44 protein-coding genes, 2 tRNA genes, 1 pseudogene and 1 riboswitch (1 of these 48 running past the window's edge) are annotated in these 57,671 nt (G+C 61.2%); of the genes and pseudogenes, 32 read left to right on the top strand and 15 right to left on the bottom strand.

Features of this window, described 5'->3' with window-relative positions; translation table 11 throughout:
- Window positions 1–649: the 3' portion of a hypothetical protein gene (locus AB8C10_RS05280; protein WP_368867078.1), read on the top strand. 293 nt of this gene lie to the left of the window's left edge; the window shows 649 of its 942 coding nt (coding positions 294–942); the start codon falls outside the window, past its left edge; its stop codon occupies window positions 647–649.
- Window positions 650–749: 100 nt separating this feature from the next.
- Window positions 750–2,042, top strand: a complete 1,293-nt coding sequence (locus AB8C10_RS05275) for a glutathionylspermidine synthase family protein (protein WP_368867077.1) — start codon at window positions 750–752, stop codon at window positions 2,040–2,042.
- Between the two features lie 122 nt (window positions 2,043–2,164).
- Here AB8C10_RS05275 and AB8C10_RS05270 read toward each other — a convergent pair whose 3' ends face one another.
- The 6 genes from AB8C10_RS05270 to AB8C10_RS05245 all read right to left on the bottom strand — a co-directional run bounded on the left by AB8C10_RS05270 (window position 2,165) and on the right by AB8C10_RS05245 (window position 11,103).
- The gene (locus AB8C10_RS05270) at window positions 2,165–3,922 is read right to left on the bottom strand and encodes a DUF885 domain-containing protein (protein ID WP_368867076.1); all 1,758 of its coding nucleotides are present in this window, start codon (window positions 3,920–3,922) and stop codon (window positions 2,165–2,167) included.
- Window positions 3,923–4,154: 232 nt separating this feature from the next.
- On the bottom strand, window positions 4,155–6,548 hold the full coding sequence (locus AB8C10_RS05265; protein WP_368867075.1) for a restriction endonuclease: 2,394 nt from the start codon (window positions 6,546–6,548) through the stop codon (window positions 4,155–4,157).
- Between the two features lie 487 nt (window positions 6,549–7,035).
- Entirely contained in the window at window positions 7,036–8,124 is a 1,089-nt protein-coding gene (locus tag AB8C10_RS05260) for a restriction endonuclease (protein WP_368867074.1), read from the bottom strand.
- Between the two features lie 298 nt (window positions 8,125–8,422).
- Window positions 8,423–8,836 carry an acyl-CoA carboxylase subunit epsilon gene (locus tag AB8C10_RS05255; RefSeq protein ID WP_368867073.1) on the bottom strand — a complete coding sequence of 138 codons (414 nt, stop codon included), beginning with the start codon at window positions 8,834–8,836 and terminating at the stop codon, window positions 8,423–8,425.
- Between the two features lie 66 nt (window positions 8,837–8,902).
- Complete coding sequence (locus AB8C10_RS05250; RefSeq protein ID WP_070667165.1) at window positions 8,903–10,504, bottom strand: acyl-CoA carboxylase subunit beta; 1,602 nt, start codon at window positions 10,502–10,504, stop codon at window positions 8,903–8,905.
- A gap of 317 nt (window positions 10,505–10,821) precedes the next feature.
- Window positions 10,822–11,103: a YciI family protein gene (locus AB8C10_RS05245; RefSeq protein ID WP_005508857.1), complete on the bottom strand. Its 282-nt coding sequence runs from the start codon at window positions 11,101–11,103 to the stop codon at window positions 10,822–10,824.
- 230 nt (window positions 11,104–11,333) lie between these two features.
- Here AB8C10_RS05245 and AB8C10_RS05240 point away from each other — a divergent pair, with 230 nt between their 5' ends.
- The 9 genes from AB8C10_RS05240 to gatB all read left to right on the top strand — a co-directional run bounded on the left by AB8C10_RS05240 (window position 11,334) and on the right by gatB (window position 22,818).
- Window positions 11,334–12,290 (top strand): biotin--[acetyl-CoA-carboxylase] ligase, encoded by a 957-nt coding sequence (locus AB8C10_RS05240; protein ID WP_368867072.1) that lies wholly within the window; start codon window positions 11,334–11,336, stop codon window positions 12,288–12,290.
- 124 nt (window positions 12,291–12,414) lie between these two features.
- The gene (locus AB8C10_RS05235) at window positions 12,415–12,903 is read left to right on the top strand and encodes a glucose ABC transporter permease (protein WP_070507790.1); all 489 of its coding nucleotides are present in this window, start codon (window positions 12,415–12,417) and stop codon (window positions 12,901–12,903) included.
- A 291-nt stretch (window positions 12,904–13,194) separates the two neighbouring features.
- The gene (locus AB8C10_RS05230; RefSeq protein ID WP_368867071.1) at window positions 13,195–14,346 is read left to right on the top strand and encodes an adenylate/guanylate cyclase domain-containing protein; all 1,152 of its coding nucleotides are present in this window, start codon (window positions 13,195–13,197) and stop codon (window positions 14,344–14,346) included.
- Window positions 14,343–15,236, top strand: coding sequence for a PP2C family protein-serine/threonine phosphatase (locus AB8C10_RS05225; RefSeq protein WP_012903977.1), 894 nt, complete (start codon window positions 14,343–14,345; stop codon window positions 15,234–15,236). Before AB8C10_RS05230 ends, AB8C10_RS05225 begins: the two co-directional genes overlap by 4 nt.
- Before the next feature lie 225 nt (window positions 15,237–15,461).
- Window positions 15,462–17,705 carry an NAD-dependent DNA ligase LigA gene (gene ligA / locus AB8C10_RS05220; RefSeq protein ID WP_439958519.1) on the top strand — a complete coding sequence of 748 codons (2,244 nt, stop codon included), beginning with the start codon at window positions 15,462–15,464 and terminating at the stop codon, window positions 17,703–17,705.
- Window positions 17,706–18,401: 696 nt separating this feature from the next.
- Entirely contained in the window at window positions 18,402–19,181 is a 780-nt protein-coding gene (locus tag AB8C10_RS05215) for a transglycosylase family protein (RefSeq protein ID WP_368867070.1), read from the top strand.
- Between the two features lie 215 nt (window positions 19,182–19,396).
- On the top strand, window positions 19,397–19,693 hold the full coding sequence (gatC, locus tag AB8C10_RS05210) for an Asp-tRNA(Asn)/Glu-tRNA(Gln) amidotransferase subunit GatC (protein WP_005507016.1): 297 nt from the start codon (window positions 19,397–19,399) through the stop codon (window positions 19,691–19,693).
- Window positions 19,694–19,708: 15 nt separating this feature from the next.
- The gene (gene gatA, locus AB8C10_RS05205; RefSeq protein WP_368867069.1) at window positions 19,709–21,313 is read left to right on the top strand and encodes an Asp-tRNA(Asn)/Glu-tRNA(Gln) amidotransferase subunit GatA; all 1,605 of its coding nucleotides are present in this window, start codon (window positions 19,709–19,711) and stop codon (window positions 21,311–21,313) included.
- Entirely contained in the window at window positions 21,313–22,818 is a 1,506-nt protein-coding gene (gene gatB, locus AB8C10_RS05200) for an Asp-tRNA(Asn)/Glu-tRNA(Gln) amidotransferase subunit GatB (RefSeq protein WP_368867068.1), read from the top strand. Before gatA ends, gatB begins: the two co-directional genes overlap by 1 nt.
- Window positions 22,819–23,269: 451 nt before the next feature.
- On the opposite strand, the gene AB8C10_RS05195 is transcribed toward gatB, so the two are convergent.
- The 5 genes from AB8C10_RS05195 to AB8C10_RS05175 form a co-directional block, all read right to left on the bottom strand.
- Window positions 23,270–25,447, bottom strand: coding sequence for a S9 family peptidase (locus AB8C10_RS05195; RefSeq protein WP_368867067.1), 2,178 nt, complete (start codon window positions 25,445–25,447; stop codon window positions 23,270–23,272).
- Window positions 25,448–25,663: 216 nt separating this feature from the next.
- Window positions 25,664–26,884, bottom strand: a complete 1,221-nt coding sequence (rsgA, locus tag AB8C10_RS05190) for a ribosome small subunit-dependent GTPase A (protein ID WP_368867066.1) — start codon at window positions 26,882–26,884, stop codon at window positions 25,664–25,666.
- Window positions 26,885–27,009: 125 nt separating this feature from the next.
- Complete coding sequence (locus AB8C10_RS05185) at window positions 27,010–27,840, bottom strand: ABC transporter (protein ID WP_368867065.1); 831 nt, start codon at window positions 27,838–27,840, stop codon at window positions 27,010–27,012.
- Window position 27,841: 1 nt separating this feature from the next.
- A complete protein-coding gene (locus AB8C10_RS05180) occupies window positions 27,842–28,702 on the bottom strand; it encodes an ABC transporter permease (RefSeq protein WP_368867064.1) in 861 nt (286 codons plus the stop codon).
- Window positions 28,699–29,685: an ABC transporter ATP-binding protein gene (locus tag AB8C10_RS05175; RefSeq protein WP_368867063.1), complete on the bottom strand. Its 987-nt coding sequence runs from the start codon at window positions 29,683–29,685 to the stop codon at window positions 28,699–28,701. Before AB8C10_RS05175 ends, AB8C10_RS05180 begins: the two co-directional genes overlap by 4 nt.
- A gap of 341 nt (window positions 29,686–30,026) precedes the next feature.
- Window positions 30,027–30,139, top strand: a riboswitch (SAM riboswitch).
- Between the two features lie 104 nt (window positions 30,140–30,243).
- Between AB8C10_RS05175 and AB8C10_RS05170 the strand changes: the two genes are divergently transcribed.
- The 3 genes from AB8C10_RS05170 to AB8C10_RS05160 all read left to right on the top strand — a co-directional run bounded on the left by AB8C10_RS05170 (window position 30,244) and on the right by AB8C10_RS05160 (window position 33,830).
- Window positions 30,244–31,590: a bifunctional o-acetylhomoserine/o-acetylserine sulfhydrylase gene (locus AB8C10_RS05170; protein WP_368867062.1), complete on the top strand. Its 1,347-nt coding sequence runs from the start codon at window positions 30,244–30,246 to the stop codon at window positions 31,588–31,590.
- Window positions 31,591–31,780: 190 nt separating this feature from the next.
- Window positions 31,781–33,124, top strand: coding sequence for a homoserine O-acetyltransferase MetX (metX, locus tag AB8C10_RS05165; RefSeq protein ID WP_368867061.1), 1,344 nt, complete (start codon window positions 31,781–31,783; stop codon window positions 33,122–33,124).
- 355 nt (window positions 33,125–33,479) lie between these two features.
- Entirely contained in the window at window positions 33,480–33,830 is a 351-nt protein-coding gene (locus tag AB8C10_RS05160; protein ID WP_012903963.1) for a MerR family transcriptional regulator, read from the top strand.
- A 138-nt stretch (window positions 33,831–33,968) separates the two neighbouring features.
- Here AB8C10_RS05160 and AB8C10_RS05155 read toward each other — a convergent pair whose 3' ends face one another.
- Entirely contained in the window at window positions 33,969–34,430 is a 462-nt protein-coding gene (locus AB8C10_RS05155; protein ID WP_368867084.1) for a TipAS antibiotic-recognition domain-containing protein, read from the bottom strand.
- 75 nt (window positions 34,431–34,505) lie between these two features.
- Window positions 34,506–34,784 (bottom strand): annotated as a pseudogene (locus tag AB8C10_RS05150) (MerR family transcriptional regulator); the annotation flags it as partial.
- Between the two features lie 94 nt (window positions 34,785–34,878).
- On the opposite strand from AB8C10_RS05150, the gene AB8C10_RS05145 reads away from it, so the two are divergent.
- Window positions 34,879–35,631 carry an alpha/beta hydrolase gene (locus tag AB8C10_RS05145; protein ID WP_368867060.1) on the top strand — a complete coding sequence of 251 codons (753 nt, stop codon included), beginning with the start codon at window positions 34,879–34,881 and terminating at the stop codon, window positions 35,629–35,631.
- A gap of 460 nt (window positions 35,632–36,091) precedes the next feature.
- Here AB8C10_RS05145 and AB8C10_RS05140 read toward each other — a convergent pair whose 3' ends face one another.
- Window positions 36,092–36,307, bottom strand: coding sequence for an RNA-binding S4 domain-containing protein (locus AB8C10_RS05140; RefSeq protein WP_005508828.1), 216 nt, complete (start codon window positions 36,305–36,307; stop codon window positions 36,092–36,094).
- Between the two features lie 231 nt (window positions 36,308–36,538).
- On the opposite strand from AB8C10_RS05140, the gene AB8C10_RS05135 reads away from it, so the two are divergent.
- The 10 genes from AB8C10_RS05135 (at window position 36,539) to AB8C10_RS05090 (ending at window position 49,659) form a co-directional block, all read left to right on the top strand.
- Window positions 36,539–37,918, top strand: a complete 1,380-nt coding sequence (locus tag AB8C10_RS05135; RefSeq protein ID WP_005507052.1) for a glycine--tRNA ligase — start codon at window positions 36,539–36,541, stop codon at window positions 37,916–37,918.
- A 126-nt stretch (window positions 37,919–38,044) separates the two neighbouring features.
- Window positions 38,045–39,022, top strand: coding sequence for a GNAT family N-acetyltransferase (locus tag AB8C10_RS05130; protein WP_294627475.1), 978 nt, complete (start codon window positions 38,045–38,047; stop codon window positions 39,020–39,022).
- A gap of 253 nt (window positions 39,023–39,275) precedes the next feature.
- Entirely contained in the window at window positions 39,276–40,442 is a 1,167-nt protein-coding gene (gene dusB / locus AB8C10_RS05125) for a tRNA dihydrouridine synthase DusB (protein ID WP_049341672.1), read from the top strand.
- Window positions 40,443–40,567: 125 nt separating this feature from the next.
- Complete coding sequence (gene dnaG, locus AB8C10_RS05120) at window positions 40,568–42,676, top strand: DNA primase (RefSeq protein WP_368867059.1); 2,109 nt, start codon at window positions 40,568–40,570, stop codon at window positions 42,674–42,676.
- Window positions 42,677–42,881: 205 nt separating this feature from the next.
- Window positions 42,882–42,954 (top strand) — tRNA-Asn (locus AB8C10_RS05115).
- Window positions 42,955–43,514: 560 nt separating this feature from the next.
- Window positions 43,515–44,387, top strand: coding sequence for a phage holin family protein (locus tag AB8C10_RS05110; RefSeq protein ID WP_294625200.1), 873 nt, complete (start codon window positions 43,515–43,517; stop codon window positions 44,385–44,387).
- Window positions 44,388–44,712: 325 nt separating this feature from the next.
- Window positions 44,713–45,918 (top strand): glycosyltransferase, encoded by a 1,206-nt coding sequence (locus AB8C10_RS05105; protein WP_368867058.1) that lies wholly within the window; start codon window positions 44,713–44,715, stop codon window positions 45,916–45,918.
- A gap of 109 nt (window positions 45,919–46,027) precedes the next feature.
- A tRNA-Ile gene (locus AB8C10_RS05100) sits at window positions 46,028–46,101 on the top strand.
- A 272-nt stretch (window positions 46,102–46,373) separates the two neighbouring features.
- Window positions 46,374–47,441, top strand: a complete 1,068-nt coding sequence (locus tag AB8C10_RS05095; RefSeq protein ID WP_368867057.1) for a hypothetical protein — start codon at window positions 46,374–46,376, stop codon at window positions 47,439–47,441.
- A gap of 10 nt (window positions 47,442–47,451) precedes the next feature.
- Window positions 47,452–49,659, top strand: a complete 2,208-nt coding sequence (locus tag AB8C10_RS05090) for a flagellar motor protein (protein ID WP_368867056.1) — start codon at window positions 47,452–47,454, stop codon at window positions 49,657–49,659.
- A gap of 125 nt (window positions 49,660–49,784) precedes the next feature.
- Here AB8C10_RS05090 and AB8C10_RS05085 read toward each other — a convergent pair whose 3' ends face one another.
- Window positions 49,785–50,450: a M23 family metallopeptidase gene (locus tag AB8C10_RS05085; protein WP_368867055.1), complete on the bottom strand. Its 666-nt coding sequence runs from the start codon at window positions 50,448–50,450 to the stop codon at window positions 49,785–49,787.
- 446 nt (window positions 50,451–50,896) lie between these two features.
- On the opposite strand from AB8C10_RS05085, the gene rpsB reads away from it, so the two are divergent.
- The 7 genes from rpsB (at window position 50,897) to dxr (ending at window position 57,652) form a co-directional block, all read left to right on the top strand.
- The gene (gene rpsB, locus AB8C10_RS05080) at window positions 50,897–51,694 is read left to right on the top strand and encodes a 30S ribosomal protein S2 (RefSeq protein WP_005508818.1); all 798 of its coding nucleotides are present in this window, start codon (window positions 50,897–50,899) and stop codon (window positions 51,692–51,694) included.
- A 153-nt stretch (window positions 51,695–51,847) separates the two neighbouring features.
- Window positions 51,848–52,678, top strand: coding sequence for a translation elongation factor Ts (tsf, locus tag AB8C10_RS05075; RefSeq protein ID WP_070600713.1), 831 nt, complete (start codon window positions 51,848–51,850; stop codon window positions 52,676–52,678).
- Between the two features lie 195 nt (window positions 52,679–52,873).
- A complete protein-coding gene (pyrH, locus tag AB8C10_RS05070) occupies window positions 52,874–53,617 on the top strand; it encodes a UMP kinase (RefSeq protein ID WP_005507067.1) in 744 nt (247 codons plus the stop codon).
- Between the two features lie 295 nt (window positions 53,618–53,912).
- Window positions 53,913–54,470 carry a ribosome recycling factor gene (gene frr / locus AB8C10_RS05065; protein WP_049350195.1) on the top strand — a complete coding sequence of 186 codons (558 nt, stop codon included), beginning with the start codon at window positions 53,913–53,915 and terminating at the stop codon, window positions 54,468–54,470.
- Window positions 54,471–54,476: 6 nt separating this feature from the next.
- Window positions 54,477–55,385 (top strand): phosphatidate cytidylyltransferase, encoded by a 909-nt coding sequence (locus AB8C10_RS05060; RefSeq protein ID WP_070594107.1) that lies wholly within the window; start codon window positions 54,477–54,479, stop codon window positions 55,383–55,385.
- Window positions 55,386–55,600: 215 nt separating this feature from the next.
- Complete coding sequence (locus AB8C10_RS05055; RefSeq protein WP_368867054.1) at window positions 55,601–56,188, top strand: cell division protein DivIVA; 588 nt, start codon at window positions 55,601–55,603, stop codon at window positions 56,186–56,188.
- Window positions 56,189–56,326: 138 nt separating this feature from the next.
- Window positions 56,327–57,652 (top strand): 1-deoxy-D-xylulose-5-phosphate reductoisomerase, encoded by a 1,326-nt coding sequence (gene dxr, locus AB8C10_RS05050; RefSeq protein ID WP_368867053.1) that lies wholly within the window; start codon window positions 56,327–56,329, stop codon window positions 57,650–57,652.
- Window positions 57,653–57,671: the final 19 nt, after the last annotated feature.

Genomic DNA, 57,671 nt, shown 5'->3' with positions numbered 1-57,671 from the left:
GACCGGCCTGCGTGTGGAAGATAGCGAATGTGAGAAGGTAGGCGTTCAGGAGCCGACCGACTCATCCAGTAGCGATTCCTCGGGCTCGTCGAGCTCGTCGGGTTCCTCCAGCTCCTCGGGCTCTTCTGGGTCTTCGGGCACTTCTGGTTCGACCACCACCCACAATAATTCGAATGCGTTCCTCTGGTACTACCTGGGCCGCCAAAGTGCCGCGAACTCTACCGGCACCCCCACGGTTCCCGGTGTGGGCACCAAGCTCTCCGGAGGCAGCACCACCCGCCCCAGCAACGGCACTGTCTACAGTGGCGTGTCCTCCAAGGGCGGTAGCTTCGAAGACTCCTACCGCACCGCGAAGAAGTCCTCCACCGTCTCCTCCGGCAAGGTGACCAGCACCAATAACTCCGGTAAGACCTCCTCGGTGCGTAATAAGACCACTGGCTCGGTCTCCAGCGGTAAGCAGGGCACCAGCAATAGCGGTAGCACCGGCTCCTACAGCAAGTCGAACACCTCCAAATCGGGTTCGTCCTCCAAGTCGGGTTCGTCCTCGAAGTCCGGTTCTTCGTCCAAGTCTGGCTCTTCCTCGAAGTCCGGCAGCAAGGGCGGTTTCGGTGGCGGCTCGAAGTCCGGTGGCGGTACCTCCGGCGGCTAAGCCATAAGCCATCACACTGAATGCGGGCAGGGACTGAACGGTCCCGCCCGCATTTTCCTCACTATTTTCCATTCACTACTTCGAAGGAGCCTAGCCCCTCATGCGCCGTGAAGAATTTCCCGTCGGCCGACCCGACTGGGAGAACGTCATCATTGAGGAAGGCCTCACCTACAGCGTGGACGGCCCCCACGACACCGACCACTACTGGAACGAATACGCCGCCTACATTTTTAGCCCGCAAGAAATGGACTCTGTGCGAGCCCAGGCGGAAGAAATGCACCGCATGTGCCTGGAAACCGTCGAGTACATCGCCTCCGGCGCGTTCGGTACCCTCGGCCTGCCCCAGGCGGCATTCAACCTCGCCGTAGAATCCTGGAACCGCCGCGACGCCGACTTCTACGGACGCTTCGACTTCACCTACTCGGGCGTGCCCGGCGACCCGATGAAGCTGCTCGAATACAACGCCGACACCCCCACCGGCATTGTGGAGGCGGCAGTCAGCCAGAAAACCTGGGCGAAAGACCAGCGCCTCGACACCCGCGGCTACGCCCACTGGGGTGAAATCGGTGAAGCCTTCGCCAACCGTTGGCGCCACATCTTCGCCCCCGAAATCACCGCGGGCGTGCAGCCTGTACTGCACCTGGCGCACGTGCCCCCCGAGATTGACGAGACCAACGAGGACTACAACAACCTCTGGCTCATCGCCTACTCGGCTCAGCAGGCGGGCATCAAAACCCACATGATTCCCATCGACGAAGTCATCTTCAACGATGACACCAAGAGCTGGGAAGACATCCAGGGACGGCCCATCACCAACCTCTTCAAGCTCTACCCCTGGGAAGATCTGGTGACCGACAGCGAAGCAGGCTACGACAAGCTCCTATTCGCCTACCACGGCGCCATGAACCGTTGGATCGAGCCGGCATGGAAGATGTTCCTCTCCAATAAGCTGCTGCTCGCCGCGCTCTGGGACAAGTACCCCGGCCACCCGAACCTCGTACCCACCTACGCGGGCCACCGCGGCGGCATGCGCAACTGGGTTCGTAAGCCCATCTTCGGGCGCGAAGGCGACGGCGTAGAAATCTACGCCCCCGATTACGACGTCTTCATCAAGCCCGAAGAGGACGACTTCTTCGCCAACGCCCCCGAAAGCGAATTCATCTACCAGGAATACATTCCGGCACCGCGCTACGAAGGCATTATCAACCCGGTTAGCCACCCCATCCTCGGCGTGTGGGTGGTTGACGGACGCACCGTAGGCGTGGGCATCCGCGAATCGAACGGCGCGCTCACCGACTACTGGTGCCGCTTCGCCCCGCACCTAGTGGACCTGAACGACTCCACCGGCATGGGATTCGGTACCACGGACCCCGGCACCGCAAACTTCGGATAGCCCCGGGAGCTAACCTAGACAACGAAGCCCCCGCCTCAGCCACAAAGCTGAAGCGGGGGCTTCGTCTATAGAGCCTCTCCCGGAGATACTCCAGAAGCGGCGAGGTGCGAGCAGACTAGAGGCTACTCGTCGTCCTCATCGTCGTCATCCTCAGTGTCCAGAGGGAGCATCATCTCATCGGTCAGGGCACGGCGCAGAGTGTCCAGACCCACCGAACCGAGCAGAAGCGCACGCGTGTGGAAAGCACGCATGTCATCGCCGCGGCGCACAGCCTGATCGCGCAGCTCCAGCCAGAGGCGCTCGCCAATCTTGTAGCTCGGCGCCTGACCCGGCCAACCCAGGTAACGCAGGAACTCGAAACGCAGGTGGCCCTCGGACTCATCCAGGTTCAGCTTCAAGAACTCGTAACCCAGCTCAGAGGTCCAGATGGTGCCCGGCTCAACGCCCAGCTGCTCAGCCCACTCATCGGGAATCGGCATCTCGCAGTGAACACCAATATCGAAGACCACGCGGGCGGCACGCATACGCTGAGCATTCAGCATGCCCATGCGGTCACCCGGATCCTTCAGGTAGCCCAGCTCCTCCATGAGGCGCTCGGCATACAGCGCCCAGCCCTCACCGTGACCGGAAACCCACAGCATGTTCGTACGCCAAGAGTTCATGGTGCCCTGCAACGCCGTAGCAATCGCAATCTGCAGGTGGTGGCCCGGAACGCCCTCGTGGTACACGGTGGAGGTTTCACGCCAGGTAGTGAACGTGTCCTCACCCTCGGGAACCGACCACCACATGCGGCCCGGACGCGAGAAATCGGGGGAGGGGCCGGTGTAGTAAATACCGCCCTCGTTCGTGGGGGCAATGCAGCACTCAATACGGCGCATGGGGCCGCCGATCTCGAAGTGGCTACCCGCCAGGTTCTCCACCGCGGCGTCGGCGAGCTTCTGCATCCACGCCTTCAGCTCATCGGTGCCGTGCAGCTGACGTGCCGGGTCCTCATCGAGCAGCTGCTTCGCGCGCTCAATGCTTGCGCCCGGCTCAATCTCCTCGGCAACCTCACGCTGACGAGCGATAATGCTCTCCAGCTCCTTCACGCCCCAGGCGTAGGTTTCGTCCAGGTCAATGGTGGTGCCCAGGAACGAACGGGAGTGCAGGCTGTACGCCTTACGGCCCACAGCGTCGCGGGAGGGCGCGACCGGCTGCAACTTCTCCACCAGGTAGCTGTTGAGGCGGCGGTAGCCTTCCTTCGCTGCCTCGGCACCGGCGGCAGCCTCATCCTTCAGCGCGGGGACAGCCTCGGCGACCTCAGCCGCCAGATCGTCAAAGAAACCACCGGGAGCGTAGTACGCGGCAGTCTGCTCAATGACAATATCCACCTGGCGGCGCGGGGCAACCTTGCCCTCTTCACGAGCCGCCTCAAGAGTCTGGATGTAGCCCTCCAGCGCCTCGGTGACGCGGTGCATACGACCGACAATGTGCTCCCAATCCTGCTGGGTGTTGCGCTTCATCAGGTCGAAGACCGAGCGCACCTCCTGCGGGACGGACGCAATATTGTTCAGCTGCCAGCCACCAAAACCAGCCTTGTACTGCTTGCGGTACAGGCTCAGACGCTCCTGCAGAGCATCCAGGGTGACCAGGTCAACATCATCAATAGGCAGGACGTTATCGACCTTTTTCAAAGTCTTCTTTGCAAGGCGCGCAAAAGCCTTCTCGCCGGCGGGCGAGTAATCGGGGTACAGGGTCTCTACGCCCTTACGACCAAGCTCGGTTGCATGGACGGGGTTCAGGTCGAGGACCTTTTCAAAGTATTCGTTAGCAATCTGATCGACGTCGGTCAGCGAGCGCTTCAATCGGTAGATGCTGGGAAGTTCCTGGTAAGTGCTCATGTTCATATCCTAACGCAGGGGTGTGCCTTCAACCACGATTTTCGGTGATTTAGCTCGCTTAAACCGGCAATATTACGGGCTGAGCGGCACCGAATGCGACAAAAGGGCCCACCTGTGGACAACTCCCAGGGGCGGATGCGCGAAAACGCCCCGGCTTTCTCCCTCCTGAACGTGTAGGAAAGAGAAAACCGGGGCGTGCCCAAGATAGGCTAAAAGCTGCTAGCCGGGGAGGCTAGCCGGCGAAGTATTCACCGTTCAGCTCCAGCAGACCGTTTGCGCTCTCGACCACGCCGAGGCGGTGCGCAATGAGGCGGTCCTGCAGCTCATCGCCGGACACCAAGTCCACCAGAATGTTCGGGTACTTGGTCGAGCAGCGGATGAACTCGTCGTACGCCTCATCGCTGAACGCCGCGTTCGTGATGAAGGTGCCGAGCTGACCGCCGCGGGCGTGAATCGCCAGGAAGAACGCGGTAATATCCTGCGGCTGAACGCTCGCGGACAGCACACCGCCAGCTACCGGGCGCAGAGTGCGAACATAGAATGCTCGCTCTTTTTCGCCGGTGGCGGGGGTTGCCACGCCGTCCACGCCCTGCGCCTGAAGAGCCTCCACGGTGTAGCCACGCATCAGGAACAGATCGAAACCAATGCTGCGGAAACGCTCCTCAGACACCTGAGCCAGTGCCGGTGCCAGCGCCTCACGGCGGAAGACCTGACGGTAACGCTTCAGAGCCTCACGCACCTGAGCGGCAGCAACCTGCAGCGCGGTCGAGGGCTCAGCAGCAGAAACAGCGGGCGCAGCCGGCTCAACAACCGGAGCCGCGGAAACAACCGGCGCAGCCGCCGGAACCTCAGCGGGAGCCTGCGTAGCAGCCGCCACCGGCGAACCAGCCGGACGCGCCAACAGCGCCGGAGAAGCACCCGGTACCGGAGCCAACGGCTCACGACCCTCACGGGCCGCCAGACGAGCCTGACGCTCCGCGGCACGCGCCTCCTTGGCAGCCTGAAGAGCCTCCTCACGAGCCTGCAGTTCAGCGGCAATATCCAGAGGCAGCTTATGCTTGAGCGACTGCGGCGGCAACGGCGCCATGCGGGCGGTCACCGCCTCCGGAGCACCCTCCGGGAAACGCTTGAGTAGCTCCTTACCCGCCTCGCTCAGCTCGTAACGCTCCGGGTTCTTGCGGGAAGTACGACCGGTACCCTCACGCAGAGCGTTCAGGTAGCGCTCGCCCTTCAGCACGTGCATCGCCACCGAGTAGCGGTTACGCAGACGCGGAGTGAGCTTGTAGCGGTGCGGAGCGACCTCACCCTGCAGGTACGGGATGTCCAGGGCGATCTTCAGCTCATCGTAAATATCGTAGTAGGAGATGCGCGGGTTCTCCTCCACAATCTTCAGAATCGGGTACAGCAGCTGATGCGGGTACGGCAGAGCATCCACAGCGGCAGGATCGAGCAGAGCCGAAGCCACCAGCTTCTGAACGCTCGGCTCAGCCATCTGCGCCAGGGCGGGCGCAAACGCGGAACCCAGCGAGTAGACGGTCTCACGCTCGGATAGGTAGTGGTGCGCGGTCAGCACATCGTAGATGTAATCCTGCGCTTCAATCTGCACAAAGTAGGGGTTCGAAGACGCCTGCTGAATACGCTCGTCTCGGTCAAAGACCTGCTCCAGGCTCGGAAGGCTCAGCTCCACGTCGGCGCCGTGGTCGTTGAGAGTATCGAGCAGAAGAACGCCCATGTGGGTTAGCAGAGCGTCGGTTGCGGCAATATCCTCAGCGGTAATCGAGGTGCCCTCATCCTTCACCAGCGCCAGTACGGAGCTCAGCTCGCTCGCCGGCACGCCGGTCTCCTCGTGGCGTGCCACCAGCTCCTTCGCCGAAGGCGACAGCGAGTACAGAGTCAGCGGAGAATCCGTGTGCTCGTGGATCGTCTTGGTGCGCAGGTAGCCCTCACGGGTCAGCAGGCTCAGCGCCTGAGCAATCACCGGCTCAACAATGCGCTGCTCCAGGTACGACAGGCCGTACCAGCCCTGCACAAAACCGCACTCACGCAGCACCAGCTCACGAATCTTCACGGGCGCCGCCGCAGGGTAGGACGGGGTAACGCTCAGGACAATGGGCAGAAGCTCACGCACCGTAATGTGCGAGAGCAGAACCGGGTAGAACTGCTTCAGATAGTGCAGGTACACGCCGCTCTGCAGAGGCAGAACCGGCAGAAGAGCCTGCGCCTGCTGTTCCTTCGGGGTACCCAAAAGCTCACGGCCAGCCTCGCTGAGGGTGTAGTGCAGGTTGCCCGGATGCAACTGGCTGAGGGACACCTCAAGATAATCAGCATTGACCAGCGCCGCAATCAGCTTATTGAGTGCCTCACGGAAGAGGACATTGTCACCGACCGCAATGAAACGCTGAGTCATGTTGAAACCCAGGTCCACGCCAACCGGGGTGTACATATCGGGGAAGAAAACCTTCTCGCCACGATCCTGCGCGCGCTCAAAATGGCGGAGCAGAGAGAAAGCCGCCGCAATGCTGAGAGTGCGTGCTTCCTCGGGTAGAGCCTCCCACGAGGTTTCCTGCTGCAAAGAGTGCAATTCGGAATGATCGATATGGAGCATTGTTTTATTCACAAAAGCCACGCCGGGCTCCTTATCTAGTGTTATTTATCGTGCAGGCGTTCTTCATAAAGTGCAGTCATTCGAGCGGGAAAATATTCACACAATACTGGGCGACACCATCTTTATTTTTGGGTCGACACTTTGGTAACCCACTTTGGTAACCCCTTGTGAAGAGAAGTACGTGAAGAGAAGTAGGAACGGTAGATTTCTCAGCACGTTCCGCTCACGTACCGTCTTCTATGACGAACACTTCAGAAAGAACGCTATAAATTATGGTGAAGTGCTGATACCGTCACGGGTATATACACTTCGTGAAATAATGCGAGTATATATAACGCATTACCCTCCCATTGTATCGGCTGGTTCAGGAAATAACCTAGTTTTCTAAAACCAACCGATATATGAAAAATATCCTCAAGGAAAAGTGAAAATACATTAAGTGAAATGACGTAGGAAATGCGCGAAGACCAGAGACATTCAGAGGAAAATACTTACCCCAAGCCCCCGGTTACTCCAATCCGCGAGCAAAATACTCCTCATCAATGCGATAACCGCACTCGCCCTCACCATCAAGCACACCCACACGATGGCGAATCATCAGCTCCACCAGCTGATGCTGATCAACCAGAGCAATATTGCGTGCCCCCGGCAAACCCTGCAAATACTCGGGCACCGGATGTGCAAAAGCACCGCAGGTCACCAAAACACCCTGCAAACCGCCGTGTAAAAGTACCGCACCGGCAAGCTTCTGAATCTCATTGGGGGTGACCTTCATGGTTCCGCAATAGTGCTTCACCTGAATATAGATCGGCGCGAAATCCAGGCCATCAGAATAGCGGGCAATAACGTCAACACCCTTATCGTCGGCACCGCCGGTTACCTCGGTATTAAAACCGAGAGCCGTAAAAATATCGGCAACAATCTGCTCAAAATATTCTGGCGTCACCGCGTGAATGTGCTGAATCAAATCCTGTGTAAAATGCTCCGCAAACTCGGCCTGAGCGTGAATCACCGGCGAATCGCTGGCACGCAAAATAATATCCAGCGGAGACTGACCGGCAGGCCAGGAATTCGCAGGCCCAGCGGAATTCAGGGCGGGTATAGGGCAGTCAGCATCGGTTGCATCATAAGCAGCGGGGTTCAACTGAGCATGATCAGCGCCTGAGAAAGGCGGCAGAGCGTTAAGGGCACCAGTGTCAGGAGCACCAAAAATGAGGCGATGCTCCGCCTCCGCAGTCGCCAGGAGTGCGTTCGCCTGCTTCTTGAGCTTCTTCGTCGTCCTTGCCGTCAAACTCTGCGCACACAGCGCCTGCACCTGCTTCACCACACGCGGCGGTACCGAACCGTGCAGATGCGGGGTGCAGGTCAGCTCGGCACCCAGAGGAGTGAGCAGGTACTTCCTCTTCTCCCACGGGGTTATACGAGGCATCAGCTGGGCATAACGAAGTGCCACCAAGATTTTCAAGGTGGTGCGCACAGCCACCGCAAAATCGGTGGATTCAAGAGCCGGTAGGTTCTTCTTTGACCCCAACGCCTTAGTCTGCTGCCGCAACTGCTCACTAACATAGGCGGCGGTGCGAGGCACAGTCTTCGACAAGCGCCGTAGCGTCGGCAACAGAAGCGCGATATAGACATCCGGTGGGGGCCTATGGTTTTTATTCAGCATCTTTGCCATGGTCCCTGCCAATTTATTAACACTAATGTGATGGTATATACATCGTAGCATCAGTACGTATCATCATGACTTTATCGTTTCTAATATGACAAAACCACGGGAATCAGCGCATTAGATGTTGAATAACGCAATATAAATCTTGAATTTGAAGCAAAACAATATATTCCCGCCACACCAACCGGCGTGACGGGAATATAAGAAGCAGAGTTATCAGCTCGCGTTACCTGGGGCGAGCGCGCCTCCACGAACCGGGGCCCGGACGCAACGAAACACCCAGGCGCTGACCGCGGTTCAAGATACGCGAAGCAGCACCCACCAGCGAGTTCTGCTCCTGCTGCGCGGCATTCGCCTGCATCATCGCCACCACAGCGGTTAGGGCGGCAATCTCCTCCTCAGTGGGGGAGCCCTTAACCACCTTCAGTAGAGGCTCCTGCTCAGCGTCAGTATCTACCGAAGACTGAACGGAATCCTTCGCGGTGCTGGGAACGGTATCCGCGCGCGCAGAAGAACTGGCGGAAGAGGTAGCACGGGAAGACCCGCGCTCAAGCTGCTCGGCGCTCTCAGTAGCCTCCGAACTATCCTTCTTCTTGCCGAACGAGAAATAACTCAGCGGATTGTAGCCTGCCAAAGGCACGCCTCCTTAGAAAACCTAAAATCGTGCGAAGGCCCGCGCCATACACGGCGCGGGCACAGCGGAAGCCTACAGCGGGATGTTACCGTGCTTCTTTGCCGGGGTAGCCGCGCGCTTATCGTGCAGGGCACGCAGCGAAGAAATGATGCGCACGCGAGTCTCGCTCGGGGCAATCACCTCGTCAATGTAACCCAACTCGGCAGCCTGGTACGGGTTCAGCAGCTCTTCCTCATACTTGGCAATCAGCTCAGCGCGGCGAGCCTCAACATCGCCACCCTCAGCCGCCAGAGCCGCCAGCTCACGACGGTACAGAATATTCACCGCACCCTGAGCACCCATCACACCAATCTGAGCGGTGGGCCACGCCAGGTTAATATCGGCACCCAGCTTCTTCGAACCCATCACAATGTACGCACCGCCGTACGCCTTACGGGTAATGACGGTAACCAGCGGAACGGTAGCCTCCGCGTAAGCGTAGAGCAGCTTAGCGCCGCGGCGAATAATGCCGTTGAACTCCTGATCGGTGCCGGGCAGGAAGCCGGGAACATCCACAAAAGTCAGAATCGGAATGTTGAACGCATCGCAATGACGCACGAAGCGGGCGGCCTTCTCGGAAGCCGAAATGTCCAGGCAGCCGGCGAACTGCATCGGCTGGTTCGCCACAATACCGACCGTGCGGCCCTCAACGCGGGCGTAACCAATCATCACGTTCGGGGCGTACAGCGCCTGCATCTCCAGGAAGTGGCCGTCATCGACCACGGACTCAATGACCGCGCGCATGTCATAAGGCTGGTTTGCCGAATCCGGGATCAGGGTGTCCAGGTCCAGATCGTCTACCGTCACCACGGGCTCCTGGTCGTGCTCCAGGGGCAGGGACTCTGCAAGGTTATTCGAGGGCAGGAACTCGAGGAGCTCACGCACAAAATCGAACGCGTCTTCTTCATCCTCAGCCAGGTAGGTGCTGGTACCGGTCACGGAGTTGTGCTGACGCGCACCGCCGAGGGTCTCCATGTCCACATCCTCGCCGGTCACGGTCTTAATGACGTCCGGGCCGGTAATGAACATGTGCGAAGTCTTATCCACCATGATGATGTAGTCAGTCAGCGCTGGGGAGTACGCGGCACCGCCAGCGCAGGGGCCCATAATGACAGAAATCTGCGGAACCACGCCGGACGCACGCACGTTCATACGGAAAATGTCGGCAAACATCGCCAGGGAAGCCACGCCCTCCTGAATGCGGGCGCCACCACCATCGTTAATGCCGATGACCGGGCAACCGTTCTTCAGAGCGAACTTCTGCACCTTCACAATCTTCTCGCCGTTCACCTGCGAGAGAGAACCACCGTAGACGGTGAAATCCTGCGAATACACGGCAACCAGGCGACCATCCACGGTGCCGTAACCGGAGACCAGGCCGTCACCCAGAGGCTTCTTCGCCTCCATGCCGAATGCGGTGGTGCGGTGGCGGGCGAGGGCATCAAACTCTACGAAAGAACCCTCGTCCAGAAGCATATCGATGCGCTCGCGGGCGGTGTGCTTGCCGCGTGCGTGCTGCTTCTCGATAGCTGCCTCACCGCTGGGCGCGAAGCTGCGCTCTCGACGTGCATAAAAATCAGCGAGCTTACCGGCGGTGGTGCTCAAATCAAATTCCTGCTGGAGGTTCTCGGACATTATTCCTCGTTCCTGCTCCACCCGATCGTCGGGAGCCAGTGGTTGCGGTGATAAGGTGCTCAGGTGCCCCGAAGAGCACTCTTGAACAATGTGCATATCTTTCAACTATAGTGCGAACTAGCCCACATATGCCAGGTGAGAAGCCAGAATATCAACACTAGATACACTTTTATGCACTCAGTACCCAAGAAGGTGCATATAGTAAACGAAAAGTGCGAAAGCGCGGCTCAAAAGAGCGCAGAAAACCCCCCTTCCGCCTCGGCAATCCTTGCCTGCGGAAGGGGGTCTACGTTCAAGCTTTCAACGTGAAATGACGCTTAGATGGTGCCCAGGACCGGGTTCCACTCGGTGACGGTGTGAGACAGAACCGCGCCACCAATGTTCATCGGGTCGTTAGCCACAATCTTCTCGGCAGCCTCAGCGGAGTCAACCTTTGCAATCAGCAGAGCGCCGGCGGGGGTCTCGCCATCCAGCAGGGGACCGGAAACAATCAGGTTGCCCGCCTCAATCTGCGAACCAAGGTACTCGCGGTGAGCCGGACGGTACTTCGCCTGCTCCTCGGGAGCTGCGTAAACGTAAGTAATTGCGTAATAAGCCATAGCGGTCTTCTTTCGAGCAGGGCGGAGGAACCTCCGCGGCCGGTCGGTGCTTGATGCACCCTCACTGTCTAATGTACCGTCTCGGGTGCCGGTGGGCATCACCGGCGGCAAGAAATTGGTATGGTGAGAAATCAGTGCGACTCGGTAGAAACCGGCAGATTACGGCGGCAGGTTGATAGCGGGTCTGCGAATTGCAGGACTGATTGAGGTAGGACAGAAAGGTGCAGGCTATGGCTGAAAACATGCATAACGAGAGTGATCATTCGGTTTTGGATGCGCCGCGCATCCGCACCGTGGCGCTGGACGCGGGCTACTCCAGCGTAAACCTCTACGATGAAGTCGACTCCACCACCACCCGCGCCCGCGAGCTACTTATGGACGGCACGGACCCCGAACGCGAACAGCTCGGTGAGCTCTCCGTCTACGCCAGCCTCTACCAAAGCGCCGGACGCGGCCGCCTCGCCCGAGCCTGGACCGCCCCTCCCGGGGCCTGCCTCGCCGCAAGTATCGTGGTGCGCCCGCACGCCTCCACAGACCCTCTCGCCCGAGAACTACCCGAAGACAGCTACCACTGGCTGACCCTCATCGCCGGGCTCAGCGTGGTCGATATTTGGCGCAGCTACGGCGTGGATGCCGCCCTCAAATGGCCCAACGACGTCATCGCGCAGGGCGCTAAGGGGTGCGGAATTCTCGCCCAGCTCGTTCCCGAAAGCGGCTCCACCGAGGGGCAGCGCAGCATCATTGTGGGCATCGGCCAGAACACGAACATGTCCGCCGAACAGCTGCCCGTACCCACTGCCACCAGCCTGAGCCTGTGCACCGGGCAGGTCATCGACTCCTCCGAGGTGCTCGCCCGACTGCTCGGCATCTTCGCCCGCCGCTACCGCGCCTTCGTGCGCGCCGGTGGTGACCCCGAACGCCCCGACCCCCTCAACCCCGACCCCCTCAACCCACAGAGCATCAGCCTGCTCGACCAGGCACGCGCCTCCACCGCAACCCTCGGAGCCAGCGTGCGCATGAGCCTGCCCGACGGAAGCACCGTAGATGGCATTGCCGAAGACCTCGATGCGCAGGGGCGCATCCTCATTCGCCGCGAGGACGGAACCATAGAGCCCTACGCGGTGGGCGATATTGAGCATCTTCGCCCCGCCAACGGTAGCTACGGAGATTTTCAGCAGGCACACTAGAACCAACCTATAAAGTTTCTGCCCATAAAATTTTGCCCGGCACAGCAACACTGAATACGCCCGCACCACCTCAAACCGGCGCCTCTAATCCGGTACACACCCACCAGCACAGCTAAGGAACACCATGCGCCTGCGCGGAAAACTCAACCCCGGTGAGCATGTCATCATCGCCACCCGACAGCACTACGGTGCCCTGCTGCCCGCGCTTGCCTACCTGCTGGTTGCCATCGCCGCCTCAACCTTTGCCTCCACGGCACGGTCCTCACCGATTCTGTGGACTCTCGGCACGATGTGTGCGGTGGGTGCCCTGCTTGGTGCTGTGCGTACTGCCTGGCGGTGGGTTACCACCTACTACCTGCTGACCACCCATCGGCTCGTAGTGCGCCGCGGTGTGATGACCCGTAGCGGAGACGAATCCCTCTACCTGGATTCCATGGGCGAGCGCTGGGCAAAACAGCGTGGCCCGGGTGCCTGGTTGGGCTATGGGTCCGTGTATGTGGTCTGCCGCGGAGCGCATCACCGTCTGACCTATGTGCCTGAACCCAAGCGTTTTGAAAAAGAAATTAAATCCGCTCGACGCGACTACTACGCCCTGCGTTCCCGCTATATCTAGCCCTCTCTGGGGTGCGTCCGCCCACTATAAGGAGGGTGGACCGGTTGGCTCGGAGCCTAACCCGGCGCCTAAATCTGCCGAAAAAATGCGGATTAGAGTATTCTTAAATGTGAATTACTCCACTAAAATATCTTTGGGTGCGGGCGCTTTGACGCCCAAAACACCGCAGTGGGGGGTATATTAACAAGGCGCTATACAGTGAAGCAGTGCACAATCGACGCACGGCACACGCCAGCGCATCCGCACGACAGAACAGATAATCCGGCAGATATGAAAGGAGCGGCAGCGGCAATGAGCACGGCAGACCACCATGAACCTGCGCACTCTCCGCAGGGTACCGGCGCCACCATGGGCCCCGAAACCCAAATGCTGAACCTCAAAATTCTGCAGAACCTCGCCCAGAACAATATCTACCGCGACGAGGAATCCAAGGCGGGAATCCGAGCCCTCGAAAAGTCGCTCCTGGGACAGGGGCGCCGCTACACCCCCGTAGAAGCCGCAGAATGCGCCGGACTTCCCCTCGAAACCGCCCAGCGTATCTGGCACAATGTGGGCTTCCCGACAATCCCCAACCACTCGCCCTACTTCACTGAAACAGACGTGCAGATGCTCGCCGACCTGCAGAAGTTGGACGCAGACGGCGACATTCGCATGGAATATGTGGCATCCCTCGTGCGCGCTGAAGGTCAACTGACCGACCGTACCGTCGCCTGGCAGATTGAGGCGCTCGTGCACAACATTATGGTCACCGAAAACCTCAGCGATAATGATGCCCGCCGCAAGCTCCTCAAAGACTTCCCGCGTTACCTCGAGGTTCTCGAGCGTCTGGCGCTCTACGCATACCGTCGCCAGATGTACGCCGGAATCCTGCGCCTGGGATTGCGCGAAAACAACGTGACCACCTCCGGACTTTCCCGCCTGCCCCTGGTGCGAGGCGTAGGGTTCGTTGACCTGGTTTCCTATACCTCCCTGGTGCGTAACCTGGACGCCGCGGCTCTTTCTCAGCTCATCAACCACTTCGAGCAGAGTTGCCTGGACGTTATTGCACCCCTGGGCGGTCGCATTATTAAGACTCTCGGTGACGAAGTTTTCTTCCTCACCGAAACCCCGGACGCTATCGCAGAAATCAGCCTGCAGCTCTCCGAAAAGATCGGTGCCGACCCGCAACTGCCGGATGCACGTGTCGCCTTCATCTGGGGTGAGGTTCTGGCTAACCGCGGTGATGTGTACGGCTCCAGTGTGAACCTGGCTGCGCGCTTGGTTTCCCTGGCTGAACCGGGTACCGTGCTGACCGATAATGAGACAGCAAACACGCTCCGACAGGTGGGAAATCGCTATACTCTCACCTCTCAAGGGACGCGAAACGTTAGAAGCTTTGGTAACGTAGACCCCGTGGCGGTGACTCGTCGCGCGAACTACACAATGGAGATAGACCTCTCATGACTGAACTGAAACTACGTACCGGTGGTGCAACGCACCGCGGCGCACATCGAGAAAATAACGAAGATTCGATGGTCGTCGCCGGTTCCCTTTGCGTGGTCGCGGACGGCATGGGAGGCCACGAAGCCGGCGAAGTAGCATCGCGTCTGTGCGTGCGTCAGCTTGCCTACTCGCCCTTCTTCACCATGCCCGGTGGCCGTAGCGAAGAGGAGCAGCAGGCCTACGCTGAACGCCTCGCCGCCATTGACGAATCCGACCCCGCCAAGCGCCGTCGCCGCGCAAACACCCTGCTTAACAATGAAATCGTGGGCACCCTGAACCGCCTGCACGATATCCTTGGCGAAACCAACGAAGAAATTAAGCAGGCGCTCTCCCGCGCCGGCGGCACGACCGTCACCGGCGCCTGGCTGACCAGCATCGGTGACCGTAACCTGTGGGTTATTTTCAACGTGGGTGACTCCCGAACCTACCGCCTGCTGCGTGAGGACGAGGGTATTCACCACTCCGCCATGGAGAAGCTGCCCGGCGCTGAAGGGGCCGCCTCGCTGGAGCAGGTCACCACTGACCACTCCGAGGTGCAGTACCTGGTTGACGAGGGTCAGATTACCGCCCTGGAGGCGCTGACCCACCCGCGCCGCAACGTGATTACCCGCGCGCTGGGTACCGGCAACTACTGGGAACCGGACTTCTGGGTTCTGCCCGCCCGCGCCGGTGACCGCCTGATGCTCTGCTCCGATGGTCTTTCCGGTGAGCTTTCGCACGAATACATGGCACGCGTACTCACCTCGATCCGCCACCCGCAGGACGCCGCTGACGTGCTCCAGCACGAGGCGCTGCGTTCCGGCGGTCGCGACAACATTACCGTGATTGTTGCCGACGCTGTCGAGGCCTAAACTCGAAGCCTAAACTTCATACCTTATGATTCACCCCCCGCTCTCTTCGGGTACTCGTGCGAGTGCCTGTAGGAGGCGGGGGTGAACTGTATCCGCGCACAGAAACTAAGGAAGCGCAATCCGGTAAGTGGCTACGGCACGCTTGCCTCATCGTTCGCGCTCGCGGAACCTGCCAATATGACGAGCGATAGGGGAGAGGCGGAGCAAAAACGCTAGACTGGACGGGTGACTGAGAACAACACCACCCAGCAGACTGCCCCCGCCGAGACTCGAGCAGAGAGCCCCGCAGAAAACGCCGCAGAAAACACTGCGGAGATTACCGAGGCCCTGCGCGCCGAGTACGCGGAACTGACCGATAAGATTCGTGCCGCCCGCCGCGCCTACTACAACGAGGATGCGCCCTTCCTCTCTGACGCCGAGTACGATAAGCTCTACCGCCGCCTCGAAATCATTGAGGCGGAGCACCCGCTCATCATCGCCAACGACTCGCCCACCCAGGAAGTCGGCGGCGAAGCCATCGAAGCTTTCGCGCCCGTCACCCACCTGCAGCGCATGTACTCCCTCGAGGACGTCTTCTCCTTCGAAGAGCTCCGCACCTGGCTGACCAAGACCGAAGAGAGCGTCCGAACCCTCACCGGCGCCGCACCGCAGTGGCTGACCGAGCTGAAGATCGACGGCCTGGCTGTGAACCTGCTCTACCGCAACGGCACCCTCGTACGCGCGGCAACTCGCGGCGACGGCACCACCGGCGAAGACGTCACCCACAACGTGCGCACCATCTCGAGCATCCCGCAGCAGCTGACCGGCGAGAACCACCCCGAAGAGATTGAAATCCGCGGCGAGGTGTTCATCTCCTCCGCCGACTTCGAGAAGCTCAACGAGTCCATGATTGCCGCCGGCAAGAACCCCTTCGCGAACCCGCGTAACGCCGCGGCAGGCTCCCTGCGCCAGAAGGACGCGGCGATTACCGCCTCGCGCCCGCTGAGCATGTACGTGCACGGCATCGGTTCGCGCACCGGCCTGGACATTGCCACTCAGTACGAGACTTACGACCTGCTCGCCTCCTGGGGTCTGCCCGTGAGCCCCTACAGCGAAATCGCCGATAACACTGAGGCGGTCTTCGACTTCATTAATAAGTACGGCGAGCAGCGCCACTCCCTGGTGCACGAAATCGACGGCATCGTCATTAAGGTCAACGACTTCGCGACCCAGGCTCAGCTGGGCTACACCTCCCGCGTGCCGCGCTGGGCGGTCGCGTACAAGTACCCGCCCGAAGAGGTGCACACCAAGCTACTGGACATTCGCGTGGATGTGGGACGCACCGGCCGCGTGACCCCCTACGGCGTCATGGAGCCCGTGTTCGTCTCCGGCTCGACCGTGGAACGTGCCACCCTGCACAACCAGGACGTGGTCAAGGCTAAGGGCGTGCTCATCGGTGACACCGTGGTGCTGCGCAAGGCAGGCGACGTGATCCCCGAGATCGTCGCCCCCGTGGTTGCCCTACGTGACGGCACCGAACGCGAGTTCGTCATGCCCAGCGAATGCCCCTCCTGCGGCTCGCCCCTTGCCCCCGGCAAGGAAGGCGACGTGGACCTGCGTTGCACTAACCCTCGCTCCTGCCCGGCACAGCTGACCGAGCGCGTGTACTATGCCGCAAGCCGCGGCGCCTTCGATATTGAGGCGCTCGGCTTCGAAGCAGCAAAGGCACTCACCAGCCCGGCAACCCCGGACACCCCTCCGCTAACCACCGAGGCGCACCTGTTTAGCCTCAACATTGAGGACCTGCGCGAGGTCACCATCGAGCGTGAGAAGAAGGTCAAGGGTGTGGGCACCGGAAAGATGGAGCGTGTGCCCTACTTCTACACCAAGCCGACCAAGGCACGCCCCGAGCCGAAGCCCACGAAGAATACGCTGAACCTCTTCGCCGAGTTGGAGAAGGCAAAACAACAGCCGCTGTGGCGCGTACTGGTTGCCCTCTCGATTCGCCACGTGGGCCCGACCGCTGCCCGCGCGCTCGCCGCGGAGTTCGGTTCGATGCAGGCGATCCGCGAGGCTGACCGTGAACGCCTTGCCGCTGTGGACGGTGTGGGCACCACGATTGCCGACTCGATTATTGAATGGTTTGCTGAGGACTGGCACGCCGAGGTGGTGGACTCCTGGGCTGCCGCCGGTGTGCGCATGGAAGATACTCGTGACGAGTCCGTAGAGCGCACCCTGGAGGGCCTGACCGTGGTCGTGACCGGCACGCTGAACGGTTACACCCGTGACGGTGCGAAGGAAGCCATTATTTCTCGCGGCGGTAAGGCATCCGGTTCTGTATCTAAGAGGACCCACTTTGTGGTCGCTGGCGCGAACGCCGGCTCGAAGCTGGATAAGGCTCAGCAACTGGGTCTGAAGGTTCTGGATGAAGAGGGCTTCACCGCCCTGCTCGAGGGTGGTCCGGAGGCTGTTGAGGCTACCGCCGAGTAGACCCGGTAGCGGGGTCATCTGAATCTGACCCCTGCAATATATAGAGCATTCAGGCTCTGGAGTGCGTGCTTCAGGGTCTGAATGCCAATTTCTGGCATTTATAATTACCACAGCTTTTAAGGCGGAAGCGCCTTAAAACACTCCCAAAGCGAAGAAATATTTAAAAAATATTTACACGCTGTTCAAAACCCTTAAAGGTGGCGCCCATCAACCCCGAATTGGAAAACTCAGCAGGGGAGCGCATCCGAGTTAAACCCCTAGAAAACCCCGAAATTCCGGGGTGAAACCCTTAAGGCGCGCGGGGCTCAAGGTCTTAAATAATGTTTCCTGCACTTTTAACCTGGAAGAACCCTGGGAGAACCCGGGACGTTCGCTGTGAACTTGAAATCGGGTTGGAATCATAAAAAACCTCGGCTATCTTTGAGACCAGATGGATTCTTGCAAGAGAATCACCTGTGTGGTTTCAAGCTTGGAATGCTTGAAACGATGCCCGGTTCTACCGCACGTCCCCATCGAGGAAGTGCCACCCGGATTCCGCACATAAGTGCAGAATCGCTCACGGTGACATGAAATCGGTGGAGAGCCGCTCACATGGTAGAGCCAGAATATGAGTAACCTACTTCGTTATCAAAGGGTGAGCGGCGGCGCGCTAGAGTTCCGGGGACGGAACGAGCGGGGACGGCCCCAAGGAGCATTATGAAGAACACTTCCATTCGTCGTACCGCAGCAGCTCTCGCCATCGGTGGCGCTGTAGCAGCTACCATGTCGATGCCCGCTGCAAACGCAGTAGACGGTGCTACCTGGGACGCACTGGCACAGTGCGAGTCCGGTGGCAACTGGTCCATCAACACCGGTAACGGCTTCTACGGCGGTCTGCAGTTCACCCAGCAGTCCTGGAACGGCGTCGGCATGTCCGGCTCCCCCGCGACCGCTTCCCGTGCACAGCAGATCGAGGCTGGCGAGCGTCTGCTCGCTATCCAGGGCTGGGGCGCATGGCCCGCATGCTCCGCTAAGCTTGGCCTCTACGGCAAGACCGGCGCAGCTCCCACCTACACCGAGCCCACCACCACCGTGGCTGCACAGTCGCAGACCCAGCAGACCTACACCGCTCCCGCGGCACAGGCTGCACCCGCAGCTCCTGCAGCTCAGGCTGCACCCGCAGCAGTTGAGGCTCCCGCAGCAGCACCTGCTGCACCGGCAGCTCAGGCAGCACCCGCAGTAGTCGAGGCTCCCGCAGCAGCACCCGCTGCACCGGCAGTTGAGGCTCCCGCAGCAGCAGCTCCCGCGGCTGCACCCGTTGCAGCTCCCAAGGCTGCAGCAGGCACCTACACCGTGGTTCCCGGTGACTCCCTCTCGCTGATCGCTGCAAAGCTCGGCGTTGCAGGCGGCTACCAGGCAATCGCAGCTGCGAACACCGACATCATCTACAACGTTGACCTGATCTTCCCCGGCCAGGTTCTGACCATCCCCGCCTAAGGATTAACCCTTAAGCGTAACGTGGAAACGTTGTAGCCCAACGCCCCGCACCTCACACGAGGAGCGGGGCGTTGAGCATTTAACCCCAAAAAAGGGCAGAGGCGCACCGTCTGAACACGCAAACCAGCAGGTAAACCCTCCAACCCCCAATGAGACGGAACACGCAACCTCCACTACACTAGAGAAGAGACAAGAAAACAAACTACGGGAGAACCATGTCTGCCATCACCTTTGAACAGGTCAAGCACCTGGCATCGCTGGCACTCATTGAGATGACCGATGAAGAACTCACCGCGATGGCGTCTGAGCTGGACGTCATCGTCGCATCCGTTGAGACCATGTCGCAGAAAGCAACTGCCGACATCCCCGCGACCAGCCACCCGATCCCCCTCGAGAACGTCTTCCGCGAAGACGTACCCGTCACCACCCTCACCCAGGAAGAGGCGCTCTCCGGCGCCCCCGACGCACAGGACGGCAAGTTCCGCGTGCCGGCAATCCTCGACGAAGACTAAGAGGAGAACAACCAAGTGAACGAACTGATCCAGCTCACCGCCGCAGAAGCAGCAGAAAAGCTCGCATCCGGCGAAATCACCTCCGTCGAGCTCACCCAGGCACACCTGGACCGCATCGCAGCCACCGACGGCGCACCCCTGAGCGACAACCGCGCAGACGGCAAGAGCGGCCTCAACGCCTTCCTGCACATCAACGCTGAAGAAGCACTCGCCACCGCAGCGGCAGTGGACGCAGACCGCGCAGCAGGCAAGGAACTGCCCCCGCTCGCAGGCGTACCCATCGCCGTCAAGGACCTCATCGTCACCAAGGGTCAGCCCACCACCGCAGCATCGCGCATGCTCGAAGGCTGGATGAGCCCCTACGACGGCACCGTCACCCGCAAGGTCCGCGAAGCACGCATGCCCATCCTCGGCAAGACCAACCTCGACGAATTCGCAATGGGCTCCTCCAACGAGCACTCCGCATTCGGCGTAGTCCGCAACCCCTGGGCACTCGACCGCGCACCCGGCGGCTCCGGCGGCGGCTCCGCAGCAGCCGTCACCGCCTTCCAGGCACCCCTGGCGCTCGGCACCGACACCGGCGGCTCCATCCGCCAGCCCGCAGCACTGACCGGTAGCGTCGGCGTCAAGCCCACCTACGGCTCCGTCTCCCGTTACGGCGTCATCGCCATGGCGTCCTCCCTCGACCAGGTAGGCCCCTGCGCCCGCACCGTCCTGGACACCGCACTGCTCCACGAAGCAATCGCAGGCCACGACCCGCTCGACTCCACCTCCCTGCCCGATGAGCCCGGCAACTTCGTTGAAGAAGCCAAGGCAGGCGCAGAAGCAGCACGCAAGCGCGACCTGTCCGGCCTGCGCATCGGCGTCATCAAGGAACTCGGCGGCGGCGAAGGCGAAGGCTTCGAAGCCGGTGTGCTCGCACGCTTCCGCGAATCCGTCGAGGCTCTGCGCGCCGCGGGCGCCGAGATTGTTGAGGTCTCCCTGCCCTCCGTCACCGAAGCCATCAGCGCCTACTACATGATCATGTCCTCCGAGGTGTCCTCCAACCTGGCACGCTACGACGGCGTCCGCTACGGCCTGCGCGTCGTACCCGAAGACGGCCCCGTCACCATCGAGCGAGTCATGGCCGCCACCCGCGCCGCCGGCTTCGGCCACGAGGTGAAGCGCCGTATCATCCTCGGCACCTACGCACTGTCCGCAGGTAACTTCGACGCCTACTACGGCGCCGCACTGCGCGTGCGCACCCTCATCCAGCGCGACTACGCAGCAGCCTTCGAAAAGTGCGACGTGCTGATCTCCCCGACCGCGCCCTCCACCGCGTTCAAGCTCGGCGAGAAGACCGAAGGCGACCCCATGGCAATGTACCTGGGCGACGTCGCAACCGTGCCCGTCAACCTGGCAGGCGTCCCGGCGCTCTCCCTGCCCGGCGGCCTCTCCGAAGAGAACAACCTGCCCGTCGGCATCCAGTTCACCGCACCCGCACGCGAAGACGCACGCCTCTACCGCGTCGGCGCAGCACTCGAAGAACTGCTCACCGCAAAATGGGGCGCACCGCTCTACAAGAGCCTGCCCGACACCGAAACCCTGATCCGCGACTTTGACTTTGGGGGAACCAAGTAATGAGTGAAGAAGTCCTCAGCTTCGAAGAAGCCATCGAAAAGTACGACCCGGTCCTCGGCTTCGAGGTGCACGTCGAGCTGAACACCAACACCAAGATGTTCGACTCCGCACCCAACGAGTTCGGCGATACGCCCAACACCAACATCACCCCCGTCTCGCTCGGTCTGCCCGGCGCGCTGCCCGTGGTGAACAAGACCGCTGTTGAGTCCGCCATCAAGCTCGGCCTGGCGCTGGGCTGCGATATCGCGGATAAGTCCTACTTCGCCCGTAAGAACTACTTCTACCCGGACTCGCCGAAGAACTTCCAGACCTCCCAGGCCGACGGCCCCATCGCCGAAAACGGCTCCCTGGACGTCGAACTCGACGACGGCACCATCTTCACCGTCGAAATCGAGCGCGCCCACATGGAAGAAGACGCAGGCAAGCTCACCCACGTCGGCGGCGCCGACGGCCGCATCCAGGGTGCAACCTTCTCCCTGGTCGACTACAACCGTGCCGGCGTGCCGCTCATCGAAATCGTGACCCGACCCATCGTTGGTGCCGGCGAGCGAGCACCCGAACTGGCACGCGCCTACGTTGCCGCAATCCGCGACATCGTACGCTCCCTCGGCATCTCCGACGCCCGCATGGAACGCGGTAACGTCCGTTGCGACGCCAACGTCTCCCTCATGCCCAAGGGCGCAGAGAAGTTCGGCACCCGCTCCGAAACCAAGAACGTGAACTCCCTGCGCTCGGTCGAACGCGCCGTCCGTTACGAGATTCGCCGCCACGCCGCGATCCTCGAACGCGGCGAAAAGGTCACCCAGGAAACCCGCCACTGGCACGAAGACACCCGCGAAACCTCCTCGGGTCGCCCCAAGTCCGACGCTGACGACTACCGCTACTTCCCCGAACCGGACCTCGTACCGGTCGTTACCAACAGCGAGTGGATTGAGCGTCTGCGCGCCGAACTGCCCGAACCCCCGGCAGAACGCCGCCGCCGCCTCAAGGGCGAATGGGGCTACTCTGACGAAGAGTTCCGCGACGTAGTCAACGCTGGCGCACTCGACGTCATCGAAGAGACCGTAGCCGCAGGCGCCACCGCAGCAGCAGCCCGTAAGTGGTGGATGGGCGAAATCGCCCGCCGCGCAAAGCAGGCTGAAGTTGAGCTCACCGCCCTCGGCGTGGAGCCCGCAACCGTGGTCGCCCTCGAAGCGCTCATCTCCGAAGGCAAAATCAACGACAAGATCGCCCGCCAGGTGCTCGAGTTCGTCCTCGCCGGTGAAGGCACCCCCGCCGAAATCGTCGAGGCACGCGGCCTCGCCGTGGTCTCCGACGACGGCGCGCTCACCGCAGCCGTTCAGGAAGCACTGGCAGCAATGCCCGACGTTGCCGACAAGATTCGTGCCGGCAAGATTCAGGCAGCTGGCGCTATCGTCGGTCAGGTCATGAAGGCTACCCGCGGTCAGGCTGACGCCGCCCGCGTGCGTGAGCTGATTCTGGCCGAGTGCGGCGTGGAGGGCTAAGCTCTTCCGCTGACCCGGCTCTAGCGAAAGAGGCGCTGTCTCCCGTGTGGGAGACGGCGCCTCTTTCGCTCTTTTACCTCATTCCAGGTTCTGCGCGGGATGCACGGTTCCGCTTGGATTCCGCACGGAAAGCGGTTATCGTCCTCGTTCCTACAGGGGCACCCGCCCTCGCTTCGCTTCGGGCACCCTGATGTCACGTTCGGACGATACCGCCTTTCCGCGCTGGGGTACTGTGCGGGGGCGGCAGCGTTTTCCGGATGCGCCCTCAGGGTGTCAGCCCGGACGCTCTCCGATGCGGAGCGAGGAGGGGCGGAGCGTCCGGGTGACGGGTGCCCCTGCGTAGGCGCGGAGGAAATATGCGGCGCCCCGCCCCTCATACTCAGAACAAAAACGAAGAACGCTCCGTCCGCATCACTTGGATACAGACGGAGCGTTCTATTTAAGAGATGAGCTACTCAGTAACGCCCAGGTGAGTCAGCAGGAAAGCGTAATCCCACGCGATCTCACGCCAACGCGTGTACCGGCCGGAACCACCACCGTGACCGCCCGACATGTCAATCTTCAGCAGCGGCACCGGCGACGACGGGTCAATCTGCTCACGCAGCGCCGCAATCCACTTGGCGGGCTCCACGTAGAGCACGCGCGTGTCGTGCAAGCTCGTCACCGCGGCAATCGCCGGGTAGCGGACCGGGCGGATGTTCTCGTACGGGGTGTACGACTTCATGTAGGCGTAGACCTCGGGGTCCTCAATCGGGTTGCCCCACTCCTCCCATTCCATTGCCGACAGCGGTAGCTCCGGGTCGAGGATGGTGGTCAGCGCATCCACGAACGGTACGGCAGCCAGGCAGGCGGCGTACTTTTCGGGGGCGAGGTTCACGACGGCGCCCATGAGCAGGCCGCCGGCGCTACCGCCGTAGCAGCCGATACGTGCCTCATCAGCCCAGGGCTTTGCCGCAATGTAGCTGGTGACGTCCACGAAGTCGGTGAAGGTGTTCTTCTTCGCGAGCTTCTTGCCGTTCTGGTACCAGGAGCGGCCCATCTCGCCGCCGCCGCGAATATGCGCGATGACGTAGATGACGCCGCGGTCCAGGATCGACAGCATCGGGATGGAGAACATCGGGTCCATGGACGACTCGTAGGAGCCGTAACCGTACTGGATGACCGGGTGCGGCTTGCTCATGTCCAGGTCGGCGCGGTGAATCACCGAGATCGGGATGAGCGTGCCGTCCGCCGCCGGTGCCCAGTCGCGGTATGCGCGGTAGTCCTCACGGTTGTAGCCGCCGAGTACCGGGGTTTCACGGCGCAGCAGCAGGGTCTGCGACATGGGGAAGTAGTCGTAGACGCGGCGCGGCGTCAGGTACGAGGTGTAGGCGATGCGCAGCACGGGGGAGTAGTTCTCCGCACGCAGCACGGAGGCGGTGTACAGTTCCTCGTCGAAGCCGGCAGGTTCCATGAAGGTCACGCCGGCGGGGCGGCGGCGGCGCCACTGGATGGGCAGCTGCTCACGCGGTGCAAGGAAGATGCGGGTGGTCGTGTCCGCGCGGGCGGTAACAACCAGGTGCGTTGCGGTGAAGGTGAAGCCTTCCAGGCGCACGTGTTCGCTGTGACGGATGACCGGCACCCAACGCTGCGCGTACTCTTCGAGGCTTTCACCTTCGCGCGGCATGTCTGCGAGGACCAACTCGGAGTTCAACGCATTGTAGTCGTGCTGAATCAGCAGGTGCTGCTCGCCGGCAATGTTGAGCGGCTCGGCGTAGTATTCGATGCCCGCGCTCTTGGGGATGAGCAGGGTCGGCTCGCCCTTGGGTTCGCGGGTGGGGATGAGGCGCACCTCCGTGTACTCGGAGTTGGAGCTGGTAATGACCACGGAGGAACGGTCGGAGCTCATGGCGGCACCGAGCCACATGGTGTTGTCCGGTTCCTCGTAAATCAGGTGGTCTTCGGTGCCCTGTCCGACGTCGTGCACGTAGACACGCCAGGGGCGCCACGACTCGTCGGGCACGAGGTAGATGAGCTGTTCGGCGTGGTTGATGAAGAAGGATCCCGCCGCAATGTTGGGGATGGTGTCTTCGAGGAAGGCGCCGGTTTCCATGTTGAGGAAGCGCTGCTCGTAGCGTTCGTCGCCCTTCTCGTCCACGGAAATGCTCAGCAGCTTGCCGTTGCGTGCGGGCTGGAAGCTGCCGAGGGAGAAGAACTCCATGTCCTTGGCGTATTCGTTGCAGTCGAGAATGACGACTTCACCCTCGAGTACTTCGCCGGGGGTGACGGTCGGCGGGGTGTAGCGTACCACCTCGTCGCCTTCGTGCAGTGCGGGGTAGCGGTAGAAGACGGGGTACTGGCCGCCGGGCACCATGCGGCTGTAGTACCACCAGTCACCGATACGGTTCGGGACGGTCAGATCCGACAGCAGGGTGCGGCCCTTGATTTCGTTGAAGATGGATTCGCGGAGGGGCTGCTGGTCTGCGGTGACAGCTTCGGTGTATTCGGCTTCTGCCTTGAGGTAGTTGAGGACCTCTTCGCTTTCCTTATCGCGGAGCCATTCGTAGTGGTCGATGAAGACGTCGCCGTGGTGTTCGCGGCGGTGCTCGACCTTCTTCGGTACGGGCGGGGTGAGGTTCTGTTCAGCCATGCTGCCACCTCTTTCATTGAGTTATGGGTTTGTGAATGGTGTGTGCCGTCTGCGCCCGCGTTCCTGTGCCGCCGGGTGGCGGTGAGGGTGCGCGGGGGGACTGTGGGCACGCCTAGTTCTAGTGTATCGAAGAGTGAGGCAGGCTACTATATTGCGGCTTGGGCAGTATCGCCCAGATTAGCCCCTGTACTTTTCTGGAACGTGCGAATTCGGTAGCTAGTTAGCGCGTCCCTTAATAGACATGAGGGTGCGGCGGCCCGCCTTGTTTGCCTTCGTGAAGGCACGGTTACTCTGCCGGTACTCACGTTCTTGAGAGCGCAGGCGTAGACGCGCGGATTCGGCTATCATCCTGCGGTAGCGTTCGAAGCGCTCGGGGTCGAGGGAGCCGTCGGCGAGCGCCTGCTGCACCGCGCATCCGGGTTCGGAACCGTGGGAGCAGTCGCTGTACCGGCAGGCGGAAGCGTAACCGGAGACGTCATCGAAGGTTTCGTCAATCGCGGCGCTATCGCTCGTTGCGGCTAGGGCTCGTACGCCCGGAGTGTCGATTAGCACCGTGCCAGATGATGATTTTGCGTTGGTTGCGTCTCCTTCGCTTGAGCCTTCCGCACCGGGTAAAACAAGCATCTGGCGGCTGGTGGTGGTGTGGCGCCCCTTGCCGTCAGCATCTCGGACCGTGGAGGTGACCTGCACCTGGTATTCTTGGCTATCCTCGCGGGGGTCAACTCCGGGGTTGAGCAGGGCGTTGACCAGGGTGGATTTTCCGGCGCCGCTACGGCCCAGGAACGCGGCAGTACGCCCGGCGACGAGCTCCGCAACCGGAGCGGGGTCGTAGCCGTTATCCGTGCATACGGCGAGTACCGCATCCACACCACCTGCGAGGGAGTCCCTGTAGTTGGTGAGCTGTTCGGCCGTTACTAGGTCACCCTTGGTGAGAATCAGTGCGACCTGCACCCCGGAAGCGTGCGCCAGAGCGGTGTAGCGTTCAATTCGCCCAATGGACGGCTCGGGGAAGCACGGCTCAACGATGCAGAGCATATCCACGTTGGCGGCGACAGGCTGATCCGCGGATTCTCGGGTGGCGCTGGGTCGGGTGAGGTAGCTTCGCCGGGGCAGTATCGCGAGGGGTTTGTGCTCCGCGGGCTGGCTATCGCTACCGGTTCCAGGGATGGGCTGGGTGAGTACCCAGTCGCCGACGACGGGGTACTCTTCTTCGCCGTAGTCGTTCTCAACCGGACGCAGCGGAGCGGAAAGCTTAATGAGCTCACCCCGCTCGTAGGTCAGTAGCTCGTAGCGGGTGCGGTGCACGGCGCTGACACGGGCGAGGGTAAAGTTTTCGAGGGTACCGCCGAGGGTGAACGCGGCGCGGATTGCCGCGCCCTGCCAGGAGGGGTCGAACCCTAGAGTCTCTAAGGTGTATGAGGCGGGAGTAATGGTCACAGGAATAGTCTTTCGTGGTTGCGGCGCCCGGTTGGTTGCCATGCCCGGATAGTGCGCCGGGGGGGGGAGAGAGAGAAGAGAGAGCGTTTAAAAGGTTCGTTCTTTTTATCTCGGGGTGTTATGTCTTATAGCAGTGAGGCGCGGGCACCGGCGCGGATGCGGCGGGCGGCGAGGAGCGTCAGCCCCAACCCCGCCGCGGCGTAGAGTCCCGCCAGTGCCGTGTCTACCGCCAGGAGCGCGAACAGATCCGGTGCGGCGCCGCTTGCAATACCGCCAGAGGTATCTAGAGCCTGCACCAGCCGGGACCCGGGAACCCAGGAACACAGCCACGCAAGCCACGTGGGGTAGGTGCTCACCGGAACGATCACACCCGCGCTGACCGGCAGGATAATCGACAGAAAATTGGACCCGGTGTACGGATCGGACAGGTACAGGCCCAGCCCGGCGGCAAAAATGCCCAGGCAGACCCCTCCCAAAACCGCAACCGGCATCAGTGCGATGGCGCCGAGCAGAAGCCCCGAAGCCGCCCCGGTAGAGGGTGCCGTGAGGGATAGCAGCCACACGATACCCACATTGCTCAGCCCCGTCACGGACGCCAGCAGCGCGGGCACCGCCGCCGCGCCCAGCCAGTAGCCCGCATCCACCGGGCGTGCCGTGCACACGTACTCGAAGACGCCAATCCACCGGTCGGTAGCAACGCGCGCGACAATGCCGGCTGCCACCGAGCTGAGGGTGGCAATCAGCGCGGTCGCGCAGCCGATGCGTACCGTATCGTTTGCGGCGAGGTCGGCACCCAGAAGCACCGTGAAAAGCACGTTAAGACCGGGTACGAGAATCAGGGTCGTGATAGCCGTTCCGAGGGTTGCGAAGGTAATCGACGACGACCAGCCAATAGAGGCGGTAGACAGCGCCCGACGCACCACGCCGGGCAGAGAATCAGTAGAGAGAACACGCACGCTACATCGCCCCCAGAGTGCCGCGACGATGGGCGGAGGCGAGAGCCTTCCGAGCAAAGAGGAAAGCGCACAACGCCCAGATGAAGCTCACGACCAGGGTCTGAATTACGGGCAGGAGTGCATCCGTCGGGGTAGTGATGGCGGTACGTCCAAGTAGGAGGTGAACCGGCGCCTGCAGGGGAATGAGCACGCCCGCGGCATCCAGCCAGGCGGGCGCTTCAATGGTTGTGAAGAGAACCCCGGAAAGAATAAAAACCGGCACGAGCAATAGCTCCTCGTAGGCGATAGCGTTCGGCGTGGCCACGAAGAATACCGCAATCATGAACGTGATCGACAGGCACGCAAGCCACAGCAGGGGAACGCCCAGAACGTAGCGCGGCCAGAGTATCGAAAAATCCGTGACCTGCGGGTTGAGCGTCACAAGAGCCCAAACCGCCCACGATAGGGGCAAGGCAGCCAGACCCACAATGGAGGCGCTCGAAACGATAGCCGCCAGCACCCGCACCGGAGAAATCGACCCCGAACACAGGTACACGAGGGTCCCACGGAAACGCTCGAAATTGATGATGCCCGCAGACACGATGCAGACCGACCACATGCCCACAATGCCCGCGCGGGTCCACGCGAGGGTCGGGTCAACGGAGTGACCCGCGGAGCTCTGCGCCGCCGCATGCACGGCGAGCGCCTGAAGGATGACCGAGCCGAGTACCGTACTGATGAGCAGCTGAATGAAGTAGGGGACCGTCAGGAACTGGCGCAGGCTAAAGCCCATGAGTCGCAGTTGGCGGGCGCACTCCTGCCACAGGTCGTACCGTCGACCCTGCCGCTGGAACTCTTCCGAGCGTTGCGTCTGAGCGTTCATCGCTTGAGCCCCTCCGCCATTGCCAGGTATGCCTCTTCCAAGGTTGCCGGGCGTGTGTACGGTTCGGTTCGTGCCCCAATGCGTGAGGCGGCAAGGCCCTCCGCGAGGATGCGGTGAGCCTCGCCCGCCTCGAACGTGGCGCGCTCGCCATGCCAGTAGAGGGTCAGTTCCCAGCCGGATCCGCGCGGGGCAAACAGCACCGCCGCCTTATCGCCGAGGAACCCGCGTAGTGTATCAAGACCCTCGGTGGCGGTGGGGTCCACCTGAACCACGGTCGTGGCGGCAATACCTGCGTGCGCGGCAACGTCCTCGAGGGTGCCGCTCACCGCAACGGAACCGGCGCCCAAAACGGTGATGGTGTGCGCTAGGTCCTCAATTTCGCCCAGGAGGTGGCTTGTGAGCAGAACGGCGGCGCCGTCTTCCGCGAGAGAACGGATGAGGGCACGCACGGTCAGGGCGATATCGGGGTCGAGCCCGTTGGTCGGCTCGTCCAGCAGGATCAGGGCGGGGGAGCCGAGCAGGGCGCGGGCAATATGTAGGCGCTGCTTCATGCCGCGGGAAAACTCCTGGACAGGCCGCGTTGCCGCATCGGTGAGTTCCACACGGGCTAGGGCATGCTCCACCTCGTGTCGTCGGGTCCGCCCGGAAACCCCCGCAACATCGGCGAAGAACAGCAGATTGTCGCGGGCACCGGCGCGCGGGTAGAAGCCGTTCTCCCCGCCCAACGCTAGGCCCACGTGACGGCGCGCCCGCTGCGGGTGAGCGATAGCATCCACACCGTTCACGGTGAGGCTACCGCTGGTAGGAGTGAGCAGGGTCGAGCACATCTGCACGGTCGTCGTTTTGCCCGCACCATTGGGGCCGAGGAGAGCATGAATTTCACCGGAGCTAACGCGAAGCGACACCCGGTCGACGGCGGTAAAAGCGTTTTCACCTTTGCCAAAGACGCGGCTGAGCTGCGCCGCATCAAGAACAAGAGACATGGTAGGTAACCTTCGGGTATGACCCTCTGGCCCCTATACCGGAGGGATGCTGAGCAGGATAAACGGCGTAGTGAGCCGCGCCCTGCGCGAGTGTATATGTAGTCAGTGTTGTAGTCTCAGTGTACCGAAAAGCGCGGATAAAAGTGATGGGGGTTACTGTATGTGGAAGGGTGTTCTCCAAACCCGACTGCCCCACCCGGCATCGTCACTCACGTTTTGTTGCAGGCGGGTTTTTGTTACAGACGTTAAAAAACGTCATCTTTGCAATGAAATGTCTTAAAGTACCCTCCACCCACAAAACCCTTGACCCCGCCCCGTGCCCTGTGACACTCTAAATAACAGGTCAAGAGCGCCAGCGATAAGCCCCAGCTAGCTGGCCGGCAACCCTCCTCCGCGGTGGGGTGCCCTGGGTGAAGACCGGGCGGCACGCACAAGCGTGACGCAAGCGCGGGACCGATGTGACCGAAAACGGTACATCAATCGTGACAGGATTATTCGACGACGATTCCTGTACCAATCGGCATGCGGCCCCCTAAGAATCCCCATTAGGAGCCACGCATGAGCAACAACACTACCGTCCCGACTCCCGCCAACCCCGCAGGTTGGAAGTTCGAAACCCGCCAGATCCACGCAGGTCAGGCGCCGGATGCCGCAACGGGAGCTCGGGCACTACCTATCTACCAGACCACTTCCTTCGTCTTTGACAGCGCCGAGCAGGCCGCGAACCGTTTCGCCCTCGCCGAGCTGGGCCCCATTTACACTCGCCTCAACAACCCCACCCAGGAAGTTATTGAGAACCGCATCGCCTCCCTCGAAGGCGGCGTTGGCGCGCTGCTGCTGGCATCCGGTCAGGCAGCTATCACCTACGCAATCCTGAACATTGCCGGCGCCGGTGACCACGTGGTCGCATCGCCCTCCGTGTACGGCGGCACCTACAACCTGCTCAAGTACACCCTCGCCGACCTTGGCATCGAAACCACCTTCGTTGAGGACCCGGACGACCTGGACGCATGGCGCGCCGCAGTCCGCCCCAACACCAAGCTCTTCTACGGCGAGTCCGTGCCGAACCCCCGCAACGACGTGCTCGACATTGAGCCCATCGCCAAGATTGCGCACGAAAACGGTGTGCCCCTGATCGTGGACAACACCGTACCCACCCCCTACCTGCTGCGCCCCATCGAGCACGGCGCGGACGTGGTGGTCCACTCCGCAACCAAGTACCTGGGCGGCCACGGCACCTCCATCGGCGGCGTGATTGTTGACTCCGGTAACTTCGACTACGGTGCAGACCCCGAGAAGTTCCCCAAGTTCAACCAGCCCGCCCCCGGCTACCACGGCCTGGTCTACGCACGCGACCTGGGCAAGGACTCCGCATTCGGTGCGAACCTCTCCTACATCCTGAAGGCGCGCGTCTCCTTGCTGCGCGACACCGGCGCCGCAATCTCCCCGACCAACGCCTTCAACATCGGCATCGGTCTGGAGACCCTCTCCCTGCGCATCGAACGCCACATTGAGAACGCCACCAAGGTCGCCCACTGGCTCGAAGCAAACCCGCAGGTCGACAGGGTTATCTGGGCTGGCGTGGAATCCTCCCCCTGGTACGAGCGTGCACAGAAGTACCTGCCCAAGGGCCCCGGCGCGGTTCTCGGCTTCACCCTCAAGGACGCAACCCTGGAGCAGACCCGCGACTTCGTGGACGCCCTGAAGCTGCACTCCAACGTGGCGAACATCGGTGACGTGCGCTCGCTCGTGATTCACCCCGCCTCCACCACCCACTCCCAGCTTTCCACTGAGGAGCTGGAGAAGATTGGCGTGTACCCGAACTTCGTCCGCCTGGCAGTCGGTATTGAGAACATCGACGATATTCTCGCTGACCTGCAGCTGGGCTTTGACACCCTCTCCTAAACGGTGATGTAACCCGCAGGTGGACCGGTAAGCTACGGCTTTCGGTCCACCTGCGGATTCCCCGTTACGGAGCATTTCATGAGCGCGCGGCGCTGAGCCGCCCAACCCGTTGCTTCTTCTACCCACAGACGAGTACCCCGCTCACACCCGGCACCACCTCGCCGGCCAACCCAGTGAAGGGAACCCCCCCATGACCGCCCAGAGCACTAGCCAGTCCGGCACTAGCCTGTCTGGTACCGCCCAGCCCGGCACTATCAACCAGCCTGTCACCGCGCCCATCCCCGTGGCGGGCACCCAGCGCGAGCATCCCGAAGCGCAAGGCTACCTGCGTCAGCTGAACATCGGCGACCTGGAGCTCGAATCCGGCGTGACCCTGCCGCAGGTCACCATCGGCTACGAAACCTGGGGTACTCTCAACGAGGCTGGCGATAACGCCATCCTGATTCTGCACGCGCTCACCGGTGATACGCACGTCTCCCGTGGCGTGCCCACCCCCGACATGCCCGCCCCGCTGATTCGCGCTATCGAATCGGATGGCTGGTGGGAAGGCATCGTAGGCCCCGGCTCGGTCGTGGACACCAACCGTTACTTCGTGATTGCCCCCAATATTCTGGGTGGCTGTTACGGTTCCACCGGCCCGGCAAGCATTATTCCCGAAGGCTACCCGGGCGCCGGTGAGCACTGGGGCTCCCGCTTCCCGCAGGTGAGCATCCGCGACTCTGTGCGTGCGGAGGCGCACCTGGCTCGTGCACTGGGCGTGACGAGTTTCCGCTACGTGATTGGTGGTTCCCTCGGTGGCGCTCGCGCCCTCGAGTGGGCGGCAACCAACCCCGAGCTGGTGCGCGGATGCGCGGTCATCGCCTCCGGTCCTTCGGCTACGGCGGAGCAGATTTCCTGGGCCCACACTCAGAACATTGCGATTCGTTCGGATGCGAACTTTGCCGGTGGCGACTACTATGCCGGTCCTGCACCGACTGCCGGTCTGGCTCTGGCGCGCCGTATCGCGCACACCACCTACCGCAGCCCCGCAGAGCTGGAGCACCGCTTCGGCCGTGAGGAGAACCGCGGCGAAAACACTGTGGGCGGTTCGCTGGGTGAGCCGCGTGGCCGCTACGCCATTGAAAGCTACCTGGACCACCACGGCGCTAAGCTGGTTGAGCGTTTTGACGCGAACAGCTACCTGGCTGTGAATGAGGCGCTGATTTCGCACGATGTGGCTCGTGGCCGCGGCACCCTGGCGCAGGCGCTGGCACACACCGATTGTGAGTGGACGATTGCGGCGGTGAACACGGACCGTCTGTTCTTCCCGCACGAGTCGCACCGCTTGGCGGAGGCGCTGCCCACCCCGGTTACCGTGGACATTATCGAGTCGAACCACGGCCATGACGGCTTCTTGATTGAGGCGAAGCAGGTGGAGAAGATTCTGGCGCGCGCCCTCGGCGTTGAAGATGAATCCGCCACCCCGAGTGAGGCGCAGCGTGAACGTGAAGCTTTGGAATCGATGACTCGTCTGTACGGCGCTGTTAATCGCTAACTCGACCGGCGCCCGAAGGCGTTTCACGCATCCTGCTGAATGTTGTTTTATCCAAACAGTGGGTGTGGGATTGTGAGGGAATGACTGGGTATTCTCAACTGTCCTTCCGCCCACCGTGAATTAACCTTCACCCATAGGGTTATGTAATAAAATGTCGGGCGTTCGTATGATGCGAGCGTCCGGCATTTTTTCTATCTTTATGAAGAGTGTTATGCCAAGTCAGGGAATATTTTCCGGTTTTTCGGGTGTTTTGCGAAACCTCCGCGAGATACCGCGGAAGTAGCCTCCTGTTACACCGGAAGGTAAAGGTTCTCGGTTTGCTTTAGACCAGCTCTAACCCCATAGCATTAACGCTGTGGTAAGTATTCAAGAGGTAGCGGAGCAGTTGGGGGTGAGCACCCACGCCCTGCGATATTACGAAAAAGAGGGGCTCATTGCGGTGCCCCGTGATGCTCACGGAACCCGTATTTTTGATGAGGAGTCTATCTCCGCAGCACGGTTTATTGCTACCTGCCGTCAGGCCGGCATGAGTCTTGCCGACATTCGTACAATCTTGGACAACCCGGATGATCACGCCCTCTCCGTCGATGTGATGGAGCGAGCCCGCCGAAAGATTGAAAACGAGATTGCGGGGTTGCAGCAGAACCTTGAGCACCTGGATCGCCGTATTCAGGAGCACCGCAGTCACCTCGACGGCACCCGCTAGATAACCGTCTAATTTTCATGCAGGTATGCATGCCGACGCCCGGTATTCCCGACGTGGGGAATACCGGGCGTATTTTTGTGCTCAGCTTTCACACTCAGCTACTCACCCCTAGTTACTGGGTATTTTCAGCCCAAAGATTTAACCCCAGGTAGCTTCCTCGGGGTTGACACCGTGCGCACGAGCGTTCTCAAAGATGACCTCCCTCAGCCACTCCGCAAGCCCAGGCGCAAGCTTCTCGTAGTGCGCCTTAAAGCGGGCATCCTCAACATAGCCGCGCGCCAGAATCGCGTGCTTGGCGGGGGTGACCTCAAAGAAGAACAGGGAGGCGCGGTGCCGCTCGGCGAGCGCGTTCGCCTTCTCGCTGCCCGGCTGCACGCCGCGGTTGAACGCCTCGACGAGGGCCTGTTCTACCTCGTCAATCTGCTGTTTGCCGTTCTGCCAGTCGGCACGGTCCATCGAGGCAGTGCGGCGCTGGTATTCAGCCCAGTCGTCAGTTTTCACGTAACGCTCCTGCGCTTCCTGCTGGTGGGCGAGGCTGAACCCTTCACCCATAATCTCTGCTTTTTCGGCAGCGGTGAGCTGCTCATTTTTAGGTGCCATAGTGTCCTCCAAAAGACGTTCGATGGTTTCAAGCATGCGCCCATACGCGGCGATTTTGCGTTGAAGCATATCCCGCTGAGCGAGCAGATGCTCGGTGCTGTTCGCCCGATCCTGCAGTATGTTGCGAATGGCGTCAAGGCTCATACCGATGGCGCGGTATCCCATGATGACGGTGATTCGTTCAAGGTCTGTATCGGTGTAGTACCGGTACCCGTTGAACTCATCGTGCGCCGGGTTGAGTAAGCCCCGCTGCTCCCAGTGGTGAAGCGTGCGGACTGTGAGCCCGTGTAATGATGCCGCTTCTCCTACGGTGTATTCGTGGTGCCCGTCAGGTGGTGTTATGTTCGCGTCCATGGTTTCACTGTAGAACCTGACGTTAGGTGAGGGTCAAGCTAGCGGCGGAACCTGCGGTGCAGGTTTGTGGGGGAGTCCTCGCTAAGATGGGTGCATGAGCGAAAACAAATACGTCGTCGAATACACCCGCCCCGCGAACGAACGTGCAGGCACCCACCTGGTGCTCATGCTGCACGGCTACGGCTCCCAGGAGCACGACCTGCTGTCTCTGGCGGCGCACCTTCCGCAGGAGGGCTTCACCTACGCCTCCATGCGTGCACCGCAGCCGGTTGGCACCCAGTTCTCCGCGGACTCGACCGGCGCCTACATTGCAGCAGACGCTATCGGCTACCAGTGGTACCCGCTGAACCAGCAGCTCGAATCCGACCAGCGTGCTATTGAGCAGGCGAGCGACTACGTGCTGGAGTGGGTGCGCGCGAACCGCGAGCCGTATGCTTCGGTGACCCTGCTGGGCTTCTCGCAGGGTATGGGCATCGCAACTTCGATGGTGCGTCACGCCCCCGGCGAGTTCGCCGCAGTGGTGGGACTGTCCGGCTACGCCGTGGACTCGGATTCGCCGTACTTCAAGGACGAGGAGCTGAAGAAGACCGAACTGCCGGTGTTCTTCGGCCGCGATCAGGAAGACCCCGTCATCCCGCAGGAGATAGTGAACTACACCTACGACTGGATCCGCAAGTACACCGACGGCATCAAGGTGCTGTACGCCGGTATCGGCCACGGCGTTGGCCCCATGGAGATTCGCCATGTGGGCGAGTTCCTGGAGGTGAAGGTGCAGGGTCAGGAGCCGCGTATTCGTGCGCAGAAGGTTGCGGAGGCGACCGGCACCGTGGAAGGCTCTGACGCCTAAAACGGCTATAGGGAAGGCCCCCGAGTCATCATGACTCGGGGGCCTTACGTGTAGTTCTGCTTCCGCTCGGTTCTGTGCAGTTCCACTTGGAAAGGCGGTTATCGTCCTCGTTCCTACAGGGAACCCGCCCTCGCTTCGCTTCGGGCACCCTGATGTCACTTCGGACGATACCGCCTTTCCGCGCTGGGGTACTGTGCGGGTGCGGCCGCGTTTTCCGGGTAGCCGCTCTCGGCCCCGCTGCCGGAGCGTGCCGGTGCACCTTCCGAAAGCGACATCAGGGTACCCTCTCGGGTGCTCTCCGCAGCGAAGCAAGGAAGAGCGGAGCACCCGAGAGGGTGGGTTCCCCTGTAGGAGCGTAGGAAGGTGCGCACCGGCTGCTTCCTTGGGCCGGGGGAGAGGAACGAGGACGGACGCCGTCCCTCACTCTAACGCCCTATCTCAAACGGAATAAGAGGTCGGGTTAGTCCTCGTGCGCGACCTTCACGGTCACGCCGTTGAAGGTCACGGTGTCGCCGGGGTGCAGCTGCTTGCCGCGTGCTTCCTCAATGTCGCCGTTGACCTTTACCAGGCCGTGCTGAATGACCTCGCGTGCCTGCGCGCCGTCCTCTACGAGGTTGGCGAGCTTGAGGAACTGGCCGAGGCGGATCATGTCGTCGCGAATAAAAATTTCTTCCATGCCTTCTAGTTTATCCCGCTGGGTGCATCCTGGTTTCCAGAGATTTGGGGGAGTGGCGAGGGGCAAGAGCATACCCAGGGGCGGGGTGGTGATGGTACCCTAGTGTCTTGCATCAAAAAGTGTGCATATTGCGCCGATGAGCGCGAATACGGGCGCCCCGTTCTGGGTTGCGTCCCTTATGAACCCGAACTCACGCACGTCACAGCCGGTGGCGGGGCAGAAGGAGTAACTATGGCTGAAAAGTCCACCCTCGATAACGTTATTGCGCTCGCGAAGCGCCGCGGCTTTGTTTTCCAGGCCGGTGAAATTTACGGCGGTTCCCGCTCCGCATGGGACTACGGTCCGCTCGGTGCAGAGCTGAAGGAAAACATCCGCCAGCAGTGGTGGCAGCGTTTCGTCCGCTCCCGTGCGGACATGGTCGGCCTGGATTCCTCCGTTATTCTGCCTCGTGCGGTGTGGGAGGCGTCCGGTCACGTGGCGACCTTCACCGACCCGCTGGTTGAGTGCCTGTCGTGCCACAAGCGTCTGCGTCAGGATCACCTGCTGGAGAACTTTGAGGCGAAGAAGGGCCGCGCGGCTGAGGGCATGGAAGAGATTGCTTGCCCGAACTGTGGCACTCGTGGTGAGTGGACTGAGCCGCAGAACTTCTCCGGCCTCATGAAGACCTACCTGGGCCCGGTCGACAACGAGGAGGGTCTGCACTTCCTGCGCCCGGAGACCGCTCAGGGTATTTTCGTGAACTTTAACAATGTGGTGACTGCTTCTCGTAAGCGCCCGCCGTTCGGTATTGGCCAGATCGGTAAGTCGTTCCGTAACGAGATCACTCCCGGTAACTTCATTTTCCGTACTCGTGAGTTCGAGCAGATGGAAATCGAGTACTTCGTGCACCCGGATGACGCTGATAAGTACTTCAACGAGTGGGTTGAGGACTGCTGGAACTGGTTCGTTGACCTGGGCATTAACCCGGATAACATGCGCCGCTTCGACGTCCCCAAGGAGGAGCGTGCACACTACTCGGCTGGCACTATTGACGTTGAGTACCGCTTCGGCTTCCAGGGTTCCGAGTGGGGCGAGCTGATGGGCGTTGCGAACCGTACCGACTACGACCTGGGCGTGCACAACGAGCACTCCAACGCGAAGCTTGAGTACTTCGACCAGGCTACCGGCGAGCGTTACGTGCCGTACGTGATTGAGCCGTCCTTCGGTCTGACCCGCTCCATGATGGCGTTCCTCGTTGACGCATACGTTGAGGACGAGGCACCCAACACCAAGGGTGGCGTGGACAAGCGCGTCGTGCTGAAGCTTGACCCGCGCCTGGCACCGGTCAAGGCTGCTGTTCTGCCGCTGTCCAAGAAGGCTGAACTGTCTGAGCCGGCAACCAAGCTGGCGAACGAGCTGCGCGGCCTGTGGAACGTGGACTACGACGAGGCGGGCGCTATTGGTCGCCGTTACCGCCGCCAGGATGAGATCGGTACCCCGTTCTGCATCACCGTGGACTTCGATACCCTCGAGGATCAGGCTGTGACCATCCGCGAGCGTGACACCATGAACCAGGAGCGTGTGGCTCTGGATCAGGTGAAGTCCTACCTGGCTGCACGCCTGGCAGGCTAAAAATATTCATCACACGGTCGGCGGGTAGCCTCTTAGAGCGAAAGAGGCTACCCGCCGTCGTGTATTTGGGCTACCCTGGTTAGACTGATTGGCACGATAGACGCGAGCGAAGGAAGGCACACGGATATGGCTGAACGCCTTAGCGAAAAATTTGAGATTCGCCCCTGGCAGGAGGGTGATGACCTTGCCCTGCTTGAAATCTGGAACTCTGCCCGCAATGAGGTTGAGGAGCGCCAGCGTGGCCTTTTCGGCCCGGATACGGATGCGCCGTTTAGCCGCACTCTGGTGGTGACTGTTTCGGGTGTTCCGGTGGCGGCGGGTACCGTGGTGGCTTCGCTGCTGCATCCGGCGCGTCTGTGGTCGTATGTTGAGGTGGCGGCTGATCACCGCCGTCAGGGTATTGGTACCGCGCTGCTGAATGCGCTGCGTGAGATTGCGGCGGCGCACGGTCAGACCACTGCTCTGCGCGTGAAGCTAGCGCCGTTTAGCGACGGTGAGGAGTTCGCGCAGGCTGCCGGCATGAAGCTGATTCAGCGCTCCCGTATGGTGCGTGTGGAGCCGGGCGCGATTCCCCCGGTGTCTCTGCGTGAGGATGCTGACGGTAACGAGACTCAGGCGATTGAGGATTTGGCGACCGGTTCGGTGGAGCTGACTTCTGCGCTGTGGAATTTTTACCGCCGCGCCCACGAGTGGGATGTTCCTGCCGAGGTGGGTTTGGGCACGGTGAACCGCTACTTCCTTTCGGATGAGGTGCGTGCTTTTGGTGCCGTGGTGCTTCGCGACCATATTCGTGAGGCTGCCGCCGAGGGTAAGAAGGGCCCGATTGTCGCGTTTGCGGTGAGCTACCACCCCTTCGAGACTGACCCGGAGGCGGCGCTGGTGAATGAGAACACCGCCACCGAACTGCTGCTGGGTTACGACTTCGATAATGAGGGCGCCGTGGAGGCGATTATGCAGGTGCTGTCCCTGCTGAGCGCTAAGTACCCGGTGCTGGTTGAGGTTGACGACGCCATGGAGGCGCTGGTTCAGGTGACCGACGTGCTGCTGCGTGCAGGTACTGCCTCGGTGGAGGGTGATCCGACCTATATTTACGTGACCGAGTAGGTTCGCGAGTAGGTTCTCGGTACCGAGCCTGCGGGCTGACTCTTGCTGAAGGGGCGGGGGAGCGGAATGCTTCCCTGCCCCCTTTTTTTGTGTGCTGCCCCTCTCGCGTACCTGCGAGTGCCATCGTCCATCGCATACTGCCGCCGTGCGCCTCCAAAAAATCCGCCTGTGCTGTGCCGCTGTACCCCGATAGCTCTGTACCCCGTCAGCTGAGTCCGGTTCCCGATTTGCCCCCGTATGCCACAATATAGGGGTGAATTCTGAAGCACCCCGTCTTACCCTTCCGCCCCTGAAACTGGGCAAACTGACCGTTGATACTCCCGTGGTTCTCGCCCCGATGGCTGGCGTGACCAATAAGGCTTTCCGCCGCCTCTGCAGTGAATATGGTGGCGGCCTGTACGTTACCGAGATGGTGACTGCGCGCGCCCTCGTGGAGCGTAAGCCCGAGTCCATGCGCATTATTGAGCATGACCCGGACGAGAAGATCCGCTCCATCCAGATTTATGGTGTGGACGCGGTCAACGTCGGTAAGGCCGTGCGCATGGTCGTTGAAGAGGACCGTGCCGACCACATTGACTTGAACTTTGGCTGCCCGGCTCCTAAGGTGACTCGCCGCGGTGGCGGTGCCGCCCTGCCCTGGAAGACTGACCTGTTCACGGCGATTGTGCAGACGGCGGTCAAGGAAGCCTCCCGCAACGATATTCCGCTGACCATTAAAATGCGTAAGGGTATCGATGATGACCACATTACGTTCTTGGAGTCCGCCAAGATTGCGCGTGATGCCGGTGTTGCGGCCATTGCTCTGCACGGCCGTACTGCGGCTCAGCATTATTCGGGTAAGGCTGACTGGGATTCGATTGCTCAGCTGCGCGAACTGATTCCGGACGTGCCGATTCTGGGTAACGGCGATATTTTCTCCGCCGAGGATGCGGTGCGCATGGTTGAGCAGACCGGCGTGGACGGCGTGGTGATTGGTCGCGGTTGCCAGGGTCGCCCGTGGCTGTTTGGTGACCTGCAGAATGCATTTGAGGGTTCCTCGGAGCGCATCCGCCCGACCCTGACTGAGGTTTCGGACATGATTTACCGCCACGCAGAACTGCTCGTGGAGACTTTCGGCGATGAGACCCGCGGCCTGCGCGAGATCCGCAAGCACGTGGCGTGGTACTTCAAGGGTTACCCGGTTGGCGGCGAGCTGCGCGCGAAGATGGCTCAGGTGCCCGACCTGGCGACGTTCCGTGAGCTGATTGCTCAGCTGGATCACTCGATTGGTTACCCGGGCGCCGCTGTGGAGGGTTCGCGCGGTCGCGCGGGCAGCCCCAAGCAGCCGCACCTGCCCGATGGCTGGCTGGATTCGCGCATCCTGGGGGACGCTGAGCGTCTGGGTCTGGTGGAGGCTGAGCTGGATATTTCCGGCGGCTAAACACCCGTACTTGTGTGCCGCGGCGTGCTGTTTGCGCGTCGCGGCACATCCTTTTCTGACCCTATTTTGTGCACCCGTAACGCCCACAGGCGTTACCTGTTGACCCCCACCGTAGAATTGAGTTTATGGCTGGATTAATCCGCAAAGAAGACATTGACGAAGTCCGCGCCCGTACCGATATCCGCGAAATCATTGAAGGCTACGTAAGCCTCAAAAGCGCCGGTATAGGCACCTTCAAGGGGCTGTGCCCGTTCCATGACGAGCGCACGCCCTCCTTCAATGTGCGCCCGCAGGTCGGCTCGTACCACTGCTTCGGTTGCGGTGAATCCGGTGACGTGTACTCCTTCGTTATGGCGATGGAGCACACCAGTTTCGTTGAGACGGTGGAGCGTCTTGCCGCGCGCATCGGCTACACCCTGCACTATGAGGGCGGTAAGCCCGGCGACCGCTACGAGGCGGGTATGCGCCGCCGCCTGCTCGACGCGCACAAGATTGCCGCCGAGTTCTTCGAACGCAACCTCTACTCACCGGACGCGCAGGAGGCGCAGCGTTTCCTCGGCGCCCGCGGCTTCGACCCCGCCGCAACCCGCAAGTTCGGTGTCGGCTACGCACCCCGCGGCTGGGACCACCTGCTCAAGCACCTGCGCTCCCAGGGCTTTACCGATGAGGAGTTGAAGGCGACCGGCATGTTCTCCGAGGGTAACCGCGGCCTGTACGACCGTTTCCGCGGCCGCATTATGTGGCCGATTCGTACCATCGCCGGTGAGACCATCGGCTTCGGTGCCCGTCGCATCTTCGATGACGACCAGGGCCCCAAATACCTGAACACCCCCGAGACGCAGCTGTACAAGAAGTCCCAGGTACTCTACGGCATTGACCTGGCAAAACGCGATATGGCGAAGACCAAGCAGGTCGTCATCGTGGAAGGCTACACGGACGTCATGGCGGCACACCTTGCCGGCATCACCACCGCCGTAGCCACCTGTGGAACTGCGTTCGGCCCCGGACACATCAAGATGGTGCGCCGCATGATTACCGACGACGGCTCCGGCGGCGAAATTATCTTCACCTTCGACGGTGACGCCGCAGGTCAGAAAGCCGCCATGGCAGCCTTCCAGGAGGACCAGCGCTTCGTCGCGCAGACCTTCGTGGCGGTTGCCGAGAACGGTATGGACCCCTGCGACCTGCGCCTGCACAAGGGCGACGCCGCCGTGCGCTCGCTGATTGCTTCGCGCCGCCCGCTCTTCGAGTTCGCGATTGATTCGACCCTCGCCAAGTACGACCTGGCGACCCTGGAGGGCCGCGTGCTGGCGATGCGCGCTATCGCCCCGATTATTGCCGGCATTAAGGACCGCGACCTGCGCCCCGCCTACATGCGTAAGGTGTCCGGTCAGCTCGGGCTGGAGCTCGACGAGATTCAGCGCGCCGTGGCGTACGCGCAGAACCACCCGAAGCTTTCGCGCACCCAGCAGGCGGAGGCTACCGCCGCCGCGCCGCGTTACGAGCGTCTGAACGAGGGGCCGCAGAGCGCGCCGGGCACGCCGGGCTATACGGGTGCGCCGGGTTACGCGGGCGCTCAGGGGACAGTTCATGCTGACGCGCCCTACGACCCCGCCTACGATGCACCGCCACCGGAAGACCACGCCGCACCCAGCGCCTACGCCGGGCAGAACGCTGCCGCGCACCCGCCGAGCAGCATTCAACCCGCCGCACCCCAGCCGGAGGCGACCGCCCCCGCCGTCGAGGAATTCCTCACCCCCGACCCGCGCGACCCGGTTGCCCGCCTCGAAAAGGCGGCGCTCGAGATTGCCCTGCAGCACCCCGAGCTTATCAGCGTGGAACAGTGGCGTAACCTCGCCACCGTGCAGTTCCGCTACCGCACCCACCGCGAGGTGGCCGCCGGCATTATTCATGCGGCAACCGTCATGGCGCCCACCCCCGGTATCGAATGGATCAACTGCGTGCGCTCCGGCGCTGTGGAGGGCGTACATCCCGCCATCGCGGAGCTCGCCGTCTCACCGCTACCGGTCAGCAGCGCTGAGCGTCTGCCCGGTTTTGTGACTGGCGCACTCAATGCCCTGTTTGAACAGCAGATTGCCCGCCAAAAATCCGACCTGATGATGCGCCTAGAGCAGCTCAGCGCAAACCCCGACGACGAAGAGTTCGAAGCGGTACAGCGTCAGCTCCTCGAGCTGGAGATGCGCCGCCGTCAGCTCGCCGCACAGCGCGGCTAGCCCAGGCTCTTGAGGACGCACCCCCGGCTACCATCGGAACACCCACGCTCCGCAGGTGGCCGGGGGAGTAGCGCGAGTTAACCGGAGCCCAAACTCACAACCTAAAGAGTGATACACTTCACGGTATTTCAAGTTGCGGAGCCCAAACAGCCCCGGTATAGTTATTACTCGTTGCAAGGGAAACCAAACAACAAAAACAAAATAATCCCCCGTAGCTCAATTGGCAGAGCATTCGACTGTTAATCGAAGGGTTACTGGTTCGAGTCCAGTCGGGGGAGCGTATAAAGCAAGAATCCTCAGGGCTCCGCCCTGGGGATTCTTGCTTTATCTGTTCCTCTGGCTCGAACCAGTAACCCCTCGGGCTTACGCCCTCGGCGAGGCAAAGATTTTTGGTTCCTCGCGCGCTCGGAAAATCTTCACCCCGCTGTATCGAGTCCAGTCGGAACGTTCTCCCCAAGTCGTGAACCAGCAACCCCTTGGGCTTACGCCCCCGGCGAGGCAAAGATACTTCACCCTGCAAAAATGTACCCTGTAAAAATGTGAAATCTAACGCACCGAAAAGTTCCCCACCCCCACGCGCCACGCACCCACTCGGCGCGTAGCGGGGGAGCGGCGCATCGGCATCCTCTTGCACCTACTCCAGAGCAAATCCACAGACGCAACCAAGCCCAGAATGCTACGCCCGCAGCTCAACACAGCCTCCAGAAAGTCGAAAATACCTGAAGAGATAGCGCAAACCCCCGTTCAAACGGTCACGCGGAGGTATCATAAGGGGCTAAACTATAGGAGGTGGAGTGCGAAAAAGAAGCCTCCAAAAACACGTCACGGAGAGGTGGTCATGACCACTACTACTAATCCCAAGGCACCCAAGCGTTTCTTTGCTGGCATCAGCGGGATTAAGTCCGGCGTCGCGAACATCATCGACGCTGGCAAAACCTTCAAGACCCTCGGACCCAGCCAGGTCAAGGACGAAATCCAGATTGCAAAGCACGAGCTGAAGACCAAGGGCATCGCCGTTGGTAAGGGCGCAGCCTTCTTCGGCGTCGCAGCAGTCTTCGGTCTGTTCCTGATTATTGCGCTGGTCGCCGCAGCAATCCTCGGCCTCGGCACCGTCATGCCCTACTGGGCATCCGCGCTGATCTTCGCCCTCATCTTCCTCATCGTCCTGGCAATTTGCGCACTGGTCGGTCTGAAGAAGGTCAAGGCTCAGCTGCCGTTCAAGCCCGAATCCGCAATCTTCGGTCTGCTCTTCGACCTCGGCGTACTCAAGGAAGGTACCGCCATGTCCGCTGAGCGCCTGAAGAAGGAACAGGCAGAGCGCGCCGAGCAGAAGGCTAAGGAAGCCGAAGAGGCAGCAGAACGCGCCCGTAAGGAAGCTGAAGAGCGCAAGGCACGCGGTGAGGAAGAGCCCAAGCCGCCGACCTTCGAAGAGCTCAAGCAGCGCACCGCAGAGCGTCGCCAGCACCTGGCAGCCCTGCGCGACGACCTGCAGTCCTACACCGGCGACGTTCAGTCCAACACCCAGCAGGCTCTGGATGCACTCAAGGCAGTGCCCTCCGAGGTTGCTGCAGGTGCAGCAGCTACCGGCCGCGGCCTGGCAGAGAACGTGCGTAAGCCCGAGGTTCTGCAGGCACGCTGGAAGTCCTTCGCAGCACTGGGTGCATCCATTGCAACCGTCCTGCACTTCCTGAACCGCCTGGTTCGCCGCTAAACACTGTTCGCCGCTAAACCTAGCCGCCGCTAAAACCGGTACAGGTTTAACGTCGGCGTCCAAACGCCCCGATATTCGTATCGGGGCGTTTGTGCGTCTACGGGCAGGTTCCGGGCGTCTGTCTCAGCGGTTGGTATAGAGGTAACTCCCAGCCAAAGCCGCCCGCCACAAGTCGGAGAAGGACGCAGCTCACAGGTAGAATAGACAAGTGCTGTACGTGCTGGACCCACCCGGTGCACGCGGCAGACAGAGGTAGAAGCGGCGCACCGTCGCACCCGAAACCCCAAAGTCACCGACACACTACACCCCGATGAGGAGCCCCGTCATGGAACAGGCAAAGACGATTCTGATTGGCGCAGAAACCTACCCGCCGGACATCAACGGTGCAGCACAATTCGGCCACCGCCTGGCTACTTCCATGCTCAAGCGCGGCCACTCCGTACACGTAGTCGCTGCCAGCCCCATCCCCGGCCCCAGCTACCGCACCGAGGTAGAGGGCGGCATCGTGGAGCATCGCCTGCGCTCGCACCTGCCCCCGACCCATGAGACGAACCGTATCTGCCTGCCCTGGGAGATTTGGTCCGAGGTCGGTGCGATTCTCGACGAGGTCCGCCCGGACGTGGTGCACGTGCAGTGCCACTACATCATTGGTCGCGCGCTGATTTTCCAGGCGAAGCGCCGCGGTATCCGCGTTATCGCAACTAACCACTTCATGCCGGCGAACCTTGATCCGTTCCTGCCCTTCCCCTCCGCTGTGAAGCGTGTGATTGAGAAGGCGACCTGGAAGGATATGCGTTTCTGCTTCTCCAAAACTGCGGTCGTTACCACCCCCACCCAGATTGGCGCGGATGCGATGCGCGACCTGGGTCATTTTGACCGCCCGGTTATGCCGGTTTCTAACGGTATTGAAATCAGCGACTACGAGCTGGCTGAGGGCGCGGACGCCGGCAAGGTGCCCGGTGAGCTGCGTATCGCCTTCGTGGGCCGCCTGGCTGAAGAGAAGAATGTGGACGTGCTCATTGAAGCGCTCTCCCTGCTGCCGGATACCCTCGAGCACGTGGTGCTTGACATTGCCGGCGGTGGTGAACTGCGTGAGGCTCTCGAGCAGAAGGCGCACGATTGTGGCGTTGCTGATCGCGTGATTTTCCGTGGCTTCGTTCCGGATGAGCATCTGCCCGAGGTGTACCAGATGGCTGACGTGTTCTGCCAGCCCGGTACCGCTGAGCTGCAGTCCCTGGTTTCCCTGGAGGCGATGAGCGCCTCCACCCCCGTGGTGCTCGCGAACGCGCTGGCTCTGCCGCACCTGGTGGAGGATGGCGTGAACGGTTACCTCTTCGAACCCAATAACGCTCAGGATTTGGCGAAGAAGCTGGAGGCTGTGCTCTCCCTGCCCGCCGCTGAGCGTGAGCAGATGGGCCGCGAGTCCCGCCGCATCGTGGGCTTCCACAGCGCGGAGAACACCTGGCGTACCTTCGAGGAACTGTACGTGAGCGACGCTCCGTACCAGCGTTACCTGGATTCGCGCCGATAAGCTTCTTTAGGTGCTGAGTAGTTGATTGAGCGTTTTTCGTTCTCAGTCGCTGTTCAGGTACTCTAGAGGATGGTGCTGGCGCCCCTTGCGCGCCGTCGCTGCACCGGATGGGGAGTTAGCTCAGCCGGTTAGAGCAGGGGACTCATAATCCCTTGGTCGCGGGTTCGAGCCCCGCACTCCCTACGGCCCCGCCCGTCGACTTCACCCACTTGTCGGCGGGCGGGGCTTTTTCGCGCCCTCATTTCGTGCTCTTTTGTCGTGCACGCAGGGGGCCTATTTTCGTGCATGGAATGCATCAACGGTGATGAAAATGAGTAAATGACGAACGAAGACGCATCATACCGTTCAATACGGTAGGGTTGAAGAGTCTTGTCACGAAGGACAGTGTGATGCCGCCGGTAGATGCCGATTCTGCCGGTAGGTGTTGCTTCCACACACCATACGAGAGGATCTCAATGTCGGAGAACACTCCCAACAACCCGTCGCAGGGTGTAGCCGGAGGCTACGGCTACGATGCTGGCGCGCGTCCCGCACAGGACGCTTCGCTTCCGGGCCAGGTTGCTCAGCCGGGTAATGTAGCTCAGGCTGCTCAGCCGAGCCAGCCCGTGCAGTCGAGCCAGCAGGGTAATGCTGCTCAGCCTGCCGCACCGGTAGCACCTCAGCAGCCCGTTCAGCCTGAGCCCGCTCAGGTAAACGCTAATGCACAGCCGAATTCTGAGGCTCAGGCAGCTCCCGCTCAGCCCGGTCAGCCTGCCGCCGCACCCCAGCCCGAAGCTACCCAGCCCGGTGCTGCGCAGCCGGGTCAGCCCGGCCAGGCGGTCTACGCGCCGAGCGCACCGCATCCGGCGGTGAAGGCGCTGGGCGCTACCTGGAACGCGTTCCTGGACGTTTTCTCCAGCAACCCGGCGACCGCGCACGCCCGCATCTCTTCTGCTGGCGCATGGGGTTGGATTGTTCCCACGACTCTGCAGTCGCTGGTGGGTGCGTTCTTCTTCAGCCAGCTACTTTTCCTGGCTGCTGTTGTTGCGATGTCCATGATGGGCTACATGTACGGTCGAGGTGGTGCCTACGGTGGTGCCTATGCTTCGCAGGCTATACCTACCGGACGCCTGATTCTGGCGTACGTGCTGATGGCTCTTGCCATCTTCGGCGTGCAGGTTCTGCGCGGTGTGCAGCTACAGCTGACCGCGCGCATTGGCAAGGCGCCGGCTTCCTTCACCGCAAGCATGCACGCTGTGTCGGTGTCTTCTCTGGTGCTGATTCCTTCGTTCCTGCTGCTGAACCTGCTCGTATTCTTCTTGAGCCTCACCCGTAGCGGTGACGGCGCGTTCTTCCTGACCATGCTCATGGGCCTGGTGCTTGCCTTCGCCGTGTTCTCGGGTGAGGCTCTGACCTACCTGGGGCTGAACCGTCTGGGCCGCTTCGCGAAGTCCCCGATTATCATGCACGCGGCGCTGAGCACCGCCTGGGTTCTGGCATCCATGATCGTTTACTACGTGGCTATTCGCCTGATGGGATCCTAAGATGCACACCATGACTCATACTTCGAGCGCACCGGCTCGTCAGCGTTGGATGTTCCTGGCGGTTCTGCTGACCATTGCAGCGCTGATTCTGAGTGCCTGCGGTGCGAAGATTGATACTCAGCTTGGTCTTGAAAGCGCCGAGAAGGGTACCCGAACCATGCAGGTTTCCTTCGATATGAAGGACAACAAGGACAAGATTAAGGGCGGCGTTGAAGCTCTCGATGCTTCCGTGCGTAAGCACCTGCCCCAGGGGCTGGAATACGCTGGTATTCAGACCGAGGGCGACAAGGCGCGTGCAACCTTCACCATTCCCTTCTCCTCGGTGGATGAGTACCGTACCAAGGTGGCTTCTATTCTGAAGGCTTCGAGCTCGAAGACTGAGCCGACCATTACCATCCTCAACTCTGAGCAGGGTCTGGTTCAGGGCATTCAGGTGAAGGAGAACTTCACCTCGAAGGAACTGCTGGAATGGCTCCCTGAAGCTCTTGTCGTGGATGGCGTTATCGACTCCTCCCGCAAGACCAGTGTGTTCAACAGCAGTAACAACGAAACCACTGTGAAGCTGGGCGATAAGGAAGTGAAGAACTCCGGCGGTTCCACTATCTCCGCGAAGGATGTTCAGGACCGAGGCTTCAAGGTGATGGTTCTTGAAATTCAGGAGAAGGACAGCGGCTACTCGGTCATGGTTTCCTTTGTTGCGAAGGACATTATGAACACCGAGACTGCCTCGGCAGTCGATGCCTACCTGAACCAGGTCAAGCCTGAGGGCTCCGAGCTGAAGAAGGGCCTGGAGTCTTCTCAGGCAACCTACATGGCACCTTCTGCCTCCACGAGCGCGGCAAAGGAAGAAATCGGTCGTACCCTGACCTTCAGCGCCTCTTCGCTGGACGATTTGAACGCAAAGCTTAAGAAGCTGCTGGGTGCAGGTACTACCGACCTGAGCTACACCCGCGAGGTGAAGGAAGAAGATAAGAGCTTCTACGTCCGTAAGACCATGAAGGGTGTTCTGGACTGCTCGCTCCTGTGCTCCCCTGAAGGTAACGGTCTGGAAGCTATCATCAAGGACAGCTCCGACCACAGCTACCGGGTCGACAATACCGGCAACTCCGGTTCTTCCTCTTCGAAGAGCGTTCTGCATCTGAGCCGTTACCTCTCGCAGAAGGTATCCATGAAGGGCATGAAGGTAGCTACCTCCCTGGGCCTAGACGGTTCTATGGAAGCGCGTTTCCTTTACTCTTTCCCGACCTCTGATATTGCTGGCGCAGAAGATGCCCTGAAGAACGCATTCGCAGGCGGCGGTAATGATGAGACCGAGGTCCGTCAGGATGGTGACGCCACCATCGTGAGCGTGAAGGTTCGCGGTAAGGACCAGAACGAGTTCAACCAGCGTCTGAACGAGTACCTGCCCGATTCGAAGGTGACCGTCACCCGCCCCGGCGGCTACCACCCCTTCGGTTCCGACTACACGGTGACCCCGGAGATCAAGCTCTCTTCGAAGCTGGGCAACTACTACTCCGCTCCCTTCGAGTTCACTTTCAAGGCTCCGACCTTCTCCTCGCTGGATCAGCAGAAGGTTGATGCCGCGAACAGCCTCGCGAAGAACTCTCAGCACGTGCAGCTCACCGTCAACGGTGGCGAGCTGAGCGTCAAGACTGACCGCGGAGTGAGCACCACCTCCGGTCTGACCGTTCCGGTGTCCGGTCTGAGCATGACTGATGTAATCGTGGATGCGGTTATTGTGGGTCTGCTGCTGCTCATCCTGATTCTGCTGTTCCTGTTCCGCAAGAAGATTGCGGCGGCTCGTGCGAAGGGCCGTGAGCGTCGTGCCGCTTCGGCTGCTGCACTGGGCGCTGCGGCTGGTGTTGCAACCGGTTACGGTGCAACCCAGGCTGACGCACAGGGCGGCTACCCTGCACAGAACTACGGTGCGCAGAACGGTTACCCTGCACAGGGCGGCTACGCTGCTCAGCCCGGCTACCCGGCGCAGAACACCGCCTACGCCGCGGGTGATGATTCGCCGACTCAGGTGTTCACCCCGCAGCACGGCTTGAACTACGGCGAGAACGAACCGACCAAGGCAATGCCCGCGTACGATGCGCAGGCCGCCCAGCCGGCTCAGCCTGCACAGCCCACTCAGCCTGTACAGCCCGGTCAGACTGCTCAGCAGCCTGTACAGCCGAACCAGTTCGGTGCTGATGATGGTGACATCCTCCAGTAATCAGCTGTCTTTAGCACCTACGCTAGTGAGCGAACTCTAGACTGGCTCCTGTGGCCCGTTGCCTCCTTCTTTGGAGGTGACGGGCCACAGCTGTATCTGCGGCTTGTCGCCGTTAGCGCCTGCTCCTAATACCCGCCTGCCACGGGAAGCAGAATGCTCGGCTCCTTCGAGCCCAGCAGGCTCATGGGGTTGATGTACTCTGCTTCCTTGCCGCTGCCGTCCCCGCGGGCGCCTCCCTGGCGTACACCCCAGTACAGGCACGGGGTGGAGCATCGCTGGTAGGGGCGCTCGCTATTGCCGCCCGCCGTGACCGCGACGGTGCCGATGACCTCACCGGCTGCAACCGTGGTGCCGACGGGGAGCGCTTCGTCCATGGGTTCGAAGGTGCTGCGCCGCCCGTCCGGATGCGCAAGGACCAGCACTTTGCGGTTGACGACCGTGCCGCTGAACACCACTTTGCCGGGTGCCGGTGCGTAGACGCGCCGGTCGTGTTCGGGCACGGCGAGGTCTACGCCGCGGTGCCCGGCACTCCAGCGTTGGGCGGGCTTCTCAAAGGGATGGATTACCCGCGGTCTGGATGCGGCGGTGGGGGAGCGGTAGCGTAGTCGGCTCGCGGCGAGTTCAACGGTGTTGGGAGCCTCGGCACGTGAGAAGGCATTGTTCCAGGCACCCGCGCCGCCCGAATAATCCTGCCCACCCGCGTAGCCCTGCCCACCAGCACACACGAGCACGCCCAGCAGGCAGCACGCCACCAGCGCCGCGTGCCGCAACGAGTTCTCTAAACTTTTCATGTTTTGCTTCATCTTCTGAGCACATCACGAATTGCCCCGCCTCGCAGGGCCTCGCGAAAAATTGTGGATAACCCCGCCGTTTTCGCCTTAAAATCCTTTATCCACAGTGCCCCTGCACACACTCACCGCGCCTGCGCAGGTTTTAACCCTAATCCGGCGGATTAATCGCGGAATATACGGTACAATGTCGTATTGCAGTGTGCCTGCGCGGGTATTCTCCCTCTTCGAGGGATTCCGCACAGCATCACTGACGACGCGCGGCGTGAGCGGCATCCTCAAATGGGGAGCCGATAAGGGACCTTCGGTCCACCCACACGGGGTGGTTAGGGCCTGAGCTGAACGGGTAACCGTGAATGCTAACCGCCGCCAGGAAAAACTGATAACTACTATGCGCGCGTTGGGCTAGCCTGAATGGGAGGTCCGCGCGGCACCACAAAGGAGACGACATGCCCGTCGTAACTATGCGTGAAATGCTGGACTCCGGCGTTCACTTCGGTCACCAGACCCGCCGTTGGAACCCCAAGATGAAGCGTTTCATCCTGACCGAGCGCAACGGCATCTACATCATCGACCTGCAGCAGTCCCTCGCCTTCATTGACAAGGCATACGAGGCTGTTAAGTCGACCGTCGCACACGGTGGCAACATCCTGTTCGTGGGTACCAAGAAGCAGGCTCAGGAAGTTATCGCTGAGCAGGCAACCCGCGTGAACATGCCCTACGTGAACCACCGCTGGCTCGGTGGTATGCTGACCAACTTCAGCACCATCTCCAAGAGCATCGAGCGCATGAAGGAACTCGAGCAGATTGACTTCGACGATGTAGCAGGTTCTCGCTACACCAAGAAGGAACTGCTCCTCATGCGTCGCGAGTTCGAGAAGCTCGAGAAGACCCTCGGCGGTATCCGCAACCTGTCCAAGGTTCCCTCCCTCCTGTGGGTTGTTGACACCAAGAAGGAGCACCTGGCAGTTAACGAGGCTCAGAAGCTGGGCATCCCCGTTGTTGCTATCCTCGACACCAACTGCGACCCCGACGAGGTTGCTTTCCCGATCCCCGGTAACGACGACGCTATCCGCTCCGTCAACCTGCTCACTCGCGTGATTGCTGACGCAGTGGCAGCCGGCCTGATCGAGCGCAACGCTAAGAAGAACGGCAAGGCTGAAGCAGCTGAGGAGCCCATGGCAGCTTGGGAGCGCGAGCTCCTGGAGCAGCACGAGGCTGCACAGGCTGAAGAGGCAGCTAAGTAAGCTTTCTTAGCCCACTAAGCTTTATGCTTTGTGGCCCCCGCTTGCGGGGACCACGTTCGGACGGCGCCCGCCCTGACCTGGGCGCGGCGCCGTCCGCCATTTGTACCACCGGGATGTCATCCCGATTTATTACAGCAACACAAGGAGTTCACAATGGCGAACTACACCGCAGCAGACATCAAGGCACTGCGCGAGAAGACCGGCGCAGGTATGCTCGACGTCAAGAAGGCTCTGGACGAGGCTAACGGCGACCAGCAGAAGGCTGCCGAGATCATCCGCGTTAAGGGTCTGAAGGGCATCACCAAGCGCGAGGGTCGCGCAACCGCTGAGGGCCTGGTGGCTGCACGCGTTGAGAACGGCGTTGGCTACATGGTTGAGGTCAACTCCGAGACCGACTTCGTGGCAAAGTCCGACCCCTTCATCGCTTTCGGCCAGAACGTGCTCGAGGCTGCTATTGCTGCTGACGCTTCCACCCTGGAAGAGCTGCAGGCTGCATCCTACGAGGGCAAGACCGTTGAGGAGCTGACCACCGACGCTGGCGCACTGCTGGGCGAGAAGATCGTTGTCCGCCGCATTGCACGCGTTGAGGGTGAGCACGTTGCAGTGTACCTGCACAAGACCTCCAAGGACCTGCCGGCACAGGTTGGCGTTCTGCTGGCTGTCTCCGGTGAGAACACCGACGAGATCGCACACGACGTTGCAGTTCACATTGCTGCAATGAGCCCCAAGTACCTGGATTCCGAGTCCATCCCCGCAGACCAGATCGAGACCGAGAAGCGCGTTGCTCGCGAGACCGCAATCGCTGAGGGCAAGCCCGAGAAGATTCTGGACAAGATCGTTGAGGGTCGCCTGAAGGGCTTCTTCAAGGAGAACACCCTGCTGGATCAGGACTTCGCGAAGGACTCCAAGAAGTCTGTCGCACAGGTTCTGTCCGAGGCTGGCGCAACCGCTACCGCGTTCGCACGTTTCCGCGTGGGCGCATAAGGACTCGCTGCAGTTCTGCCCTCCCGTATTGCGGGTTCCCGGTAAGGGAAATCGTATGAGGTTGGGATTATAGCCTGAAGCCGGGTAGTCACCACTGGTGGCTACCCGGCTTTGCTGTATCCTTGATAAGGACTAGGCGGCAGGAGTCCGCCCCAATCACCCACAACAATCCCTAGGTAAGCCACTGGAGGAACCATGACTGAAGCGAATCCCCGCCCGATGCACCGTGACGAAACCGGCCGCCGCCGCGTTTTGCTCAAGCTTTCCGGTGAGGTTTTTGGTGGCGGCGAAGTTGGTATTTCGACCGAGGTCGTGCGCAGCATCGCTAAGCAGATCGCCGCAACCGTTGGCGAAGTTGAGACCTCCATCGTGATTGGTGGCGGCAACTTCTTCCGCGGTGCTGAACTCTCTCAGGCGGGTATGGACCGCTCCCGTGCAGACTACATGGGTATGCTCGGTACCGTGATGAACTCCCTGGCTCTGCAGGACTTCCTGGAGCAGGAGGGTATTGACACCCGTGTTCAGTCGGCTATCACCATGCCGCAGGTTGCTGAGACTTACATTCCTCGCCGCGCGATTCGCCACATGCAGAAGGACCGCGTCGTGATCTTCGGTGCTGGTGCGGGTCTGCCCTACTTCTCTACCGACACTGTGGCTGCTCAGCGCGCCCTGGAAATCCACGCAGATGAGGTTCTGGTGGCTAAGAACGGTGTGGACGGCATCTACACTGCTGACCCGAACAAGGACCCCAACGCTGAGCGCCTGTACAACCTCACCTACGATGAGGCAATGCAGCGCAACATCCGCGTGCTGGATCAGACCGCGTTCTCCCTGTGCCGCGACAACAACGTGACTATGCGCGTGTTCGGCATGCAGGGTGAGGGCAACGTGACCCGCGCAATTCTGGGCGAGAAGATGGGTACCCTCGTTACTCGCTAACCCCTAAATTTTTAGGTTTGGGCGTACGGAACGCCCCCTCACACTGTGACCGTGCTCGATAGCGCGGACTTATTCTGGACGGTACCGCGCGGGTAAGCGCTAAAACTCGCTTATGCCCGCCGGTACCGTCTAGACTTATATCAAATACGACGTTCTGCCTCTTTCCCGTCGACTTCGCCTTATCCTTACGGTTTTCGCCTCGGATGCGCCGCGAACCGGTAGGGAACCGTGAGGGCTGAACGCGCACCCACCGACAATTCTGGTACCCCAGAATACCGACAAAGGAGATCCTTTCGTGATCGAAGAAATCCTTGCCGAAGCCGGCGAGAAGATGGAAAAGACCATCGAAGCAACCAAGACTGAGTTCGCTAAGGTCCGCACCGGTCGTGTGAACCCCGCAATCTTCAGCGGCCTGACCGCCGACTACTACGGTGCACCGACCCCGCTGCAGCAGCTGGTGTCCTTCAACGTTGAGGACGCACGTACCGTCAAGATCGTTCCCTTCGACGTGACTGCACTGGCAGCTATCGAGAAGGCTCTGCGTGACTCCGACCTGGGTGTTAACCCCAGCAACGACGGTGCAGCTATCCGCGTTGTCATGCCCGAAATGACCGCTGAGCGCCGTAAGGAATACACCAAGCTCGTCAACCACAAGGCTGAAGAGGCTCGTATCTCCATCCGTAACGTTCGCCGCCACGCTAAGACCGCTATCGACAAGCTGGTCAAGGACAGCGAAATCGGTGAAGACGAAGGCGCACGTGCTGAGAAGGAACTGGACGCACAGACCAAGAAGCACATCGACCAGGTCGACGCACTGTACAAGCACAAGGAAGCTGAACTGCTCGAGGTCTAAACCCTAATGAGTGCACGCAAAGAAGCGAAAGAAGAGAGAAGCGCGCCGCCTGCTCCACAGCCGAGCCCGCAGACCGCTGCAACGCCGGTGAAGTCGCGCAGCGCCAAAGCTGGCCGTAACCTGCCCGCCGCCATTAGTGTGGGTGTTGGTTTCGGCGTGCTATTGGTGCTGGGCCTGATTTACCAGCCGGTTTTTGTTGCGATCGCTACCGGCGCGGCAGCGTTGGGCGCCTGGGAAATTGGGCACGTGCTCAACACCCGCCGCGGCTACGGCATCCCGGAATACCTACTGGGTGCCCTGTCTGGCGCAATTGTGGTGGTGTCCTACCTGTTCGGTTTTACCGGGCTGGGCATCGCCCTGGCGGTGAGCCTGCTGGCGCTGTTGCTTTCTTCTGCTCTCGTGCGTGCTGACCGTCAGGTCTCACTGGGTAAGTCTTTGAGCGGTAGCGCCCTGGCTCTGCTGTGGGTGCCGCTGATGCTGGGTATTGCCATGGTCTACTTCCAGACGGACCACGGCGAGCGCGGTATCCTCATGATTCTGCTGATGGCCATCTGCAATGACACGTTCGGCTTCATTGCCGGCGTGAATTGGGGTAAGCACCCGATGGCGCCGAAGATTTCCCCGAAGAAAAGCTGGGAGGGGCTGGCTGGTTCCTTCGTCGGCTCGGCGGTTGTTGGCGCTATCGCCTTGGCAGCCATGGGTTCGCCCTGGTATTGGGCTATTCCGCTGGCGGCGGTCATGGTGGTCGCGTCGACTGCCGGTGACCTGGTCGAGTCCGTGTTCAAACGCCGTATGGGTGTGAAGGACATGTCGAATATTCTGCCCGGCCACGGCGGCATGATGGATCGCCTGGACTCTATTCTTTTCGCTGCGGCGGCAGGTTGCCTGATTTTCCGGTTTATTATGCCGCTCTAAAGCTTCAAGCTTTTATCGCTCGGAGGCGGGGCGTCTCTTCCCACGAGTGGGGGAGGGGCGCCCCGCCTTTGCTGTACCCGGTTTGCTGTATCCGGCTTTGCTGTACCCGCTGAATAGGGGAGCAAGGGACTATATCTAAGACACCGCCCGCCCACCTTGCACCGGGTAGCCTGCGCATTGGTATTCTTAAAGTTCAATCGTCGAGAGGAGCCACCTTGGCAAGCACCACCCACGGAGGCGGATTTGCCCGTGCCGGAGAAACCGAACCCGGCTACAAGCGTAGTGAAGTAGACCGCCTGTTCACCCGCCTCGCCGAGGACTATGAGAAGCTCAGCGGAGCCTCCGAACTGCCCGAAGACCTCTACACCTCCCGACGAATCCGCCAGGTCGTCTTCCGTGAAGAACCCGGCGGCTACCAGCTGGACGTGGTCGACCGCGCCCTCGAAAAGATTGAGGAACGCTTCGCCAAGCTCGAACGCAGCCGCTACATTGAGGCGTACGGCCTGGACAACTGGGAACGCTCCCTCGTAGAGACCGGCGAACTGCTCGCTGGCCGCCTGGAACGCCCCGCCGGTGAGCGTTTCCGCCGTCCCAGCAAGCGCCGCCACATGGGCTACTTCGTCGGCGACGTGGACGCCATCTGCGACCGCGTGTACGCCCAGCTCAACAGCGAAGAGCCGCTGGACCCCTCCGTGGTGCGCCACGCAAAGTTCCGCCCCGCCTCGGGCACCGTCAGCTACGAGGAATCCCAGGTGGACGCTTTCCTGGACCGATGCATTGAGCTGCTGCAGGATTTGCTCTAAAACGTATGCGTTGAATCCCTCGCCCCGAATGACAGGGTGGGGGATTCTTCTGCGCTGAGGTTTTCTATGTAGCGGCTTCTGCGCCGAGGCGAGGCTACACGCCCAGATACACCCGCGAGCTCATGAGACACTAGAACCATGAAGTTTGGATCCTCAGCACGCGTCGGCGGCAGCCGCGACCGCCTCACCGACGCCCTCACAGAACTCACCCGCGCACCGCAGCGCGTCACCCTCCTCGGCTCGACCGGCTCCATCGGCACCCAAGCCATGGAAGTCATCGACCACCTCGCCGCGCTCAAGGGCACCAGTGCCTCCGCAGCAGACGCACCGCTGAAGGTCGTCGCCCTCTCCGCGGGCTCCCGCTCCCTCGAACTGCTCGCACGCCAGGCAGTACACGTGCGCGCCGAACTGGTCGCCACCAGCGGCACCGCCGAAGACGCACAGCGCCTGCGCGAACTCATCGAGGCGGCAGCCTCCGAAGCCGGCGTCACCGGCTACGCCCCGCAGATTGCCCACGGCCCCGAAGCATCCGTACAGGCGGCAGCGCACCCGGCAGACACCATCCTGAACGGCATTACCGGCTCCATCGGCCTGGAACCGACCCTCACCGCCCTCAACAGCGGCTACCGTGTGGCACTCGCCAACAAGGAATCCCTCATCGCAGGCGGCCCGCTCGTACGCGCCGCCGTTGACGCATCGCCCCTAGACACCCCCATGGTGCCCGTCGACTCCGAACACTCCGCCCTCGCGCAGGCACTCGCCTCCGGAACCGACGCAGAAATCGACCGCCTCATCCTCACCGCATCAGGCGGCCCGTTCCGCGGCTACAAGCGCGAACAGCTGCACGACGTGACCCCCGCGCAGGCGCTCGCACACCCCACCTGGGACATGGGCCTGGTCGTCACCACCAACTCGGCAACCATGGTCAACAAGGCACTAGAAGTGCTCGAGGCGCACCACCTGTTCGGCGTGGACCTGGACCGTATCGACGTGGCGGTTCACCCGCAGTCCGTCGTGCACTCCATGGTGCAGTTCGTAGACGGCTCCACCATGGCGCAGGCGTCGCCGCCGAGCATGGTGCTGCCCATCGCACTGGGTCTGACCTGGCCGCACCGCATCCCCGGTGCCGTGCCCGCTTGTGACTGGTCGAAGGCATCATCCTGGACTTTCGAACCGCTGGACGAGGAAGCATTCCCCGCCGTGCGCATGATCAAGGAGGCCGGTAAGGTCGGCGGCACCCACCCGGCAGTGTTCAACGCCGCCAATGAGGAAGCCGTGGCAGCATTTCACGCGGGCGCGATTCGCTTTACCGACATTGTCGATTCGGTGGCGCGCGTGCTGGAGGAGCACACCGGTAGCGCTGAGGCTGTCTCTGACGCTGATTTGACGCTGGAGGCGGTGCTGAACGCGGAGCGTTGGGCTCGCGTTCGTGCGAATGAGCTGCTGGGCATGACCGGCAACTAATCGGCTCTGAGGGGCGGTG

Origin of the sequence: Rothia mucilaginosa (assembly GCF_964210535.1) — a bacterium.
GTDB classification, from domain to species: Bacteria; Actinomycetota; Actinomycetes; order Actinomycetales; family Micrococcaceae; genus Rothia; species Rothia mucilaginosa_F.
Note: the sequence above shows the minus strand (reverse complement) of the source record. Positions and strands in the feature narration are given on the sequence as shown.

Coding starts and splice junctions, on each gene's coding strand:
- AB8C10_RS05275 (WP_368867077.1), top strand. CDS start 750: ATGCGCCGTGAAGAATTTCCCGTCGGCCGACCCGACTGGGAGAACGTC.
- AB8C10_RS05270 (WP_368867076.1), bottom strand. CDS start 3,922: ATGAGCACTTACCAGGAACTTCCCAGCATCTACCGATTGAAGCGCTCG.
- AB8C10_RS05250 (WP_070667165.1), bottom strand. CDS start 10,504: ATGTCCGAGAACCTCCAGCAGGAATTTGATTTGAGCACCACCGCCGGT.
- AB8C10_RS05245 (WP_005508857.1), bottom strand. CDS start 11,103: ATGGCTTATTACGCAATTACTTACGTTTACGCAGCTCCCGAGGAGCAG.
- AB8C10_RS05240 (WP_368867072.1), top strand. CDS start 11,334: ATGGCTGAAAACATGCATAACGAGAGTGATCATTCGGTTTTGGATGCG.
- AB8C10_RS05235 (WP_070507790.1), top strand. CDS start 12,415: ATGCGCCTGCGCGGAAAACTCAACCCCGGTGAGCATGTCATCATCGCC.
- AB8C10_RS05230 (WP_368867071.1), top strand. CDS start 13,195: ATGAGCACGGCAGACCACCATGAACCTGCGCACTCTCCGCAGGGTACC.
- AB8C10_RS05225 (WP_012903977.1), top strand. CDS start 14,343: ATGACTGAACTGAAACTACGTACCGGTGGTGCAACGCACCGCGGCGCA.
- AB8C10_RS05215 (WP_368867070.1), top strand. CDS start 18,402: ATGAAGAACACTTCCATTCGTCGTACCGCAGCAGCTCTCGCCATCGGT.
- gatC (WP_005507016.1), top strand. CDS start 19,397: ATGTCTGCCATCACCTTTGAACAGGTCAAGCACCTGGCATCGCTGGCA.
- gatB (WP_368867068.1), top strand. CDS start 21,313: ATGAGTGAAGAAGTCCTCAGCTTCGAAGAAGCCATCGAAAAGTACGAC.
- AB8C10_RS05195 (WP_368867067.1), bottom strand. CDS start 25,447: ATGGCTGAACAGAACCTCACCCCGCCCGTACCGAAGAAGGTCGAGCAC.
- AB8C10_RS05180 (WP_368867064.1), bottom strand. CDS start 28,702: ATGAACGCTCAGACGCAACGCTCGGAAGAGTTCCAGCGGCAGGGTCGA.
- AB8C10_RS05175 (WP_368867063.1), bottom strand. CDS start 29,685: ATGTCTCTTGTTCTTGATGCGGCGCAGCTCAGCCGCGTCTTTGGCAAA.
- AB8C10_RS05170 (WP_368867062.1), top strand. CDS start 30,244: ATGAGCAACAACACTACCGTCCCGACTCCCGCCAACCCCGCAGGTTGG.
- metX (WP_368867061.1), top strand. CDS start 31,781: ATGACCGCCCAGAGCACTAGCCAGTCCGGCACTAGCCTGTCTGGTACC.
- AB8C10_RS05155 (WP_368867084.1), bottom strand. CDS start 34,430: ATGGCACCTAAAAATGAGCAGCTCACCGCTGCCGAAAAAGCAGAGATT.
- AB8C10_RS05145 (WP_368867060.1), top strand. CDS start 34,879: ATGAGCGAAAACAAATACGTCGTCGAATACACCCGCCCCGCGAACGAA.
- AB8C10_RS05140 (WP_005508828.1), bottom strand. CDS start 36,307: ATGGAAGAAATTTTTATTCGCGACGACATGATCCGCCTCGGCCAGTTC.
- AB8C10_RS05135 (WP_005507052.1), top strand. CDS start 36,539: ATGGCTGAAAAGTCCACCCTCGATAACGTTATTGCGCTCGCGAAGCGC.
- AB8C10_RS05130 (WP_294627475.1), top strand. CDS start 38,045: ATGGCTGAACGCCTTAGCGAAAAATTTGAGATTCGCCCCTGGCAGGAG.
- dnaG (WP_368867059.1), top strand. CDS start 40,568: ATGGCTGGATTAATCCGCAAAGAAGACATTGACGAAGTCCGCGCCCGT.
- AB8C10_RS05110 (WP_294625200.1), top strand. CDS start 43,515: ATGACCACTACTACTAATCCCAAGGCACCCAAGCGTTTCTTTGCTGGC.
- AB8C10_RS05105 (WP_368867058.1), top strand. CDS start 44,713: ATGGAACAGGCAAAGACGATTCTGATTGGCGCAGAAACCTACCCGCCG.
- AB8C10_RS05095 (WP_368867057.1), top strand. CDS start 46,374: ATGTCGGAGAACACTCCCAACAACCCGTCGCAGGGTGTAGCCGGAGGC.
- AB8C10_RS05090 (WP_368867056.1), top strand. CDS start 47,452: ATGACTCATACTTCGAGCGCACCGGCTCGTCAGCGTTGGATGTTCCTG.
- AB8C10_RS05085 (WP_368867055.1), bottom strand. CDS start 50,450: ATGAAAAGTTTAGAGAACTCGTTGCGGCACGCGGCGCTGGTGGCGTGC.
- rpsB (WP_005508818.1), top strand. CDS start 50,897: ATGCCCGTCGTAACTATGCGTGAAATGCTGGACTCCGGCGTTCACTTC.
- tsf (WP_070600713.1), top strand. CDS start 51,848: ATGGCGAACTACACCGCAGCAGACATCAAGGCACTGCGCGAGAAGACC.
- pyrH (WP_005507067.1), top strand. CDS start 52,874: ATGACTGAAGCGAATCCCCGCCCGATGCACCGTGACGAAACCGGCCGC.
- AB8C10_RS05060 (WP_070594107.1), top strand. CDS start 54,477: ATGAGTGCACGCAAAGAAGCGAAAGAAGAGAGAAGCGCGCCGCCTGCT.
- dxr (WP_368867053.1), top strand. CDS start 56,327: ATGAAGTTTGGATCCTCAGCACGCGTCGGCGGCAGCCGCGACCGCCTC.